The organism is Enterococcus rivorum (genome assembly GCF_001742285.1).
Classification (GTDB): domain Bacteria; phylum Bacillota; class Bacilli; order Lactobacillales; family Enterococcaceae; genus Enterococcus_L; species Enterococcus_L rivorum.
On the sequence record NZ_MIEK01000024.1, the window covers coordinates 1 to 45,661 of the forward strand.

General features: G+C 36.4%; 41 protein-coding genes, 1 pseudogene and 1 other annotated feature. Of the genes and pseudogenes, 22 read left to right on the plus strand and 20 right to left on the minus strand.

Going from position 1 to position 45,661, the window contains the following annotated elements:
• Both BCR26_RS18015 and BCR26_RS09415 read right to left on the minus strand, forming a co-directional pair.
• Positions 1-304, minus strand: a pseudogene (locus tag BCR26_RS18015) (FtsK/SpoIIIE domain-containing protein); the annotation flags it as partial.
• A gap of 183 nt (positions 305-487) precedes the next feature.
• Positions 488-757 (minus strand): hypothetical protein, encoded by a 270-nt coding sequence (locus BCR26_RS09415; protein WP_069698737.1) that lies wholly within the window; start codon positions 755-757, stop codon positions 488-490.
• Positions 758-865: 108 nt separating this feature from the next.
• Here BCR26_RS09415 and BCR26_RS09420 point away from each other — a divergent pair, with 108 nt between their 5' ends.
• Entirely contained in the window at positions 866-1,078 is a 213-nt protein-coding gene (locus tag BCR26_RS09420; protein WP_069698738.1) for a helix-turn-helix domain-containing protein, read from the plus strand.
• 68 nt (positions 1,079-1,146) lie between these two features.
• Here the strand turns inward: BCR26_RS09420 and BCR26_RS09425 are convergent, their stop codons facing one another.
• The 15 genes from BCR26_RS09425 to BCR26_RS09495 form a co-directional block, all read right to left on the minus strand.
• Positions 1,147-1,551 carry a hypothetical protein gene (locus BCR26_RS09425; RefSeq protein ID WP_069698739.1) on the minus strand — a complete coding sequence of 135 codons (405 nt, stop codon included), beginning with the start codon at positions 1,549-1,551 and terminating at the stop codon, positions 1,147-1,149.
• Complete coding sequence (locus BCR26_RS09430; protein WP_069698740.1) at positions 1,548-2,006, minus strand: hypothetical protein; 459 nt, start codon at positions 2,004-2,006, stop codon at positions 1,548-1,550. The genes BCR26_RS09425 and BCR26_RS09430 overlap by 4 nt, the downstream gene beginning before the upstream one ends.
• Entirely contained in the window at positions 1,996-2,643 is a 648-nt protein-coding gene (locus tag BCR26_RS09435; protein ID WP_069698741.1) for a hypothetical protein, read from the minus strand. The genes BCR26_RS09430 and BCR26_RS09435 overlap by 11 nt, the downstream gene beginning before the upstream one ends.
• 47 nt (positions 2,644-2,690) lie before the next feature.
• Positions 2,691-3,830 carry a hypothetical protein gene (locus tag BCR26_RS09440; RefSeq protein WP_069698742.1) on the minus strand — a complete coding sequence of 380 codons (1,140 nt, stop codon included), beginning with the start codon at positions 3,828-3,830 and terminating at the stop codon, positions 2,691-2,693.
• 3 nt (positions 3,831-3,833) lie between these two features.
• Entirely contained in the window at positions 3,834-4,283 is a 450-nt protein-coding gene (locus BCR26_RS09445) for a hypothetical protein (protein WP_069698743.1), read from the minus strand.
• A gap of 15 nt (positions 4,284-4,298) precedes the next feature.
• Positions 4,299-4,568 carry a hypothetical protein gene (locus BCR26_RS09450; protein ID WP_069698744.1) on the minus strand — a complete coding sequence of 90 codons (270 nt, stop codon included), beginning with the start codon at positions 4,566-4,568 and terminating at the stop codon, positions 4,299-4,301.
• Positions 4,569-4,582: 14 nt separating this feature from the next.
• A complete protein-coding gene (locus BCR26_RS09455; protein WP_069698745.1) occupies positions 4,583-5,041 on the minus strand; it encodes a hypothetical protein in 459 nt (152 codons plus the stop codon).
• A gap of 12 nt (positions 5,042-5,053) precedes the next feature.
• The gene (essC, locus tag BCR26_RS09460) at positions 5,054-9,529 is read right to left on the minus strand and encodes a type VII secretion protein EssC (RefSeq protein ID WP_069698746.1); all 4,476 of its coding nucleotides are present in this window, start codon (positions 9,527-9,529) and stop codon (positions 5,054-5,056) included.
• Entirely contained in the window at positions 9,530-10,807 is a 1,278-nt protein-coding gene (gene essB, locus BCR26_RS09465) for a type VII secretion protein EssB (protein WP_084387098.1), read from the minus strand.
• The gene (locus BCR26_RS09470) at positions 10,807-11,070 is read right to left on the minus strand and encodes an EsaB/YukD family protein (RefSeq protein ID WP_069698747.1); all 264 of its coding nucleotides are present in this window, start codon (positions 11,068-11,070) and stop codon (positions 10,807-10,809) included. The genes essB and BCR26_RS09470 overlap by 1 nt, the downstream gene beginning before the upstream one ends.
• A complete protein-coding gene (gene essA / locus BCR26_RS09475) occupies positions 11,057-11,542 on the minus strand; it encodes a type VII secretion protein EssA (RefSeq protein WP_069698748.1) in 486 nt (161 codons plus the stop codon). Before essA ends, BCR26_RS09470 begins: the two co-directional genes overlap by 14 nt.
• A complete protein-coding gene (gene esaA / locus BCR26_RS09480) occupies positions 11,539-14,961 on the minus strand; it encodes a type VII secretion protein EsaA (protein ID WP_069698749.1) in 3,423 nt (1,140 codons plus the stop codon). Before esaA ends, essA begins: the two co-directional genes overlap by 4 nt.
• 82 nt (positions 14,962-15,043) lie before the next feature.
• On the minus strand, positions 15,044-15,337 hold the full coding sequence (locus tag BCR26_RS09485; RefSeq protein WP_069697204.1) for a WXG100 family type VII secretion target: 294 nt from the start codon (positions 15,335-15,337) through the stop codon (positions 15,044-15,046).
• Positions 15,338-15,943: 606 nt separating this feature from the next.
• Positions 15,944-16,900, minus strand: a complete 957-nt coding sequence (locus BCR26_RS09490; protein ID WP_069698750.1) for a 1-phosphofructokinase family hexose kinase — start codon at positions 16,898-16,900, stop codon at positions 15,944-15,946.
• Positions 16,901-17,228: 328 nt separating this feature from the next.
• Positions 17,229-17,987 carry a DeoR/GlpR family DNA-binding transcription regulator gene (locus tag BCR26_RS09495; RefSeq protein WP_069698751.1) on the minus strand — a complete coding sequence of 253 codons (759 nt, stop codon included), beginning with the start codon at positions 17,985-17,987 and terminating at the stop codon, positions 17,229-17,231.
• A gap of 200 nt (positions 17,988-18,187) precedes the next feature.
• Here BCR26_RS09495 and BCR26_RS09500 point away from each other — a divergent pair, with 200 nt between their 5' ends.
• From BCR26_RS09500 to guaB, 21 genes are all read left to right on the plus strand, one after another.
• Positions 18,188-18,649, plus strand: a complete 462-nt coding sequence (locus BCR26_RS09500) for a PTS sugar transporter subunit IIA (RefSeq protein WP_069698752.1) — start codon at positions 18,188-18,190, stop codon at positions 18,647-18,649.
• Between the two features lie 14 nt (positions 18,650-18,663).
• A complete protein-coding gene (locus BCR26_RS09505) occupies positions 18,664-18,966 on the plus strand; it encodes a PTS sugar transporter subunit IIB (RefSeq protein ID WP_069698753.1) in 303 nt (100 codons plus the stop codon).
• A 95-nt stretch (positions 18,967-19,061) separates the two neighbouring features.
• Positions 19,062-20,414, plus strand: coding sequence for a PTS galactitol transporter subunit IIC (locus BCR26_RS09510; protein ID WP_069698754.1), 1,353 nt, complete (start codon positions 19,062-19,064; stop codon positions 20,412-20,414).
• A gap of 14 nt (positions 20,415-20,428) precedes the next feature.
• Positions 20,429-20,662 carry a hypothetical protein gene (locus BCR26_RS09515; RefSeq protein WP_084387099.1) on the plus strand — a complete coding sequence of 78 codons (234 nt, stop codon included), beginning with the start codon at positions 20,429-20,431 and terminating at the stop codon, positions 20,660-20,662.
• Between the two features lie 235 nt (positions 20,663-20,897).
• Positions 20,898-21,653: a class II aldolase/adducin family protein gene (locus BCR26_RS09520; protein WP_069698756.1), complete on the plus strand. Its 756-nt coding sequence runs from the start codon at positions 20,898-20,900 to the stop codon at positions 21,651-21,653.
• Positions 21,654-22,402: 749 nt separating this feature from the next.
• Positions 22,403-27,280: a beta strand repeat-containing protein gene (locus BCR26_RS09525; RefSeq protein ID WP_420842043.1), complete on the plus strand. Its 4,878-nt coding sequence runs from the start codon at positions 22,403-22,405 to the stop codon at positions 27,278-27,280.
• Positions 27,281-27,304: 24 nt separating this feature from the next.
• Complete coding sequence (locus tag BCR26_RS09530; RefSeq protein ID WP_069698757.1) at positions 27,305-27,694, plus strand: LPXTG cell wall anchor domain-containing protein; 390 nt, start codon at positions 27,305-27,307, stop codon at positions 27,692-27,694.
• 13 nt (positions 27,695-27,707) lie between these two features.
• Entirely contained in the window at positions 27,708-28,442 is a 735-nt protein-coding gene (locus BCR26_RS09535) for a WxL domain-containing protein (RefSeq protein ID WP_069698758.1), read from the plus strand.
• A gap of 31 nt (positions 28,443-28,473) precedes the next feature.
• Entirely contained in the window at positions 28,474-29,256 is a 783-nt protein-coding gene (locus BCR26_RS09540; RefSeq protein WP_069698759.1) for a WxL domain-containing protein, read from the plus strand.
• 21 nt (positions 29,257-29,277) lie between these two features.
• Positions 29,278-30,015: a WxL domain-containing protein gene (locus BCR26_RS09545; RefSeq protein ID WP_069698760.1), complete on the plus strand. Its 738-nt coding sequence runs from the start codon at positions 29,278-29,280 to the stop codon at positions 30,013-30,015.
• 69 nt (positions 30,016-30,084) lie between these two features.
• Complete coding sequence (locus tag BCR26_RS09550) at positions 30,085-31,245, plus strand: WxLIP family cell surface protein (RefSeq protein WP_069698761.1); 1,161 nt, start codon at positions 30,085-30,087, stop codon at positions 31,243-31,245.
• 2 nt (positions 31,246-31,247) lie between these two features.
• A complete protein-coding gene (locus BCR26_RS09555; RefSeq protein WP_069698762.1) occupies positions 31,248-32,024 on the plus strand; it encodes a class A sortase in 777 nt (258 codons plus the stop codon).
• 319 nt (positions 32,025-32,343) lie between these two features.
• Entirely contained in the window at positions 32,344-32,796 is a 453-nt protein-coding gene (locus BCR26_RS09560) for a hypothetical protein (protein WP_069698763.1), read from the plus strand.
• Positions 32,797-32,811: 15 nt separating this feature from the next.
• Positions 32,812-34,275 carry a helix-turn-helix domain-containing protein gene (locus BCR26_RS09565; protein WP_069698764.1) on the plus strand — a complete coding sequence of 488 codons (1,464 nt, stop codon included), beginning with the start codon at positions 32,812-32,814 and terminating at the stop codon, positions 34,273-34,275.
• A gap of 963 nt (positions 34,276-35,238) precedes the next feature.
• On the plus strand, positions 35,239-35,955 hold the full coding sequence (rsmG, locus tag BCR26_RS09570; RefSeq protein WP_069698765.1) for a 16S rRNA (guanine(527)-N(7))-methyltransferase RsmG: 717 nt from the start codon (positions 35,239-35,241) through the stop codon (positions 35,953-35,955).
• A 15-nt stretch (positions 35,956-35,970) separates the two neighbouring features.
• Complete coding sequence (locus BCR26_RS09575) at positions 35,971-36,732, plus strand: ParA family protein (RefSeq protein ID WP_069698766.1); 762 nt, start codon at positions 35,971-35,973, stop codon at positions 36,730-36,732.
• Complete coding sequence (locus BCR26_RS09580) at positions 36,725-37,615, plus strand: ParB/RepB/Spo0J family partition protein (RefSeq protein WP_069698767.1); 891 nt, start codon at positions 36,725-36,727, stop codon at positions 37,613-37,615. Before BCR26_RS09575 ends, BCR26_RS09580 begins: the two co-directional genes overlap by 8 nt.
• A gap of 16 nt (positions 37,616-37,631) precedes the next feature.
• Complete coding sequence (locus BCR26_RS09585) at positions 37,632-37,817, plus strand: DUF951 domain-containing protein (protein ID WP_069698768.1); 186 nt, start codon at positions 37,632-37,634, stop codon at positions 37,815-37,817.
• A gap of 90 nt (positions 37,818-37,907) precedes the next feature.
• On the plus strand, positions 37,908-39,008 hold the full coding sequence (gene ychF / locus BCR26_RS09590; RefSeq protein ID WP_069698776.1) for a redox-regulated ATPase YchF: 1,101 nt from the start codon (positions 37,908-37,910) through the stop codon (positions 39,006-39,008).
• A gap of 148 nt (positions 39,009-39,156) precedes the next feature.
• The gene (locus BCR26_RS09595; protein WP_069698769.1) at positions 39,157-39,843 is read left to right on the plus strand and encodes a DUF1129 domain-containing protein; all 687 of its coding nucleotides are present in this window, start codon (positions 39,157-39,159) and stop codon (positions 39,841-39,843) included.
• Positions 39,844-40,135: 292 nt separating this feature from the next.
• Positions 40,136-41,620 (plus strand): IMP dehydrogenase, encoded by a 1,485-nt coding sequence (gene guaB, locus BCR26_RS09600; RefSeq protein WP_069698770.1) that lies wholly within the window; start codon positions 40,136-40,138, stop codon positions 41,618-41,620.
• Between the two features lie 297 nt (positions 41,621-41,917).
• On the opposite strand, the gene serS is transcribed toward guaB, so the two are convergent.
• The 3 genes from serS to croR form a co-directional block, all read right to left on the minus strand.
• On the minus strand, positions 41,918-43,189 hold the full coding sequence (serS, locus tag BCR26_RS09605; protein WP_069698771.1) for a serine--tRNA ligase: 1,272 nt from the start codon (positions 43,187-43,189) through the stop codon (positions 41,918-41,920).
• A 58-nt stretch (positions 43,190-43,247) separates the two neighbouring features.
• Positions 43,248-43,454 (minus strand) — a binding site (T-box leader).
• A gap of 69 nt (positions 43,455-43,523) precedes the next feature.
• On the minus strand, positions 43,524-44,717 hold the full coding sequence (locus tag BCR26_RS09610) for a sensor histidine kinase (protein WP_069698772.1): 1,194 nt from the start codon (positions 44,715-44,717) through the stop codon (positions 43,524-43,526).
• Positions 44,707-45,396 carry a response regulator transcription factor CroR gene (gene croR / locus BCR26_RS09615; protein WP_069698773.1) on the minus strand — a complete coding sequence of 230 codons (690 nt, stop codon included), beginning with the start codon at positions 45,394-45,396 and terminating at the stop codon, positions 44,707-44,709. The genes BCR26_RS09610 and croR overlap by 11 nt, the downstream gene beginning before the upstream one ends.
• Positions 45,397-45,661: the final 265 nt, after the last annotated feature.

The following is a 45,661-nucleotide window of genomic DNA, read 5'->3' on the forward strand; positions in this document are numbered from 1 at the left end:
CGCCAGATGGTTTTTGGGTAGCCAAGATTAAATGAATCCCTAGGGAACGTCCGATACGAGCCGTTGAAACCAACTCTTTCATGAATTCCGGTTGTTCGGCTTTCAATTCCGCAAACTCATCACTGATTAAGAAGAGGTGAGGCATCGGTTCTTTGACATCGCCGCTTTTGTATAATTTCTGGTATTGATTAATGTGGTTCACGTTATTCTCCGAGAAGAGGCGCTGACGGCGTTTTAACTCGGCATTGATGGAAATCAGTGCACGCATACTTTGGGCACCGTCTAAGTTGGTAATCGTCCCTAAATAGGTGAGGATAACAGGCAAAACTATGTATTAATTGGATGAAAAATAAATTGAATAGTTATAGTTCCATCAAAATTGTATTATTTAATTTTAACATAACGTACGATATTTTTTTATTTCAGTAGTAAAAAAACTAGCAGAATCTACTACTTTTTTAAGTAGATTCTGCTAGTTTATTGAAAATTATATCTTCTCTCTCTTCCGAAGTACCTCAATTTGACTATTCATTTTTTCTAGTGTCAGGGTGAAATCTTTTTGGAATGCTGAAAAAATTTTAGAACAAGAATGATAGTCTTTAATAATTTTTTTCTTATTGACGGGGCGATGGTTGTCGCTAAAAAATTGAGTGAGTAAGTGTAAAGGCTCGTTCCAAGAATTTAGTTGTTCTAAAAGGTCATGTAAAGTGTAGATATCTTGGTAGGTAATCTTTTTCGTGGGTTGAATTTTGTTCATAAATAATTCTCCTTTTTTGTTAGTGGTGCTCTTAAGAACACCTCTTTTGGATTGATTATACTATATGATGTTTATAAGAGCAACATAAAGGATGGAGATGAAGCGCGGATGAAGGAAAGAAAAGTAGAGGTTTGTTTGAAAGAACTTGTGAAGGAAAGAGGGATTTCTCTAAGAGAATTGGCGAGATTGTCAGATATTGAACCGTCAATTATTAATAAATTAGCTAATAACAAGCGAGAAAAGATTTATTTGCCTCACATTGAAAGAATTGCGGAAGCATTGGATATTGATGACATATCTAAAATTATTCGTTTGAAATAGATAAAAAGTAAAAACAGTTTAACTATAGCGCTTTTGAGCAAAATAGTTAAACTGTTTTTTTAACCTACCTATGTTGTTTCTCTAGAAACAGCACTTTTGTAGTTATAGTATCGAACCATAAACAGCATGCTAGAAAGTACTAGCGCTATTTCAAAAATCCCAAAGTTAAAATATAGTATACTTGGACTGACAACAGAACCAAGACTAGCAAAGCCAACGAGTAAACAACTTATAAAAATTGCCCAAGCTTTAGCAGTCGAAAAGCTAACTTTCATTTTATTAATGAAATAGATTGTTAAGAATCCTTGAAGTAGAGATCGAAAGATAATTCCCCCAAAATAGGTTCCACTAGAACCTGAAGTAGTAGCAATAAAAATTGACCAACCCGTGTTTTTTAACATAGTTACTATTTGTACTATAAATAAAACATTCAACATGTTATCAAGTTTTTCTATTGCGATACCCAGCCTCATTTTGTTGTCTCCATTTTTTCTTTGTGATTGTATTCAATTTCTCTACAGAAGTGAATAATCAATTCGTAGTCTTTAGGGGCCAGTTCTTGATCTTCATAACGATCATTGCCAAAATCAATTAAATCAAGTCTAGCATTCTCAGGTGCCAATTCTTGATAACAATTTTGAGAGGTTCTAAGCACCCCTCTGAAATAAGGTTTTCCTAGAATAGATAAGGTAACGCCTATTTCTACTTCTTTGACAGGATTACGCGTTTTATTCACTAATAAATATTCTAAGACCATATTTCTTTTTTTGACAGTCATGTTTCCAGCAACAACTATTAATTCATTTGAGGGTAGGTTTGTTTCCTGTTGGTCTAAAAAAGATTCCCAAGCGTCTATATATTCTTGATTATTAATCATAGTTTTGTATTCAGGTATTTCTTGTAAATATTTTGCCCACTCAATGTTCATTATTATTATCCACCTTTTCTCCATTGATTTCTAAATCGGTGATGTCAAAACTGAGATCAGCAACTTTATTTTCTTTTAGTTTTGCTTGATATGATTTTGGAGCAGACATTGTTATTGAAAAAGCAACAAAACTTTTTTCAGGTAAATATCCAAGTTCTTTTTTTGTTAACTTAGCATCTGTTTTTTCTTCAACCTCGGTGTTCTTAAAACGAGGAAAACCTTTAAAAGAAATATCGTTTACTACACGATTACTATTATTAACGATAAAGTAATTAGTAGTGACAGTTTCTTGATTAACGTTTATTCTGAAACGAAAAGGGATAAGATTAATTTTTTTATTTTCATCTATCTTATATCTATAAGTTTCAAAGTTTTGTTTTATTGTTTCATCAAAATCTGTTGATAATGTCTCTAGGAATTCATCATGTTCTTTTTGTCCATCCATTATATAGAATTTATAACCATTTAAGTCGTAGCCGTCATATTTATTAATAGTCTTAGTGTAATTTTTTGTAGATTTTTGAATAACAGAATCTGACGTGTTTTGTGTATCATTTGAACTCTTTAGAGTACATCCACTTACCATGAATAAAAGTGAAAGACTTATTATGACAGTTTTAATTTTTTTTAAAATCATATACCCCTCCAAAAATAAATTTCATAACTCTTAATAAACTACAATTTTTAAAAGTCTAAATTGATATCTATCAATTCCACTCTACCACCAGACACACTAATACCAACCAAGCCAGGAGTTCCCATCTCAATTCCATCGGCGGCTAATTTAGCTTTTATTTCTGCTGATAAAAGAGAGATATCAATTTCTGATTTATATTGATATAGATCATTTTCTGCAAAAACATGTTCGAAATTGAATTCTATTAAATTAGCACCTAAACTTGCTCCAACGCCATCAGCATTTAATGAAGCAGATGCTGAAACATTTCCTACAGACCACTCAGCATCACCATACTTACCTTTCATAGTATTTAAATCAACAGAAGTTGTTGCACCAAAGCCGGATCCAAGAGAACCTTCTGTTTTACCTAAAATATCAGTATCTATTGAGCCAGATGGGTTAAGTAGATCGGCATTAGCAGAAGTCTCTAAATTGAAGAAGGTAACATTATTTTCTAAATCGACATACCTTATTTCATATTGTCCATTTTTGATAACTAGTAGAGCTTGTTTTTTGTCTGAATTTTTTCCGGAAATTTCTTTTGCTTTAAATAGATAGTATTCTAGAAGGACAGCAATCTCTTTTTCACTTAAGTTGCGATAGTGACTATTGATTTCTTTTAACATTTGTTCTTTAGTCATTACTCTAGTCTCGTTCTTAAATTTTTTGAGTTTTTGTTCTAATCGTTTTCCTCTACCTTCGAAAACGCCAGGGATTTTATCAATATTATTTCTAGTGCCAATCGCTTTTAAACCAGAAGCAAGGCCAGGGGCGTTTAGAGAGGTTGCCCCTGCAATATTTCCTTTATATTGACTGATAATGGATTTAAGTTGTTTGACTTCATTAGAACGAGCTTCCATTTTTTGTTTTATAGTTGTGTCATTATTTTTTGCCGTAGTTTTAGCTTTTTCAAGTTTTGTTTTAATAGTTGTAGCGCGACTTTCTAGATCTGATTCTATTGTATTTAAAGTGAATCCTTCAGTTATCTGATTTCTCAATGATAAGGAACAATCGGCAAATAGTGATTCTACTTTCTTCGCAATTTTTTTAGCAGAAGAATAACCAGTGGTTATTTCAGTTACAGCATCAGTAGTGTCTTTATTGTATTTATCAATTACTGCACTAGATAATTTTTTTTCAGCCATTTTTTACCTCCAACTTGATATATCAGACCCAGAGTTAACAATGTTACTAATATATTTATCTAATTGTGAAAAAGTGTCTGCATCATTCATTATTTTTTTAGATAAGGTTTCAAAGAAGCTTTGTACTTCATTCATGTAAGATAGAAAACTATTGACATACTCTCTGTAACTCTCATCTGAATCGGATTTCCAGTCATCCTTGCTTAAAGAGCTTTTTTGTTGTTCAATTGCTTTTATTCCTTCTCTTACCTGTGTTAATCCTAACATAATATTAACACAGATTTCACTTTCAATTTTATTTTTATCTACAAGTATTCTAGCACCAGTAGCATAGGATTCCCTGGTTTCAGTTACTTTAGGACTATACCCACCTGCATAGGAAGGGGTTGGTTGAGTGATTGAATAAGTTGGAGTATAGGCTTTACTAATAACGTCTCCTTTTTTTGCTGACATAGTTCTCCTCCATTCTTACAATTGATTAAATGTTTCAAAAGTTGCATTTAGGCTACTGAGCACTAAGTCATTATATCGATCCGTTGGAGCAATGACATCGGATTTAATTACTTCCATTAGTTCCGTTAAACTATCAGCAGCCATCCCTTGGTACCCTTTACTTTCTATATCTGTTAGTGCTTTTTCAATATTGACTAGACCATTATGGATACTTAAAAATCCGTTTTTAAGTCCATCTTTTTGCTCCATCAATGCTTCTGTTTTTACTTTTAATTCATACCCCATTACTTTTCATCTCCTTATCCCCAGTCAACCAAATTTAGTTCAAAGTTCATTAGATTTATTTCATCTTCTATTCTAATCATAGTAGAATTTAATTCAGATTGGAGTTCTTCTATTTTTTCTTCTAATTTTTTTTGTCCATCCTTCATTCTCCCTTGACAGTCTTCCATTATTTTTTTTACTCTAAAACCTTTATCCAGGATGTGTAGATGCATATTTTCATTTACATTTAACATAAAGTTTCCTTTTAAAGATTTAGGGTCTTTTAAATTTTTATCTGCTGTGTCCATCATTGTGCCGTATTCTTCATATTGGCTGTTAAACGATACAATATTGTGTTCGACAGATATTTGTTTCAATTTCAAGCGCTCAATTTCTTCAACCAAACGATCTCTTTTACTTCTTAAACTAGTGATGCTTGGGTTATAACGGTTTCTGATTTTTTGTTTTTCAAGTGCTTTATCTTTTTTTGCCATTTGTTCTCCTTTCTAAACCAGTGGTATTTTCACTTGATAAGCTAAGTCATTGATTACGTAGTAGGCTTCTTGGTTCATTAATTTAGGTGATTTGAAGTTTAAGTTTGAAGCAGTCAAGATACTTTGGTCAGAATACTTCATGAACAACAAGCCGTGTTTATTTTGTTTTACTAATTTAGAGAATTCATCATATTTTGAGCCATACTCTGTAGGGGAACCGAATGTAATGAATTTAATCATTGGGAAATCTTCATAGAGTTCTTTACAGACAGGAATCAGATCTTTTGCAATTTTTTCGCCAAAGTCTGCGATATTCACAATCATAAAGTAATGATTCATGGAGACATCAATGTTTTGTTCCTGAATAGCTCTTTGTTCGTTTAGCACACCTTCTAAAACATTTTTCATTGATTCTTCATCTGAAAGGTAGCTAACAACTACGTCTTCATTTCCTAGGTAGTCATAGTTATTTTTATTGGTATCGACAATATGCACGAAGTGACGAATATTTTCATTATCAGTTTCTGCAATTTTTTGAATAAATAGTTTTAATGTGTTTTCAACTTCGTTTTGAGAAGCACCGATAACAGATAGATGTTTTTCAAAATTACTATCCCAAGGAATCACAGAGACAGTTTCTAAGTCTAAACCTATTGGTACAAAACCATTTGTTTTTTCATATTTTTTCTTAGAGATTTCGTTAAATTGAATAATATTTAAATCTTCCGGTACCATCGGAATTTCTTCTGGTCGTCCGCCTGTCCAGTATTCGTCCATTTCTTTGACTTCGGCTTGGATGGCTTCAATGATTTGGAGTGTGTCTTCCCCTTCAGCCGGTAGGGCAGTTTGGAAGCTTTCCGGTTCGTCTAGCTTGATTAAGCCACGTCCTGGTAAGTCTTCAATGGTTAAGTTGGTACGTCCGACAATCGCGCGTGGTTCCGAATCGTCAATCAGCTTCAAGGCGATTTGGGTTTTGATGTTGCTGTAAAGGTTCATACGTAATGAGTTTTGACGTCCAGCCGAGATCAGTAGATGAACCCCGATTCCTGCCCCTTCACGAGCCACTTGCATGATGACTTTTTCTAACGGTTCTTCAAATTTTGAGCCTTTGAAGCCTTCGTAGCCATCGACTAAAATCATGATAATTGGTTCTTCATTGCCACTGGCACGTTCATACATATCTAAACTAGCTACGGCATATTCACTAAGTAGCTTTTTACGACGTTTTAGTTCATCGGTAATTCTTCTGGTAAATTTCACAATCTTCTCTTCTTCGTCAATACTCATGGTGTCTGCCACATGAGGCAAACGTTTCAGCGGTAAAAGTCCATTGGTTCCGAAGTCTAGTAGATACAGGTTCAAGCGTTCTGGATTATGCACTCTGGCTAAGTCCATTGCCACCGTCTGCATAAACATACTTTTTCCATACCCTGGACTAGAGAAGACTGCCACGTGTCCTTCTTGGGTTAAGTTCAATTCAAGGGTTTCTTGGGCCTGCATACTTGGGATATCCACTAAACCAATCACAGGTTTCAAGGCTTGTTTTTCCGTTGCCCAAGCTTCTTTGAAGTCCACATCATGAAGCTCACTTAAGGCGATTCGTTCTGCGAGTGGTGGTAACCACGGTCTTGGTAGTGGTTCGATATTTTCTTGTTCCGCTACGTCATGAATGCCATCAATAATGGCATCTAATTCAGTCGGAATCTGTTTGACTTCCTCCGCATTTTCCAAGCCACTTAAATCTTCGGTTAAGAGTTCATATTGTCCTAATTCATTTACGAGGTAAATCGTATGGTCTTCAATTTGTTGGTCTTCCTTGTCAGGGGCGTAATCGGCACCACTCCAGGCACTTTGGAAGAGTTCGTAGATTTCATTGTTTCCGACTTGGAGATACGCACGTCCAGCTTGAGTAATTTCAGCCGCGTCAGGTGTTTTTAACATTTCCATGGAGTCGGCTTTATCCGCTACTTTTAGTGCCAGTTTAAACTTGGAGTTACTCCAGATTTGGTCATTGACCACGCCAGATGGTTTTTGGGTAGCCAAGATTAAATGAATCCCTAGAGAACGTCCGATACGAGCCGTTGAAACCAGCTCTTTCATGAATTCTGGTTGTTCAGCTTTCAATTCCGCAAACTCATCACTGATTAAGAAGAGGTGAGGCATTGGTTCTTTGACATCGCCGCTTTTGTATAATTTCTGGTATTGATTAATGTGGTTGACGTTATTCTCCGAGAAGAGGCGCTGACGGCGTTTCAACTCGGCATTGATGGAAATCAGTGCACGCATACTTTGGGCACCGTCTAAGTTGGTAATCGTCCCTAATAGGTGAGGGAGATTACGGAACAGGTTGGCCATTCCTCCGCCTTTGTAGTCAATCAGTAAGAACGCGACATCGTACGGGTGGAAGTTCACGGCTAAGCTTAAAATATAACTTTGAATGATTTCTGATTTCCCTGAACCTGTTGTTCCAGCCACTAAGCCGTGAGGGCCATGGGCTTTTTCATGAAGATTCAAATAGACAATATCGTCTTTGCCACGTAAGCCTAAAGGCACCGCTAACGTCTTGTGGGGCGAATGTTCGGCCCAACGTTGGGTCACATTGAATTCATCAAAGGTTTCCAAGCCGTACATTTCTAAGAACGTGACTGCTTCTGGAATACTGGATTTTAAGTTTTGTAAGTGATTCAAAGGCGCTAACAGACGAGGCAATTCCTCTTTGTCGAAGCCTTCTGGGAAGTGATCCAGTTGGAAGGTAGTATTTTTTAAATTGCCTTCTTCCAGTAAAAGTACACCTGTGTTGCGGTCGCGAATATCGATAACGGTTTTGATATTATCGGATAAGCTACTCATGACATCTTCCACAAAAATCACACTACAGCCTAAATGGCTCGGGTCTTCATTGAAGAACTCCATCACCACATGGTCTAAAATTAATTTCTCATCGGTAATCATCACCACATAATGGGGAGAGAAGAGGGTACTTTCCCGACTGTTGCGATTTTCTTCTAAGGCATTTTTCCGATTCTTCAAAATCTGATTCAAACTATTTAAGACTTGGTCACGGCTCCGTTGGTTGTAGACAAAGCATCGAACGTTGACATCTTGTAAGGTAGCATGAGGCAACCAGCGCATCCAGTTCCATTGTTCCTTTTCTGTTTCAGGGAAAATGGAGATGAATTGGACATCATGGTAGCTATGAAAAACAGCCAGTTGGTTGACTAATAAATGTAATTGTTCCAAAACCAAGTTTCTCGGACCGATATACCCAACTGGACCATGCATTAAGTTGGCTTGGATGGGCATGTTTTGTAAGTTTAAGCTTTGTTCATACAGCTCATAGCCAGCTTCTTCTAGCTCGTCCGTTTGTTTGCCTCGTTCTTTGTTGGCATAGTTAATGTCAAAGGAAGCCGGATGTTGTCCTAAGCCTAAACGGTAATACAAGAAATCAAAATGTAGCGCTGTTTTCTCGTAAATCCGTGGGCTATAGCTTTTAGTCATGGTTAATAATTCCATGACATTAGGGTAATGGTAGTGTTGTCCTTGTTTTTGTTCTTGGATTAATTGGTGCAGTTCGACTGCTTTGGTATTTAAATAGTCTCGGTAGTTGACTTCCCGATCTACTAAGCTTTGGGCATGTTCTTTTTTCGTTTTAAAATAATTTTGAATCGAGAAGCCTAGCGTTACTAAAGTTGTCGCACCACTGGCTAAGACAAACATTAAGTTGGAGCGTAGGAAAGCCATCCCAATGGTCACCGCTAACATCATCAATGGCGGTAAAATGATTTTGACTAAGCCTTCGGTCGACGGTTTACTTTTTTCACTAGGTGCGTTTAAGGTTACTTTTTCTTCTGGTTCACGGTAAATAATCCGTGGTGAGCGGTGGAAATCTGGGTAATCCTCATAGACACTATAGCGAGAAGTGAAGATTTCACACAGGTCACTTTTGACCCCGCAGCCTTGGGTTAAATACAGCTCGTGGGGGAAGACTGTGATTGTATGTTGGGCAAAGGAAAGTTCATCGCCTTTTTCTAGAAGATAGCTTCCTTCCGTTGCTTGTTGGTTATTCACATAGACGTCTCCTGAAAGCAGGGCAAAGTGCCAGTGAGAGTCTTCTTTGGTTAAAATGCCTGAAAAGAAATCGTTGGCTAGTTCGACTGTGGCCCCTTTGACAGAGCTGATAATCATTTCTTTCTTATCTAGCGTATCTAAGATGATCGGTTTTGAAGCAGGGCTTAGAAAAATAGTGACTTCTCTACTATCAGGCAAAGAAAGGGAAGTGCCTGTGGTTTCACTTAGTGGGACTTCCGTTCCAGCTAAGGTAGCGACCCAGCTTTCTTTCTTTTCAATCAGGATTTCATGCGCTTTTTCAATCGTTGCAATGTGTAAAGCGGCATGGGCTTCTTGAGAAATCCGTTGTTCTTTGCCTTCTTCTAATGTTAATTGGTAGCGAAAGCCTTGGAAATACAGGATTGCATTCATTTTGGTCATTTATTTTGCCTCCTCTTGAGAAGCAGGTGTGGTATCAGCTGTTCCGTTCTCTTTCACTGTTTCCTTTTTGTTAGCCTCGGCACTATCCGCAGTACCTAAACTTTCTTTTCGTTTCTCGTCATATTTTTGATAGTCTTTTTCTAAGGCATCGATTTGTTCTTCTCGTTTTGTTCCGCTTAATTTAGTATCATTACGAACTTGTTCGATTTTTTCTGTAATCCCGTAAATGATTAAATCAGATTCTTCTAGTTTTTTGGCAATATCTAACGCTTCGTCTAGATTTCCACGACCATTTTCAATCCAATAATCTAAGTAAGCTTCGTTAGAACGTAAGGTAATATTGTTTAAAATGACTTTTTTCTGCTGGTCGTTTAATTGTTTCCCTTGAACAAAACTATAAGCTAAAGAATATTTTTGCGTGAAAGGAAGACTGCCTGTTTTCACAGGTTCTAACTTAGTAATTACCGCTTCATAGTCATTTTTCAAAAAGGCTGTATCCGCTTCTTGCATCCGATCTTTAAATGGCATTTGGAAGAAGAGCAAGTAAACCAAAGGCACAATAAGAATCGCTACGACAATCGGCATCCAAATAGACAGTTGTTTCATTAAAAGAAATTTTGATTTTGCTACTTGGCGTGTGGTTTCTTTTGTTGTTTCGACGGTTTGATTATAGTTTTCTAACAAGTAAGCTTGGATTTCCGTAAAGCTTTCGGCTTTTAAAATAGTTTGAATAAACGTAGAGCCTTTTTTGATTTCTAATTGTCCTTCGTACAAGGTCGTGAAATCTGCTTTTTCTTCAAACAAGCTAATAATCAAACATTTATATTGACGTAATAAAACCGCTGCATTGGTTTCTTTTGGCGGCATTTTTCCTTCTAAGCCACGGTAGGCAATCTTTGGTAATAAGTTGTAGTCAAACAGAATATTTTCTGGGTGAATAAAGAAGGTAAAAGGCAGCTCTAATAAGTCCGCAATCTGGCCCATATTTGCCATCGCTCGTAGTTTATCCGCTTTAGATTGTTCTTTTAACGTGCTAAAAGAAATCGTTTCTGCCGGAATGTCGTAAGCAAAAGTGACGGCATCTTCCTCCCAATGAATGGTCATTGCCAAAAGCAGTGGGTTTGAAATTTTTAGTAGTGCTAAATCTTTTTCTTCAGGGACTTGTACTTCTGATTTTCTAAGAGCTAAGACCCATTCTTGCGGTGTTTTTTTATAATTGTATGTTTGCTTTTCTAAAACAATTGCTGTTTCCATCACTTTTTCATTTACTGTCTCCATTAAATTTGCGCCTCCAAAACCTCTATTATGTCACCGTCTGTAATCGGGTACTGTTTTAATTTTTTTTCTTCGTCTAACAAAATCCCTTTGTTAATAATTTTCAGTTGATATTTTTTCAGGTCTTTAGGCCGCCCAAAAATCTGATTGATTTCTCGGACAAAGCGATAGACACTAATGTTTCTAGGAATTCTTAAATCTGCTGACTTGTCTTTGTTCCCTTGGTAAAGCAAGGTAATGTTGATATGTTCTTTATTTTCCGCCATGTTGTTGACCTCGTTTTCTGCTGTTATACGTATAGAGAACCAGCGTGACACCTGTCACAAAAAGTGCACCTAGTATCAGAGGGAGAAACGACGGAGGAGAAGAGACCGCTTCGGCAGTTTCTTCTCGCTGTGTCGCTAACTCGTTATTATTTCCTTGAGCTGTAAATAATTGTTTCGTCTCTAACTCATTTTTTAATAAAGGCACCTTCTTGGTAAACAATTCTTGTTGCTGCTGTTCTTGTTGCTGGGCTTTTATTTCTTCTGCTTTTGCTAATTTTTCCTGTTGCTCTGTGTTAAACAATCGATCATCGACAGTGAAATTTTTAGATTTTCCGTCATCGGACTGGGTTTTATTTAGTCGTTCTGTTTTTAATTCTAAATTGTTATCCAACAATGTCTCGTTCCCATAGGCGAGTGAAGAAAAACCTGTTAAAGCGATCGCAACTAAAAAAGTAATGAGTCCTTTTTTCATTTTGCTGTCACGCCTTTCCCTTTTCTTTTTCGAGGGTTCCAAATAAATAGGTTGAATAAAAATAGTCCAACTAACAGGAGCAAGTAAAGAATAATATTAGTAACATTCAGTGCTTGGCTGGCTAAGATGTCAGAAAGGTTGTTTTCTCCAACCGATAGCGGGTTGATGAAACTGATTAGCTGAACCATTGGATTGTTTCCTTTGGTTACTCCGATGGCGTTCGTTACGAAGATATAACTAATAAATAGGAATAAGCTAATGGCAAAACCGGAAACTTTGAATTGTTTTAATAGATAATGATTTAGTAAGGTAAAGATGAGCATGAACAGGACGATCATCATGAGCCAAACAATTTGTGCCTCTTTGATAATCCCTAGCTCTCCAATACTTAACAAGCCTAGAATCAAGCCTAAAACGAAACCTACAACGGTTAAGAAGATGGTCTCCATAATATTATCTTTAAACCATAGCTCTTCTCGTTTGAAACGGTCTTTGACTTTTCGAACAATCGGCTGTGTGGCAAAAAGATACGCTGTAAATAAGCTCATCGTATACATAATTAAAATCCAAGTGAACGGTTCATTGATTTCAGTTGTTTTAATAGTTGCTTCTGATTTTCCGTTGACCGGATTGGCAATAAACTGCAGCAAGGTATTGTTTGGGACACCATCTTTGTGGGCATTATCCAAAACTTTAATAAAGGACGAAACAAAGTCATTGTTGTTGGCTAATTCTTTGTTTAGTTGTTCCATAATCACGTCTGCATTGGAGGAAAGATCTTCCCCATTTTTTTGTGCGCGAGCCACTTCTTGGTCAAAGGAAGTGAAGACGGATTTTACGCTTTCGGCTTCTTTAACGTTCATATCAGAAGTATCTTTCAGTAGCTCGGTTTGTTTTTTCAAGGCATCCAACATCGTATCAATCGCTGAAATTTCAGTATCGGTACTGGTATTGTCAGCAGCAATTTTTGTTTCAGCAGTCGTCATCTCTTTCGATGTTTTCTGCCACTCGTCTAGTTTGACTAATTGTTCTTGAACGGTTTCATTTAAACTAGCGGTGTTGGCCTGGATGTCGCTAAGTTTTTCTTTAATCGTATCGGATTGTCTTTGGATATCCGTTGCTGATTTTTGTAAGTCTGTTAATTGTTGTTTTTGCTTCAAATAGTCGCCGCTGTTAAAGGTTTCATTTAAGACGGCTTTAAACATTGTCGTCAAGTCCATTCCCAGTAAGTTATTAAAAATCTCGAATGGGTACTTTTCATAATCCTTTAGCTCGTCGTTGACTGTTTTGTATAGTTCTCTGATTTTACCCACTTCTTCAGCGTAATCCTTTTTCGCTGTCTGATATCTTTCTGATAAGAAGGCAGAGGTATCGATTGTTTGTTGCCACGCAATTGTGTAATTTTTCTCTACAATCTCTGCTGGATCTACTGGATCTGTTGGTTCCGCTGGGTCCTGGCCCCTCGGAGTAGGAGTAATCGTTTGTGTTACAGGAATAATCGTTTCTTGAGTAGGAGCTGCTTCCTGTGTAGCTTCCCCTTGTGTTGGTTCAGCAGTTGCTTCTCCCTCTCCAGCTGGTTCTGTTGGAGTGGCGTTTTCTTCTCCAGTGGTGTTGCTACTCTCTGCAGGTGCAATAACTTTTACATTCGGTGTTGCAGCTCTGCCTAATGTTTTAACACTTCGTGCAGACAAGGAAATAGTGATAGGAACAATCGGCACATCTGAAGATTGCTCGTTATAGGTATCAGAAAATTGATAATAAATATACTTTCTATTTGTGTAGTTCCCACTGATAGTAAAAGAAACGCCTGGATAAATTTCTTCATCATTGCCATAAAACAGCTTAATTCCTTCAGGGATTTCGCCAAATGTAATCGTTCCACCACTTAAATCGGTTGTTTCAATCGTAAAGTATTTTCTTTGCTTAAAAATATTATTTCGCTGATCCGTTAGTCTTGTATACGCCCGTTCCAAATCTCGATAATAATAACTTTCAGCGACTACAGCTGGGTCTGTTTCCCAAATTAAAGGGTTTAGCTGAGGGATATCTGGATCTTCTTGATTTTTTTCGTTTACTAGATTAATGGTTTCATTGATTGTGCTAATTCTTTCAAGGGCTTTATCCGTTAGCTTTTTAATATCAGTTAGAGGCTGACCATCTCCATAAGGAGGGTGGGCATAATCAAATAATGGGTTTCCATCACCATCAGCTTTGTAGGGCAGGCTATTTAAACGTTCTTGCATTTTTTCTAAATAGTGTTGATTGAATTTCGATATTGCATTTAAGTCAGGGGTCTTGTAGCCCATTTTTTTCAGAACATCTGCAAAGGTTGCTTTTGGTTGCTCCACCGATGTAGAGACTCTTAAAGACTTAAAAAATTGTTCTTTGTACGTATCAAAATATTTGTCTTCGATGTTTGTTAAAGCGGTTGTTTGTTCTTCAACTTTCTTTTGCGATTCTACCAATTGTTCATTTAATGTATCCATTTGTTTAATATATTGGCCACTGCCATCTTGAGAGGCGATGAAATCCTGTTGTAATCCTTGGTTTAAACTGTCCAAGTTTGAGTACAACTTGTTTGTTTCAGAACTTAAGACACTTTGGTCCATCGACATTAAAATCGCAGCGAATTCTTCATAGCTTACTTTACCTTCTGCACGTTGTTTGATTAAGCCATCTAATAAGCCGGAGAAATCTTGCTGACTACTAATTAACGCATCTGGGTTTTTCAAAAACTCTGTCAACGTGGTCGTTAATAAATCATTCGCTTGTAACGCGCTGTGAGATTGAGAGGTAATGCTTGGTAAGTATTCTTTAAAGTTGATGGTTGGCTGATACAGAACACTTTGGAAATTGTTCACAGAATTTGTTTGATTGTTGTATACTTTTTCAATATTTTTTTGGGCAGTAAACAAGTTACTTAAAATACTGACAACATACATATCTACTAATTGCTGATTGAGTCCGTTAACAATTTTGTTTCCTGCGCTTTTAGATTCGTTCTCTAGGGTAGCATTGCCATTAGCATTGATTTTGTAATTAACCTGTATTTTTTCTGGAGCAACACTGTCTACATCTAATAGCTTGCTGGAGAAATTACTAGGAATCGTAACTAATAAATTATAAGTGCCGTTTTTTAAACCGTTTTCTCCGATACCTCGGCTAACGGTAAACCAATTGTAGGTAGTATCTTTTTCGATTTTTTTGACATAGTCAGCTCCTAGATTATAATCTGCACCTTCTTTATGTATGCCAATATCTTCGTTGACTAACGCGATATTTAAACGAACATCTTTTTCTTCCTGTTCTTTTTTTGCAGAAATATCTGTAAAATCACGATTCATGAAGATAAGTGCAATGAGTAATATAATGACCATCCAAACGGATTTAAGTATATAGTATAGTTTTTTGCTATTCATTCTTCATTCTCCTAATAGAAATAGGGGCAAGAAAGGAACCATTATTCCTTCCTTACCCCTTGATAAATCTTAATGTAATCGATTAACGATTATTGATTGCTTGAGAAATATCGTTATCTGTATCTCTCATAATTTGAGCAACTGAACGTAATTGTTGGTTAATTTGCTCTAGTAATTCACCAAATTCACGAATTTTTGGTTGTAGCTCAACAAATTGGTTATCAAAACTTTCAAAACCACTACCTTCCCAGTTTGAACGAATTGCCTCTTGTTCTCTTTCTAGGTTAGATAATACCGTTAAGATTTCTTCTGAACCTTGTGTGTATTTTGTTGCTGATGTTTCTAATTCTTCTGGTGATAATTTAATTTGTGCCATCTTTTTCATCCTCCAATTAAAATTGTTTCATATCTGATCTTTAAGTGATATGTTCTCAAAAAATGAACCAAGCAAGTAAATAGACGCGCTGATTCGCCTTAAATCATCTCGGTTATACTAACTATCATAAAATTTTTATCTTATAATTGCAACCCTTTTTTTAAATTATTTATGTGCTTGTTTCCTTTACTACGTATATATCTGTTTGAATTAGAGTGTTGGCGTGCGAATGTTGTGATTGGTGGCTTTTTATCAACTTTTTCCTTATTTTATAAAAAAAATGAGAATACTAAAATTGTCGAAAAGAATAAAAGTTTCTATATTTTATTATTGAAATATTAAAAAGAAGTAATTTTTAATGAATAACATATAATGGATATTTATTTAATTTATTTTATTGAATAGTAATTGTTTTTGTTTTGTATATTAGTACGGGGTGTTTTCTTATGTTTTGATAAGGAAGAAGAGCGAGCAGTAACGTAGGTTGCTTCCAAGAGGATAATAAAGAGACTGTAGGAAAGATAGAAGGTAGGTTATTTTTACTCACTAAAAATAAAAAAATGAAGCACGTCAAAAAATTTTTTTTGGCGTGCTCACTGTAACTAGTTAGATATTTTTTATTTTCACTATATTTATTTGATTTTTTAAAGCTAGCACATTGGTCATTGTTACAAAACCCACTTTTTTTTCTAAGGCATTGCTCATACCACAAGCCATGGCATAACGTAAGGTTTCTTCAATCGAAAAATGTTGATCTAAACCATAAGCAATACCACCAACCGTCGCATCACCAGAGCCAGTGGGGTTCACTACCTCTATTTGTGGGATGGTGATATCGAATAGTTGGTTATTTACTCTAGCGAGGGCTCCAAGGCTTCCGCAAGAAATTAGTACAAAAGGAACATTATCCAATAGTTCATGAGATAAGTAAGGAATGACGTCTTTTTTTTGTTTAAGGGGTTGACCAATTAACTCTGAGAACTCTTGGATATTTGGTTTGATAAAATATGGTTTAACTGGTCCTGTCAAAACATTTTTTAGCTGAATGCCAGATAGATCTGTCAATACTTTGATAGAGTTTCCTAAAGACGCCTGTATTTCTTCTAAATAGTTTTTGTAAAGCTGTTCATTTTTTGTGTTTGCAGAACCACAGACTGCAATCGTTGTTACTTCTTTTTCAGAAGTTGTCAATGTGATGATTTTTTGAAGTATTTCTTTTGCTGTAGTGTCTGTTATCTCAGGACCAAGTTCAACAATTTCAGTCTGATTTTTAGCTTGATCCATAATAGTGACCGCATTTCTTGATTCTCCTGGGATCGTAAGGAAAAACGAATCGAAATGCTCTGTTTCAAGATGTGTTTGAATGAGCTTGCCATTCTCTCCAGCTAAGACACCAATGGCTTGTACTCGACTTCCTAAAATTGCCGCAGTCCGACTGGCATTAATGCCCTTTCCTCCAACTGCTTTCACGGGATTGTTGCATCGGTTCATCGCTCCGATTGAAAACGTGTCAGTAAAATAAATTGAGTCCATCGATGGATTTAAAGTAACAGTTAAAATCATTGGTTAAAAAGCCTCCTTGATGATTCGAATCTACCGATAATGGTACAGCTATTCAATAAGCAAGGAAGATCAAATAATTAACCAATTGAGACAGGCGTTTCCGGGCGATGACAAAAGTCAACATTTTGTCTAGTCCTCTATTAAAGATCCGAATAAACAGTATTCCAGAAGTAGCCTCTCAGAATTAAGCCAAACTAGACTAAAGCTATCAGAAGCTATTTTCGTCTATTCCTTCTTAATTCTCAAGGTAAAGCCCTTCTTTCACAACCTCAAACACGTATCTCATCTAAGGAACGTTCAGGCAGGAAAATGTAATTAGTTACTTGATCTAATTGATCTTATTCAGCAATGGACCAAAAGACTGGTAGAATTTGAATGTTTGTTCGTCTATTTTGTTGTCTGTAATAATGCAATCTAAATCTGAGAGTTTATAAAAGGTGTAAACATCACTCACGTTAAATTTCGTACTGTCAGCAACCACGACTTTCTTCTTGGCGCTTTTAAATGCGGCTCTTTGAACGCCTCCTTCCAAATAATTAGAGGTAGTGACATTATTATTGTAAATCCCGTTGGTTGCGGCAAAAGCAATATCGATATTAATAGATTCAAAGGTTTGTTCAGCATGTTCGCCAATAAATTCTTCAGTAATTGGGGTGAAGTCTCCACCCGTTAGCAACACACGGTAGTCTGTGTGTTTAATGATGTAGTTAAAGGCAATTAGACTATTGGTGACAATCATTAAGCCTTTTTTCTGAATGAAGGGTAAGGCGTATAAGATTGTTGTCCCGGCTCCGACAAATACCACTTGGTTTTCTTGAATTAGAGAATTCATGATTTTTCCAATATACTCTTTTTGTTCAATATGTAAATTGATTTTTTCATGGGTTGCTAATTCTTTGTCTTTTCGACCAAGCTTTTGGGCACCACCATATAGACGAACAAGTTTATTTGAATCACTTAATTCATTAATGTCTCTACGAATCGTCATTTCTGATACGTTGAGTTCTGTTGCAATATCAGAAACGGTCATAAACGTCTTTTTCTCTAATAATTCTAAAATGTGTGTATGTCGCTCTCTTTTTAACATAGAATACTCCTTATTTTTGTTCGATTTTGTTTACATTGTCTATATTATACATGAATCGAACAAAAAACAATAAAAAGAAAGCGTTGACAAAAGAAAAGATTCGTTGTATCCTTCATTTGTAAACAAAGTTTAACATATTTTTACAAAGTTGAACATAAAGAAAGTGAAAATGTGTTAAAAAAGATGAAGGAGGTGGATAAATGGGCACAAAAGAAATGTTTCAACCGCATTTAGTAGATTTGCAGATGAGTGTTGAAACAGAGGAAGAATTATTTGAACAAATTGCCGATCGATTGAAACGACAAGGTTACGTAAACGAAGGATATCTCGAGGGGATTAAAAATCGAGAAAAGCGATTTCCAACAGGATTGATGACAGAGTACTTGAATATTGCTTTGCCACATTCTGATACGGAATATATTGAGAAACCGTTCATCTATGTTGCTAGGATTGAAAAACCAGTAATGGTTAGACAAATGGGTGATAATCAAGAAATGGCTGTGAAAGACTTTTTCTTTTTAGGGATTAAGGAGCCAGCGAAACAAGTTGGGTTATTACAAGAATTAATGACGATGTTCCAAAAGGATGAATTTGTAGCGCGGTTAAAGCAAGCAAAGCAGAATCAAGAAATGTTTGATTTATTTATGGAGCAGTTAACTTAAGGGAGGAAAAGAATATGGCTAGAAAATTAATCGTCGCGTGTGGTAGTGGGGTTGCAACAAGCACAACAGTAGCGGAAAAAATAAAAAGTAAGTTTGAAGCAGACAACATTGATTATCCAGTAGAAGCGGTGGATTATAAGTCGATTATGCAAGAATTACCAAGTGCGGCTATTTATGTTTACATTGCGAAACCAGATGCAGAAGTATTGGAAGAAGCTGACCGATTGGGTGTTTCTGTGTATGCTGGGGTTCCTTTTTTAACAGGCATGGGCGTAGATGAGATTTATGAAAATATTATAAATGAGACGAAAAAATAAAAAAGAGACCCAGATAGTGGTGTATCTGAATCTCAATATAAAAGTGTAACAACTTAATCATACCAAATTCTATAAAAGATAGGTAGGTAAAAGAGATGGAAATTTTTCAGTCAATGATTGACTATATATTAAATTTAGGTTCAGCAATTTTTGTTCCTCTTATTATTTTAATCATTGGATTAGTTGCGCGAATGCCTTTGAAAAAAGCCTTTTTATCAGCAATTACGCTAGGGGTAGCCTTTACGGGAATGAGCATGGTCATTGGTTTTATGTCAAATGCAGTTAGCCCAGCTTCTGAGGCAATGGCAAAAAACACCGGGATTCATTTACCCGCATTGGATTTAGGCTGGACGGGAGCAGCCAGTATTACGTGGTCTTGGTCTTATGCTTTTGTTTTCTTTGCGGTTGTATTAGGGGTGAACTTTGTGATGCTGCTGTTGAACTGGACGAAAACCTTAAATGTGGATATGTGGAATGTTTGGGGGAAAGCTTTAACAGCGTATCTTGTTTATTTTATTAGTGGCTCTTTAGTGGCGGGATTTGTTACGGCGATTGTTCAAGTGATTTTGGAGTTGAAAATGGGGGATATGTTTCAGCGACATATTCAAGATTTAACGGGGATTCCTCTAGTAACCGTGACCCATCTCATGAATATTTCAGCCGTGTTGATGTTACCAGTAAATATTGTGATGGATAAGATTCCATTTTTTAATAAAAAAGCGGATACAACGGCTTTAAAAGCTAAAATCGGAATTTTTTCTGAGAACAGTGTGATGGGTTTCATTATCGGTGTCTTGCTTGGTTTTGGAGCGGCTTATGGTCTTTCAGGTTCGCTTAATTTAGGGATTCAAGTAGCAACTGCGATGGCTTTATTTCCGATGATTAGTAAGATGTTTATGCAGTCGTTGTCTCCGTTGGCAGATGCGATGTCTGAAATGATGAAAAAACGATTCAAGGATCGTGAAGTATTTATTGGATTAGATTGGCCTGTTTTAGCGGGACGATCTGAAATATGGGTCACTGCGATTATTTTAGTTCCTGTTTTTATTGGCTACGCAATGATTTTACCTGGAAACCAAGTGTTGCCTTTAGCTGGGATTATTAACTATTCGATTGCAGTTGGGGGTCTTCTACTAACAGGAGGAAACCTGTATCGCATGATAACTTTAGGTGTTATCTATACTCCGTTGTATTTATATGGTGCGACGTATCTTGCCCCCATATTGACAGGTCTAGCTAAAAAAACAGGAGCAGTAGATTTAAAGGGTGGTAGCATTACTTGGGCTTCTATTGAAGGGCCAGAGTTTCGAATTCTGTTTGCAGAAGCGGCGAATCTAAATATTTTTGCCATTGTTGGATGTGTTCTGTTTATTGGAATGTTTGTATGGCTGTATAAATATATGATGAAAGAGCCAATACCAAGTGAGCGGTACAAAGATTTGACATAGAAAGGTTGATTAGAATGACTGAAAAAGCAAAATGGACGGCTTTATTATTTTGTGATTTGTTACTATTTCTTTTGGCTTTAAACATAAATAATTATTTCCTCTATTTTATCGTCATTCTGTTATCTCTTTGGATATACAAAGAGGGAAATCCGATTATTTTTAAAGAGTATGAAGAAAGAAAAAAGCAGAAATTGGTAGAATATCAGAAAATAAAGGATTCTGCGAGTTCAACTGTAAAATCAAAATAAAAAAGATTTAGTAGTTAGACAACGAGGTTGAGACAAAAGTCGTTTTGGGACGAGAAATTAGATCGAAAAGCACACAATACGCTTTATGCATTGAGTGACTTTTGTGAAATTTCCGAAGAACCAGACTTTTGACCACCGTTTATTCGGAGTTAGAGGATGAAACAAAACTGATTTTTAGTTTTTTCCTTCATATTATATAGAAAGAAAAATTGAAAAAGAAAAGGAGCTAGTTTGAATGGCTGATGGAAGAATTTTATTTGAAAGAGAACGTCAAGATATGGCAAAAATTGTGCAACTTATTTTTGAACGCAAAAACACAAACGTAGCAGGTGGAAATTTTTCTTTTAAAACAATCGATGAAAATGGGAAAGAATATATTATCATGACACCGACGATGATGTCGCAAGCATATCTGGGACAGATTTCGCCTTCCCAAGTATTAGTTGTTGAACCACATACCAGAAAGGTGATTGCTGGAGAAGGTGGCTTAACTAGAGAAATTAATATGCATGAAGCTGTTTATGATGCAAATCCAGAAATCAGAGCAGTCCTTCATGCGCACGCGCCCAACAGTATGTTTTGGGCAACCAGCGGATTGGATATGCCCAATTTGACGGAAGCAACCCAAAAAGTAGAGTATATTGAAGTGCTAGAATTTGAACCGAATTGTTCAGAGGAATTAGCGGCAATTGTTAGCAACCACATTAAAACAATGGAACGAAAAGAATTACCTCATGAGTTTTTACTAGACAGTCACGGTGTACTAATCACTACTGGAGGGGCAACTGGACTTGAAGCAATTCATAGCGCCTTGGCTATTCTAGATACTGTGGAGTGGAACGCAGACATTGCTTATAAACAAACGGTTTTTCAAAAACTAGGAATTCTAGATGGGTACTATTCTAAAGGAGTCAAAGTCGGCACAGTCGAGGATTTAATGAATCATGTCCCTATTTATAATCAGTTAGTAGAAACGACACCAGGGGACTAATAAAAATGAAGTTTTGATAATGGAATGAACTTCAATGAGAGTTGTCCCGTACTGTCTGTATCAAAGTATTACTAATTTAACTTTTTCATGTTTTTAAATAATTGTATCCATGCTTTAGATACGAGTGATTCAATTCCTAGTTTTTCTAACAGTTAGTTTTCTTTCATCAAGATCACAAATCAGTAATTAAGCGTTATTTATTTTTAGCGAATGAAGGATATTGAAATTACTTAGATATTGCGTATCTAAGTAAAAAAAATGAAATAAATATAGAAAAATATCTTTTTAGAGAGCGATGACTGATGAGTAATAATCAGCAATCGCTCTTTTTTATTGCGGAAAGACTCGATTCCAAGATTCTTACTAGTAATAAATGTTTTAGTTATCAAGAAAAATATTATAAACCACTAAGAAATTCTAGCCTTAATTTCAGGATTAGTGAGTGTTGAATTAGTATATTTCTTTTTAATTGTCTGAAATAGTAGGTTATTAACTAGAAATTGGTTTTAAAACCACAACTTTTCTCTTTTTTTAATTAGAAAATCCACATATGAAAAATGAAAATCATAATTTAAATGCTTTATACAGAGCCTTTTTGCTTTTTTGTCTGGTTTTTTAATGATAATATCTCTCGTTATTAACGATGAATGTTAATTTTTTCGTTTTTTTATTATAAAAAAGAAAAAATTAGAAAAAAATAGAGATTGCAAAATGTATAATGGTATATATAGAAAGAATATCCTTATATTATATGTTTTTTATTTAAAAAGAAAGGTGGAGAAAAATTGAAAACAAAAAAATTGAGTCTGGTACTATTACCTATATTCTTAGTAGGGATTGGCTATTTTGTTTTTTCTAATAAACCTATACAGGCATCAGAAGATCAAGACACATCCACTTTTTCTTCTGTAGACATTCAGAATAAAGAAAACTTGGAAGAATCAAAAGTTCAAAATATACAATTACCTTTAAATAGTGAACCTATAAGTAATAGCAATGATGAGATAACGTCAGAAGAGAAAGAAAAAAATGACGTTACCTTTGTTTTACCGGAAGGGTATCAATTTGCTGACGGATCAAATTCAACAACGGTTTCTGTAGAAAGTGGACAGAAACTTACAGATGAAATGCTTCCTGTTGTTGAAATAGATGCACAAACACAGCGTTTTGAAGGCTGGTCACTAAATGGAGAAATTTTAACAAAAGAACAATTGTTAAAAATGAATGTATCAGAAGGAATACTACTGACGGCAGTAGTTAAAACAAAAGTTTCTGGAAGAGCAGCTAAAAGCTTGAACACTTCTATCCAACCCATTATTGCTGGGGCAGATCAATCAAAGTTGATTGTGATACCTGATCCTTCTGGTGGAGGGGCAAATTACAAAGAGTATGCGTCAACTGATGCAGGCATGAAAACAGCTTTAGCAGATCTCTATGCAAATGGTAACGGCGGAGAATTTGTCATGTATATAGGAACCAATTTTACAGCAGCGACAGCAACAACAGCAAAAGTAATCCCTGCAAGTGTTACGGCTGCCAACGCGACATTCTATGCACTACAAGGAAAAGTTTCTTCATTAGTATTAACAGGGCATGCGACAGACCCAATCAATAATAATACTACAGCTGTTTCTGGACAAAAAACATTAACCCTACAGGGAGCTTTCCACTTAGGAACAAATTTGGCAATTAGAAATTTAAATTACAATGGGTCAAATTTATTTATGAATGGGAATTCTTTAGATTTAAATGGTGGATCATATGGAAATGGTTGGAATGTCTACGGTGGAAGTGATACAACAGATGTCACAGGTTCGCCAACAATCACCATTAATTCAACAGGTTCTGGGACATGGACATTTTATGGAGGGAGCTCTAACGGCGGAACTTTAACAGGTAACGCTAGTGTTATCATGAACAACACTTCTGGAAATATCAATACAGTCAGTGGTGGGGCATATTTAGGGACAATTAATGGAAATGCATCTCTGACTATTAATAATACCTCTGGAACAGTTTCCAACATCTATGCCGCAGGACAAGGAACAGGAACAAGTGCAACAGCAAATGTTACTGGAAATGTTAATACTGTTGTAAATGCGCCTAGTGGAACAGGATTGCAACTTGATACAGTACGTGGCGGTGTTCGCTACGGAAAAATTAGTGGGACGATTACAACAACCTTATCTGGATATGGTCGCTGGACAGGTTTAAGTGGCCAGTTTACTGGTGGCTCTGAATATGGAGATATTGGTTCTGATAAATCAAAAACAGCAATCACAACAAATTTCGATACAAGTAACTTCACTTCAGGAAGAACATTATTTGAAGGTGGCAATAGATACCGAGGAATTATTACTGGAAGCATAGATAGTCAAGTGAAAGCGGGAGCGTATAATAAAGGGTCTGTTCAAAGTGTAAGTGGTGCTGGTGGGTATAATATCGATACTTTGAGCCAAGCATCTATAGGCGCTGGAAATACAACGACGTATGATGCTTACAGTCCAGAACAAAGAGCAAATATCGCAGAGAATGCGGCAACTTTCAGAGTCTATGGAGATGTTTCTACCAAAATTATTAGTGGTGTAGTAAGTGATGATACCGATTTTGGGTATACAAGAGCGGCTGGTTTTGGTGGTTATATTGCGGGGAATACAACTGTAACAGTTGGTACCTTGAACACAGATGGAACAACAGGTGGAGCTGGACTAGCTTACTCTCAAGCGACTAGCCCTACAAATGATTTCTCTTATTCAACGACAGCAAAAAGTAGAGGATATGTGACTGGCTGGGATATTGTTGGAGGTGGAGGAACTCCAGGTGGCTTGTGGCGGATCTACATTAAAGGTGATACCAAAACAGTTGTAAATAATGCGGTAGCTAGATGGACTTATGGTGGTAGTTTCTCAGGAGTTACTGAAGGAAACACAAGCCACACTTTAAATGCCGGTATTTTGGATACTTTAGAAGGTGCTGGATACGATGGACAACGGGTATTCGGAAATTCTCAAGCAACAGTAAACAACGGTCAAGTTGACTGGTTCTTATCTGGTGGTGGTTGGGATGACGATAAAATTGTCGGAAATGTCGGTGTATCAGTTTATGAGGGATTCATTAATGCTTCTATGGGTGCTTCATATGGCGCTAGTGGAGGTCATGTGATCACTGGTAATTCAAATAATATAATTTATGGTGGAAATTTCTCTGGAACACCAAGAGCTGGAAATAATGCTTTTTCAGGTGGGATTACTAACAATGGAACACTACAAGGGAACGCCAATTTAACAATCGATTTAAGAAACTATAATGGTGAATTTAAATTACCGACAGGAACCTCTATATCAGGTGGTGTTCCTTATAATGTTGGAACGAACTTAGGAACGGATACGAATAATACAATTACTCTAAATATTTATACTAAACCAGGCACTGATGCGCTAAATGGAGCCAATATCTATGGTGATGGTGGATCAACTGCTGGGAACACTAAATCAGGAAAAATCATTATGAATATTGATGCTCCTGGATCTAGTATTGGCAATCTGTATGCAACGAACTACTCTAATATAAGTAGTGGCAAGTTGCTAAGAGATGTATCCGCAAATGTACAAAGAGCGGCATCCATCAATGGGATTAGTGGTGGTAGCTCAGGAGATAACTTCACGACAGCGATTGCGACCGCTAGTACGAATAACGCCAAGTTTACGTTTGGTGCATCGGTTAGATCCAATGAAAACCAAACAGCTCCGATTGATGTGACAGGAACAGGTGTTGTGAACTTTACAAACTTGATAGTTAAAAATCAGACCGTTGTTACGGCTAGTGGTGGAAACATCTTAAACGGCAGAAGTGCGACAGCTGCTAATCACGGAGCAACTTACAGTGGGTTTGGAGATATCTTACTAACTGAAGGTAGTGGCATAGGCGTTTCAACTGCTACAAACTATATTTCAGGTGGTGCGTTAACCATTCAAGGAGAGTCTAAGATTATTTCTGCTCCTGGAACAGGGAAAATTAATATTAGTGATTTTATTATCCCTGACAAGGAAGTAGATCGACTAACTTGGATTAAAACAACTTCAAATGATAGTGCGGCAATGGTTGCTAGTACGGGAACATGGTTTGGTTCAAACTCAGCTTACCAAGTGTTAACAATCAATCCTACAGCAGCGAATGCTGCTAAGGTTACACCAATCGTTTTTAAAGGAATTGAGCAATCGACAGGAAAAACTTTTATTGGCGATAGTGATACAACGAAAGGCGCAAATGGATATGGGATTGCGATTCCAGGTTCTACAATCGATTACGAAGTAACCAACCCTGTAAAAGATGGAACAGGAGATATTAAGCATAATGTTTCGCAAGTAAAAGTGAACAATACGCCATTAACTCTTGCAGTTTGGGGAAGTGAAGTGGCAGGAACACCAGTACAGAAAGGTCGTTTAGTTATTCCAACAAGCTCAGGAGTTTTACCAACGCTGACTTTTACACCAGAAACAGCAACAACTGGTTCGTGGCTCTATAATGCGACGATAGCAACGACGAAAGTTGGAACTACAGACAATGTTATTCCACAGCAAACCAACTCAAATCCTGTAAATTGGAAATCTCCAAGTGGGGACTACAGCTATACAGTCAAAGTTCGATATAGCAATCAAGTGGAGTTAAGTGTTAGAAACGTCATTTTGAAAGAATCTGAAGCAGCTTTAGTAGCTAATAAGACAGATGTTAACCACTACACTGAAGTAAAAGGAAGACCTTTCTTAACAGATGATATTGATGAGAATAAAATTACAGATATTAAAAAACCGATAAGTGCTGGTCAAGTGAGCCGGATGGTTCAAGTTAATTATACAGCTGGAACAACAGCTGCAAACAAGTTGAGCAAAACTGCAAACATAATCATTGTAAAAGATACTGCATCGGTTTCAACGAATCGTTATGTTGCTGTCTATGCAGAGGATGCAGAATTAAAGTTAGAGCAAGCAAATGGATTAACGAATCAACAAGCATTGGAGTCACAATATACAAAGGCGGTTGCTATTTTAGCAGAAGGAATCCAAAGATCACCAGATTCTGATGTAGCAACATTTACAGAAATTAAAAATACAACTTCTGACCAATTACCGAAGTCAGTCGGAATAGATTATTCGTACAGTAGCAATGGTGATACTGCATCGAAAAAAATAACTGTCCAAGTTGTGGGTATTTTAGAAATCTTAGAAGTACCAACTAGTATGGAGTTTGGTGAACAAGTGATTTCTAATAAAGAGCAAACGGTTTGGCCTACAATTAATGGGAATTTAACCGTTTCTGATACAAGAGGTTCTGGGAGACAGCCATGGTCTATGAGAGTGAAAGAACTTACGCCATTAACAAATGGCACTTATACATTAGCAAGTGCTTTGAAGTATCTAGACGGTGGAGTAGAGCAAACGATAAGTAGCTCTGATATTGTGATTGAAACCTATTCTCCAACGGCCGATGGCACCCGGGTGTTGACTGATAGTTGGGGAGAAACAAAAAATAAAGGAATTAAACTAGTTGTTCCTGTTAAAAATCAACGTATCGGAAGTTATTCAGGCACTTTAAGCTGGTCTCTTGTAGATGCACCAGGCAATGACTAGAAAATCAAGATAGGAGAATAAAAGATGAAAAGATTTTTATTGATCCCTCTGTTGTTGATTTTCTTTATTGCAGGAGGATCAACACAAACAAGCGCTACAGAAGAAAAAGCATACAAAGACAATGCAGTAACAGGCTTTTATGGGTCGTATGAATCGTCTAGTTCAGATTCATCAGACTCATCTAGTTCATCACAAGAATCAACAAGTTCTGAAACATCAGAGACTAGTGCTAGTAAGCAAGAATCTTTCCCAGAAAATAAAATATATCCAGGCACTAAAACGATTAGTGCGGCGTATCAAGAAAAACTTCCAGTAACTGGAGATACAACCTACCATCTACAGATGATGCTAGGTGTGATTATTATAGGATTGGCAATGTATCTTATGATCAAAAAACAAAAACACATACAATGAAAGAAGGATTAATATGAAAAAAACAGTAATTTTATACGTATCGTTGCTTTCTTTAGCAACAGTAGCATTTGGAGCAATAGCCTCTGCAGCAGAGTATGATACAAATGGTGTCGTTAAATTTAAAGCAGATACAAGTGTGACACCACCAGTCGATCCAACGAATCCAGATCCAGAAAACCCTGTTACACCAGTTGATCCGACAAATCCATCTGGACCTAATCCGGGAACTGCTGGACCATTAAGTATCGACTATGCTTCTAGCTTCCAGTTTGGCGAACAAACAATTTCAACCGTTGACAAGGTTTATTATGCAGCAATTCAAAAATTTGCAGATGATACGACGGGTCCTAACTATGTTCAGATTACAGATAAAAGAGGAACATTAGAAGGTTGGTCACTCAGCGTCAAACAAAATAGTCAATTTAAGACAGCGGCATCCAATGAATTAACAGGTGCAAAAATAACATTGAAAAATGCTGGTGTTGCTTCAGATTTAGATAGTGATACAACATTGGTTCCTTCAACAGTAAAATCAGAAGTAGTGTTAAATCCTGATGGTTCTGAACAGACCGTTGTAACAGCGGCTGAAAATCAAGGGGTTGGGACTTGGGTTTACCGTTTTGGTAATGATGCTACACAAGGAGCTACCTCTGTAGAACTAGAAGTACCAGGTAAAACAGTAAAACGTGCAGAACAATATTCAACTACGATGACTTGGGTATTACAAACAATTCCAGGTAATCCATAAAAATTACAAGAAGAAAGAGAGAGTAAAATAGATGAAACTTACAAAAATTATTACATTGTCTTCATTAGTAGCTTTGTCACTAACAACAGGAACATCATTAGCTTCTGCAGTCGATGGCGCAGAGTATAAATCAAATGGGGCGGTTCAATTTGTTCCCAATACAGACCCTACAAACCCAGTTGATCCAACTGATCCAGACCCAGAAAAGCCAGTTGATCCAATTGATCCAACTGATCCAGATGGACCTGAACCAGGAACCAACGGCCCGTTGAGTATTGACTATGCTTCAAGTTTAGATTTTGGACTGAATAAAATTTCAAACAAAGATCAAACATATTATGCTCGTGCACAAAAATTTACGAATCTTGATGATCGTCCCAATTATGTTCAAGTAAGTGATAATCGCGGGACAAATGCTGGTTGGACATTGAAAGTAAAGCAAGATGGCCAGTTTACAGCAACAACAGCAACACTAAATAATATTTTGACTGGTGCGAAAGTTACATTAAAGAATCCTTCAATCACAAGCAATTCTACAGCAACTGCACCCGTTTCAAATGGTACGCTAGTATTGAATCCAGATGGCTCAGAAGTAGTTGTGATGGCTGCAGCAGATAAAACTGGTGCCGGAACATGGAGTAATTCTTGGGGGACCGTTGAAGAAGTAACAGAGAAAAATGAAACAGGTGGAGATGTGAAAGTGAATGTCACGAAAGACATTACGCTTGAAGTACCAGGGTCTACACCAAAAGATGCAGTAAAATATCAAACAAAATTAGTCTGGACATTAACAGATGTTCCAGGAAATCTATAGGAAATCAAAGGAGAATACAAAATGAAAACAACTCAAATTTTTGCATTATCAGCAGTAACACTGCTATCATTAGGCGTAGGGACTTCCACTGCATTTGCAGTCGATGGTGGGGTTTATGATTCAAATGGTCAAATTAAATTTACACCTAACACAGATCCGACGAAGCCGGTAGATCCAACAGATCCAACAGACCCAATTACACCAGTTGATCCAACCGATCCTTCTGGTCCTAATCCGGGAACAAATGGTCCTTTAAGTATCGATTATGCCTCAAGTTTTGATTTTGGTGAGCAACAAATCACTTCAGTAACCAAAACATATCAAGCTGCGGCGCAAAAATATACCAATAAAGATGGTGAGGAACAAGAGGGTCCTAATTTTGTTCAAGTAACAGACAACCGTGGACTTGAATCTGGTTGGACGTTAACAGTTAAGCAAGACGCACAATTTAAATCAACCTCAGGCAAAGTCTTAACCGGCGCTAAAATCACATTGAAAAACGGAACCGTAGTTACAGCTTCTGACTCAGCGAAACCAACAGGTTATACACCGATTGCATTAACTGCAGATGGTTCTGAAGCGAAAGTGATGACAGCAGCAGATAAACAAGGTGCGGGAACTTATCTGTTATCTTGGGGAACGGATGCTGCAACTGGTGCAACAAGTGTTGACTTAGAAGTGCCAGGAGCAACGACGAAATATGCAGAGGTTTACAAAACGACCTTAACTTGGTCATTAACAGATGTACCAGGTAACTAAAAATAAGTGTTTGGGGAATGCTGTTTTATCAGTGTTCCTCCGATGCGTTTACAAGGAAAGGGATAATACATGAGAAAAAAACTATTTGTATGGACAACTGCTGTGATCTGTTTACTTGGATTTCTTCCGATAAATGCTGCAGCTTCAGAATTTAAGTTTGCTGTAATACCAGTTATTCCAGAAAATCAAATCGACGAAACAAAAACATATTTTGACCTAAAAATGAATCCAGGAGCAGAGCAAGATTTAGAAGTGCAACTGCGTAATGACACAGAAAAAGAAGTCATTGTAGAAACTGGAATTAGTAGCGCAACAACCAATCTAAACGGAGTGGTTGAATACAGCCCCAATGGGAAAAAACCGGATTCTTCATTGAAATATAATATGGCAGATTTAGTAGCAGCACCAGCAGAAACTAAATTACCTGCTAAAGGAGAAGCAACGGTTAAAATACATATAACCATGCCTAAGGAAAAATTTGACGGTGTTCTAGCTGGCGGAATTACTTTTACAGAAAAACAAAATGATGAAAAAGCAGCAAAAGATTCTTCAGGGTCTGGTATGGCAATCAACAATAAATACTCGTATGTAGTAGCTCTACTGGCGAGACAAAATGAAAATGACGTTACGCCAGAATTACTTTTAAATAATGTGGCAGCAGCACAAGTGAATGCACGAAATGTCATCAATGCAAACTTACAAAACCCTAAAGCAACCTATATTAATCAACTGAAATTAAACGCTGAGATCACAAAAAAAGGTGATTCAAAAGTATTATATACTGCTGAAGGGGAAGGGATGCAAATGGCTCCCAACTCTAACTTTGATTACCCAGTGCCATTAAATGGAAAACCATTAGAAGCTGGCGACTATCATCTGAAAATTGTTGCGTATGGTGGTAAAAGCGAAGATGGAACCTACAAAGTAAAAAATGCCGAAGGAAAAGAAGTAGCTTTTAAATATAAATGGGAACTTGGAAAAGACTTTACGATATCTGGTGCTGAAGCAAAAAAATATAACGAACAAGATGTGACAATCAAAAAAGATAATACGTGGATCTATATCTTAATCGGTGTATTACTACTATTATTGGCGTTATTGTTAATATTCTTCTTTATTCGTAGAAAGAAAAAGAAAGAAGAAGAGGAAGAGGAAGAATTGCGTAGGAAACAAGCGCAAGCAGCTAAACGCCGCAAAAAAAAGAAACTAGCTGACAAAAAAGAAGACTAGAGATGAAAAAAAAGATTGCTTTTCAGTTCATCGTTGTTTTGCTATTTTTCCTAGGAACTCTTCTAGTGCTCTTACCATTCTTAAAGACAGCATTGATTTCCTATCAAATTGAAACAACAGTTATCCATCAAACAAATAGCATACCTAATAATATAGAAGAGAAAAGAGAATGGATTCAACCTCCAACACTTGGAGATGTTTTAAAATCTTTTACAGTAGATTCTAATTTTTCAAGTGTTGGTAGAGTGGTTGTTCCTGAAGTTGAGATTAACACGCCCGTTTTCAATGAACTGACCAATGAAAATTTATTGGTAGGTAGTGGTGTGATGTTTCCTGATAGAGATCCAGAAAAAGAAAATATGGTCTTGGTTGGTCACCATCTGTCAGACAAAGGCTTACTTTTCGGTTCATTATCAACTGTAAAAATTGGCTCTCCTATTTATTTGGAGTATTTGAATAATTACTATTATTACGTAATTGACGAGGTAATAAACGTGAAAGATACTGCTGTAGAGGTTATGGATAATCGAGGGAAGGCTGAAATTACCTTGATTACCTGTGATAAACCATCTTACACAGACCGACGCGTGGTTGTCAAAGGACATCTAATGGATAATAAAACTGACATGCAGATTCATAAACAAATAGAGACAGCTCAAACAAAACGCATCGGTTATCAAAAGAAATCATTGGTTTTTTTCAATGAGTTTAAATTGATTATATTGATCACTGTCTTCGTTCTCTTTTTAAGTACGTATATGGTTAGAAAATTCATCTGATTATTTTATAAATGAAGAAAAAAATTACTATGTAGTGTCTTCATCAAATAAAACGTAAAAAAAATGCACTTTCTCTTTTATTGAAGAGATTGAGTGCTTTTTTTTCAAAGTATTAACATATATGTTAAGTATAAAATATAAATATTTCATTGAATCTTGATAGGAAAGATGACATAATAAAATAAACAAAACTATTGGAAAGTGGAGCAAATACTCGCTGATAAAAAGTATAATAGGTGTTAATTTCTTTAAAGTTAGTTACTATAGCTATAGAAATCTCTATTATACTCGATCATCCAAATAGGGTAAGGAGAAGACCGTGAAATATAATAACCTAATTTTGTTTGGTTCGGCTGTGCTACTATCGGCTGCCGTTGCCGTAAGTGGACCAGTAGACGTCTCCGCTGATCCGATTATTTATAATCCAGAAAACCCGACCGAACCAATTACCCCTAAAGAACCAGAACCTGCAACGGCTGATAGCAGTGAATCATCAGATGAAGTGCAGAGTAGTTCTACACAAGAAACCAAAACAAGTACTTCAGAAAAAGCCGTACAAGAAAGTACCGAAAAAAAAGTAGACGTTTCGCCTGTTCAAAAGCCAAGAAAACGATATATTAAATCTGATTTTTTTGCTAATCCGATTGTTACGACAACTACCTCGTCACAAAACGGCTCAGGATCAGGTAACGATTCTTTTGCGGGTTCTCAAGCAGCACAGACAGCGTATTTATTGTCAGGTATTATCCTGTTAGGGAGAAAAGCAATGTAAAGTGAGGTAAAAATAGTGTTAGAAAACTTATTAGATAAAGAAGACAGAAGAAAACTTCTATTTTTCCAGCTTTTGGAAGAATCTCCTCAATTTGCAGTGAGACAAACTGTGATTCAGGATACCTTAGAGCTCTCTGATTTTTTATTTGAAAAAACCTATGAATTACTTAAAGAGGACTTAGTAGAATATTCTTTGGAAGAATATTTTCAACTGGATAAAGATAATATAACGGTAAGTCTGGCTGAATCAGGACAAGCGAGTTCAGATATTCTTTTAGAAATTTATTTGAGAAAATCGTTGGACTTGGACATTATAAAAAGTATTTTTTTAAATCAATTCCGATCAGTGAATGACTTTGCTATTGATCGATATGTTGCTTATACACGGGTTTACCGACATTTAAAATTAATCAAAGATTTTTTTAGAGAATTCGATATAAAAGTTAGTAAGAAATTTGTTTTAGATGGTAAAGAAGAAGATATTCGCTTTTTTTACTTATCTTTATTTGTGATGCTTTATAAAGGGGATTACAGTTTATATAAAAATAATAATGTTGAAAAAGTTCAAGTTTTTATTGATCGTTTAAATAAACATTCAGCCAAAAAACTATCTGAGTTTACTAAAATGCGGTTAACCCACTATTTGAATATTATTCTTGTTAGAAGTAGGCAAGATGGGGAGCTAAAAGAGGAGCCAAAATACGAAACACTAGACATTTTCTCCCACGAAACAGAAGTTTGGTATTTATGTAGTGACTTTTTCTCGAAGTACATAAAAGTGTCACCTGAAGCGATGAATCAAGAAATCCTTATGTTGTATTCTATATTACTAACGGAAGGTTTTTTTAAAGCTGGTGTTGCTAAAAGAATAGCTAAAATTGATGAAGTAAGGGAATTGAACCACTTTTTTGTTGAGAAATTCGGTCAAGTATTTTCTGTCGATGTCAGAGATACGAATCATTTAACTATCCTTTCAGAACTATCACTTTTGCATTATGAACTTAGTTTTTTTCCAAAAAAACAGGCCTATTTTTCTGGAAAACGAGATATGCTTTACTTTGAAGAAAGCTATCCGGAATATTTTGAATTTTGTAGAGACCTAGTGCGTTTTTCTAAAGAAACTGGGAAACTGGCTATTTGGGAAAATAATGTTTATGCCTTCTATCAGTATCTCTTTCTATTGGCAAATTCAGTACCGTTAGATTTTATTTTAGAACCGATTAATATTTGTGTGGATTTTTCATTTGGAAAAGTATACAACGAATTTATACTAAAAAAAATCCCGTTTTTCTCAGAATTGGCATTTACAATTAATGATGAAATTTCAGATGCTACAGATTTAGTGCTAACAGATTCCACGTCATTGTATGATGACAAAGATGTAGAACGCATTATTTGGTTGTCACCGCCTCGACCAGTAGATTGGTCGAATTTTGCTGCAAAGGTATTAGAGATTCGATTACATAAACATAGAGAGTAAAAATAGAAGCAACCAATAAAAATAGTTGAAACAATACTTAGCCCTCTGATTTATTGTTGTTTATTTGAAAACTAGAGCTTAGGACAATCGGTAAACGAATTGATTTCCTAAGCTTTATTTTTTTGTTGGTAGAGAAAATTGATTCCATCAAATCAGTAACTCAAGTTTCGTACATGAATAATGGACGTCCTTTATGAGTAAATAGGTTCAGGCGTGAGTTAAAAAAAGCGAGACTTGCTCCACTACAAGCAGCTGGTGCCAGTGGAAAACAGAGGAACCGCTCTGAGCCCAAAGGTCAGGTCTCAGAGCTTCCAAGCTTCAAACTTGGGCTAATTAATTTGGTAGAAAGCCCAAGTAATTCACATTGACTTCTAGACACGGTTACTGCCACCAACTGCTTGATAAATTAGAAGCAAAGTGTCTTTCAGCCACTTTATAATGTGCATCATCAAATCACTGAGTTCTTTGTGATTTACAACAATGAGATCGGAGCGATACCCAGGTATCCTACAGCGTAGTCGCTTGCGGGCTGGCTTCCTGCTCTTTGATTTTGAACCTTTACTGAATTATAACTTTGTCAGGATACTAGTGCTTTGACAATCTTATAAATCGCTTTTGATGTAGTTCATATTTATATTAAACCTTTTGTAAATGTGAGATGTTTCAGACTCAAGAACAACTAGCTTTAAAATCAACCGGGGAATTGTCTCCTCTAAAAGTTCGTTATAGAATTACTAGATACGTCCTTTACCAATTTTTTAGAGCAAGTGTTGGATGGGTTCAACGCTTTTCCTTGTTAGATAAAGGTTTCCTTATTACTATATTGTGTTGTGAATAGTAGCCTTTTTTATTAAAACTGAAGAAAAAATCTTACTAAAAGCATTGCAAGAAAGGGACATTTGCGTTAAAGTAGGGGAAGACAATTGTGAAACATTTTTCTGTTTCACGACAGAAAGGGATCTTATGACACCAGAAGAATTTAAACAATTACTAGGCGAAAAAAATATCCAATTATCTGAACACCAGATGGAACAATTCGACCGTTATTACCACTTGCTAGTAGAGTGGAATGAGAAGATGAATTTAACCGCAATTACAGCAAAGAAAGAAGTGTACTTAAAGCACTTTTACGATTCTATTTCATTGGCATTTTTTGAAGATTTTTCAACTAATAAAACTATTTGTGATGTGGGAGCAGGCGCGGGATTTCCAAGTATTCCTTTAAAAATTGTGTTCCCATCTTTACAGGTAACAATTGTTGACTCTTTAAACAAACGCATTACATTTTTAACAACTTTGGTAAATGAACTAGGGTTAGAAGATATCTCTTTATATCATGATCGGGCAGAAACTTTCGGACAACGGAAAGAATTTAGAGGTGTGTTTGATTATGTCACCGCTCGTGCTGTTGCTCGTTTAAACGTGTTAGCAGAATTATGTCTGCCACTAGTGAAAAAAGAAGGTTATTTCTTAGCGTTAAAAGCTTCAAAAAGTGAAGAAGAGATTACTGAAGCAAAACCTGCAATTGCCATTTTAGGTGGAAAGTTTCAAGAAGAGCTCTCATTTGAACTACCAGTGACACTAGATGAACGTCATATCGTAGTCATTCAAAAGAAAAAAGAAACACCCAAAAAATATCCGAGAAAACCCGGTTTACCCAATAAGCAACCAATCAAATAAGGTGGAGGGACACACATGGCACGAATAATTTCTGTAGCAAATCAAAAAGGTGGCGTAGGAAAAACAACGACCACAGTGAATTTAGGTGCTTGTCTTGCCTATTGTGGCAAAAGAGTACTGTTGGTTGACATTGATGCCCAAGGAAATGCGACAAGTGGTATTGGTGTACGTAAGCCAGATGTCGCACATGACGTTTATGATGTATTAGTAAATGAAGAGCCTATTAAAGGCGTGATTCAACAAACAACTAGAGAAAATTTGGATATTGTTCCAGCGACGATTCAGTTAGCTGGTGCTGAAATTGAATTAACCTCCATGATGGCAAGAGAATCGCGTTTAAAATCAGCATTGGCAGAAATTAATGATGATTATGATTTCATTTTAATTGATTGCCCACCGTCTTTAGGGCATTTAACAATCAATGCATTTACGGCTAGTGATTCTATCTTAATTCCTGTTCAGTGTGAATATTATGCGCTAGAAGGATTAAGCCAACTATTAAATACGATTCGTTTAGTTCAAAAACATTTCAACCCTGAATTGCGGATTGAAGGAGTTCTACTAACAATGTATGATGCGCGGACGAACTTAGGAGCTGAAGTAGTGGAAGAGGTTCGTAAATATTTCCGTGAAAAAGTCTATGATACTATTATTCCTAGAAATGTTCGCTTGTCAGAAGCACCAAGCCATGGTTTATCGATTATTGATTATGATCCTCGTTCACGTGGCGCAGAAGTTTATCAAGCACTAGCAAAGGAAGTGTTGGAAAATGAGTAAAGGAAAAGGTTTAGGCCGAGGAATTGATGCATTGTTTCAAGATTTTGCAAGTTTAGAAGACGTGGATGTTCAAAAAGAAGAAGTCCTTGAGATTCCCTTAAATGAACTCCGTCCCAATCCCTATCAACCAAGAAAAACGTTTGATGAAGCTTCGTTACAAGAATTGGCAAACTCAATTCAACAGTCTGGTGTATTCCAACCGATTATTGTTCGGAAATCAGCAGTCAAAGGGTATGAAATTATTGCAGGTGAACGTCGTTTCAGAGCCTCTAAATTAGCAGATAAAGAAACGATTCCTGCAATTGTCAGAGAATTTGACGAAGAATCAATGATGCAAATTGCCGTTTTGGAAAATTTACAACGGGAAGATTTGAACCCGCTTGAAGAAGCAGAAGCTTACGATATGCTAATGAAAAATTTGAAATTGACACAAGTAGAAGTAGCGGAAAGACTAGGCAAAAGCCGTCCTTACATCGCAAACTATTTACGTCTGTTAACCTTACCGAGTTTAGTAAAAGAAATGGTTCAAAAAGAAACACTTTCTATGGGGCAAGCGAGAACTTTACTGGGCTTAAAAGATAAAGCGATGATTTTGAAATTGGCAAATCAAGCAGTAAAAGAAAATTTGACTGTTCGTCAGCTTGAACAAATGGTCACCGAATTAAACGAAAATCAAGGGAAAAAGGCAGCCAAGAAAGAAAAGAAAGCTCTTGAAAAACCTTATTATATCCGCGAAAGTGAAGATCGTTTGATGGACAAATTTGGAACGACTGTTTTGATTCAAGAAAAAGAAGGTAAAGGAAAAATTGAAATCGAATACCTTTCACAATCAGATTTAACGCGAATCTTAGATATTTTAGAAATTCGTTTTGATGAAGACTAGTTTAGGAGGATCGGTTATGTATGATTTAGGCGATATTGTAGAAATGAAGAAACCTCACGCTTGCCAGGTAAATCGTTGGGAAATTATCCGGATGGGTGCAGATATTAAAATAAAATGCACGAATTGTGGACATATTGTGATGATGACACGTCGAGATTTTGAGAAAAAAATGAAGAAAATACTAGAGAAAAAAGCAGACTAATCTGTTTTTTCATGAAACCCCTCATTTATCAAGCGTTTAATCGGTAAATGGATATACAGACTTTGAAAAAAGAAAGAGTGAATGAAGAAAATGGCATTAACAGCTGGAATCGTAGGGTTACCTAACGTAGGAAAATCGACCCTTTTTAACGCAATAACTAAAGCAGGAGCGGAAGCAGCAAATTATCCGTTTGCTACAATTGATCCTAACGTTGGCATGGTGGAAGTACCAGATGATCGTTTACAACGTTTGACAGAATTAGTAAAACCTAAAAAGACTGTTCCAACAACTTTTGAATTTACAGATATTGCTGGAATCGTAAAAGGAGCAAGCAAAGGAGAAGGACTAGGCAATCAATTCCTAAGTCACATTCGCCAAGTAGATGCGATTTGTCATGTGGTAAGATGTTTTGATGATGATAATATCACTCACGTTGAAGGACGTGTTGACCCATTAGCAGATATCGACACAATTAATTTAGAATTAGTTTTAGCAGACTTAGATTCTATAACGAAACGTTACACACGTGTAGCCAAAGTAGCAAAAACGAAAGATAAAGATGCGGTTGCAGAATTAGCCGTTTTAGATAAGATTAAACCCGCTTTAGAAGAAGGGTTATCTGCTCGAACTATCGAATTTACAGAAGAAGAACAAAAAATTGTTCGTAGCTTGTTTTTATTAACTGCCAAACCAATTCTTTATGTAGCCAATGTTTCAGAAGATGAAGTTTCTGACTCAGATAACAACCCGTATGTCCAAAAAGTTCGGGCATTTGCTGCAAATGAAAATGCTGAGGTGATTGTTGTCTGTGCTCGTGCAGAAGAAGAAATAGCTGAATTAGATGAAGAAGATAAGGCTGATTTTTTAGAAGCTCTTGGCATTGAAGAATCTGGATTAGATCAATTAATCCGTGCAGCTTACGATTTATTAGGCTTGGCGACCTATTTTACAGCTGGAGAGCAAGAAGTTCGTGCATGGACTTTCCGTAAAGGCATCAAAGCTCCTCAAGCTGCTGGAATTATCCATACAGATTTTGAACGTGGCTTTATTCGAGCAGAAACAGTCTCTTTTGATGATTTAAACACATATGGTAATATGCAAGCGGCTAAAGAAGCTGGAAAAGTTCGCTTAGAAGGAAAAGAGTATATCGTTCAAGACGGAGATGTGATGCTTTTCCGTTTCAATGTTTAAAAAATCGCTAAAAACTATTTTTGAACCTAAAAAATATGATAGAATACCTTTTAGGTGAAGACTGAGAAGTGAAACAAAAATCAGTTTTGTTTCAGTCTCTAATTCCGAATAAACGGCGAGAAAAACCAACCTCAAGGAGAGCGTAGAAATGGAAGCAGAAATACTACGAGAAATTGTTGCGGATAACCGTGAACTAGAGCAAAAGCTAACAAAGAAAAATGAACAATATATATTTGATTTAAAAAAATCATTGCGGGCAGCGAATCTATCAGAAGAAGCACAAGCATTAGCATTACAAGAAATTCTGCCTGAACTAGTGGCAGGACAAAAGAGTGGTCGAACCGCTCGCCAACTTTTTGGTACAGTTTCAGAAAGAACGCAAGCGATTTTAGAAAAACCAGAAGAAAAACCAGAATCAACACCATTTTGGATGTGGTTAGATAACACATTATTGTTGTTTGGTGTTCTGACTATTATGACAGCGGTAATGATGATGCTTTCTAAAGGGAAAAATCAACCAATGGGCTTATTAACGTGTGTCTTTGGTGCAATGGTAGGAGGGTATTCTTTCTATCTACTTTACAAATATATCTATCAATATGACCGTCCAGGTGTGAATAAAGCCAATCGTCCAGGCTGGCTAAAAACAGGGGCAATATTAATTGGTTCTATGTTGCTACTATTGATGGCATTTACTGCTACTATGGCGTTGCCTCCTGCAATTAATCCAGTGTTAGATCCAGTTGTTTCCATCATACTTGGAGGAATAACCTTTGGTGCTCGCTATTTATTGAAGAAAAAGTATAATATGCACGGAAGTTTTACAGGACGTTAATCTTAATAGATACAAAAATAAAATGTGTTTTCCACAAAAAAGGAAAGCACATTTTTTATTCGATGGCTAACATTTGAAAGAAAATATCTCAATGGTTATCATAATTAAGAAGAGCGTTAAAATAGCTAGAGAAGAGAACTTATTCTTTCATTTTAGTAACAGAATAATAAGAATATCCTCATGTGTTGGGAATTGTCACGGATTTTCCTGTAATGGGCGAAATCGGGTTGACTTATTTTTTAGAATCTGTTATTTTTTTATATAAAATTAAAATAGAGGAGTGGTCAGAGAAATGTCTAACTGGGAAACGAAATTTGTAAAAAAAGGTCTTACATTTGATGATGTTTTATTAATTCCCGCAGAAAGTCACGTATTGCCCAATGAGGTAGATATGAGTGTGCAATTGGCAAAAAATATTAAGCTAAATATTCCTCTTATCAGTGCAAGTATGGATACAGTTACCGATAGTAAGATGGCCATCTCAATGGCACGACAAGGTGGTCTAGGTGTTGTTCATAAAAACATGAGCATTTCTCAACAAGCAGATGAAGTTCGCAAAGTGAAGCGGTCGGAAAGTGGTGTTATCATTGATCCGTTTTTCTTAACGCCAACGCATTTAGTGGCAGATGCAGAAAACTTAATGAGCAAATACCGTATTAGTGGTGTACCGATTGTTGAAACGATGGATAATCGTACTTTAGTAGGAATCATTACGAACCGTGATATGCGCTTTGTGACAGACTATCAAATGAAGATTGAAGAAGTTATGACCAAAGATAACTTAGTTACGGCTCCCATTGGTACCTCTCTGAAAGATGCAGAAAAAATTCTACAAAAACATAAAATTGAAAAATTACCAATTGTTGATGAAGACAATCGCTTAAGCGGTCTGATCACAATTAAAGACATTGAGAAAGTAATTGAATTTCCAAATGCTGCGAAAGATGAACATGGTCGTCTGCTTGTAGCTGCAGCTGTTGGGGTTACTAGTGATACTTTTGAGCGTGCAGAAGCATTACTTGAGGCTGGTGTAGATGCAATTGTAATCGATACAGCTCATGGACATAGTGCGGGTGTTATTCGTAAAATAAAAGAAATTAGAGAGACATTCCCAGAAGCGACATTGATTGCTGGAAATATTGCCACTGCTGAAGGGGCAAAAGCACTTTATGATGTTGGCGTAGATGTTGTTAAAGTAGGAATCGGACCGGGATCTATCTGTACGACTCGAGTAGTTGCTGGGGTTGGTGTACCACAATTAACGGCGATTTATGATGCGGCATCCATTGCTCGCGAATATGGAAAAGCGATTATTGCTGACGGGGGAATAAAGTATTCAGGAGATATCGTGAAAGCTTTGGCTGCCGGTGGGCATGCGGTAATGCTGGGAAGTATGCTGGCTGGAACAGATGAGTCTCCAGGTGAATTCGAAATCTATCAAGGCCGTCGCTTTAAAACATACCGTGGTATGGGTTCTTTAGGTGCAATGGAAAAAGGATCTAGTGATCGTTACTTCCAAGGTGGCGTAAATGAAGCGAATAAACTAGTTCCAGAAGGCATCGAAGGCCGTGTGGCATACAAAGGGAGTGTGTCAGACATTGTATTCCAAATGATTGGTGGGTTAAAATCTGGAATGGGCTACGTAGGTGCTGGAAATTTAAAACAACTTCGTGATGAAGCGCAGTTTGTCCAAATGAGCGGGAACGGATTAAAAGAATCTCATCCTCATGATGTTCAAATAACGAAAGAAGCGCCGAACTACTCTGTGGAACAGTAGTAGCTTATTAAAAAATAGATAACGAGGTTGAGACAGAAGTCGTTTTGGGGTGAGAAATTGGAGCGAAAAGTGCACCATACGCTTTATGTATCGAGTGATTTTCGGGAAATTTCCGAAGCTCCAGACTTTTGACCACCATTTATTCCGATTTAGAGGATGAAACAAAACTGATTTTTAGTTTTGTCTCATCCTCGTTTTTTGCCTATTTAGTGTCATTAATAATGTAAAAAAGCAAGGTTCACTGTCAGCAACAGTTGCTCCTTGCCTTTTTAATCTTACTGAATATTAAGTGAATACCTATTTAATCAATGTTTCGTTGCCCATATATGGGACTAAAACTTCTGGGATTGTCACAGAACCATCTTCATTTTGATAATTTTCTAAAATGGCTGCAACGGTTCTACCGACTGCTAAACCAGAACCGTTCAAAGTATGAGCATACTGTACTTTATCGTTTTCATCACGATAGCGAATCATGGCACGGCGAGCTTGGAAATCTTCACAGTTTGAACAAGAGCTGATTTCACGATAGGCATTTTGAGCGGGTATCCAGACCTCTAAATCGTAAGTTTTAGCAGCTGAGAAGCCCATGTCTCCAGTTGAAAGTGCTAGAACACGATAAGGTAAGTTTAATTTTTGTAAAATCTCTTCAGCATTGGCTGTCATTTTCTCTAATTCTTCATAAGAGTTTTCAGCGTCACTAAACTTCACCATTTCTACTTTATTAAACTGATGCAGACGAATCAGTCCTCTAGTATCACGTCCAGCACTTCCAGCTTCAGAACGGAATGAAGGACTTAGTGCAGTAAAGTAGATAGGTAACTCTTGACCATCTAAAATTTCATTATTGTAGTAGTTGGTTAAAGGGACTTCGGCTGTTGGTATCAAAGTCAAATCTGTATCAGCTAATTGAAACACATCCTCTTTAAACTTAGGAAACTGCCCTGTTCCAAACATAGAATTGCTGTTAACAATGTAAGGAGTCATCATTTCTGTATAGCCGTGTTCATAGACATGTAGATCCAACATGAAATTATATAAGGCTCTTTCTAAGCGAGCACCTAATCCTTTATAGTATACAAAACGACTACCTGAAACTTTTGAACCTCGTTCGAAATCAAGAATATCTAAGTTTTCAGCAACATCCCAATGGGCTTGCGGCTCAAAAGAAAAATCACGAGGGTCGCCCCAACGACGAATTTCAACGTTCTCTTCTTCACCAGCACCGACAGGAACAGATGGGTGAGGTAAATTAGGCAAAGTAGTTGCAATTGTTTTTAATTGCTCATCGATAGCATCAATCTCTGTATCAAGAGCCTTTATTTTTCCGCCAACTTCTTTCATGTCATTAATTTTAGTTGAAGCATCTTCTTTTTGACGTTTTAACTGTGCGATTTCATTGGAAACATCATTTCGATATTTCTTTAGCTCTTCAACTTTTACTAAAAGGTTCCGCCGATTTTCATCTAACGTCATAAATTCTACAAGTATCTCTTCTTTTACACCACGTGTCTGTAATCTTTCTTTCACATCATCGAAATTTTGTCGCATCATTTTTACATCTAACATTTTTCATTCCTCCTAAAGTTGTCTAAATAAAATAAAAAGCCACTCCATCCCATAAAAATCTTGGGACGAAATGACTTTGATTTCGCGGTACCACCCGAGTTCAGCATAAAGCTGCTCTTGTTTAAAGCAAATAACGGTTGCTTCCGTCCTAGCTTCATTCGCTAGGCGCACAATGAGAGACGGACTTCTTTAAAGTAGACTATTTGCTCCCACCAACGCAAACTCTCTGAAAATCTAAACAATAAATACTTTTTCTCTCTGCTTTTCAATTAGAATACAAAATTTTTCAGTGAATGTCAACCAGACACTAGATTAATCTGAGGAAATTCACGTTTTAGCTATTTTCATTCTCAGCTAAAGTTTGATTTCTTTGTATTGGCAAATGGATGATAAAAGAAGTCCATTCACGATCTGATTTTGCATAAATATAGCCACCATGTAATGCAACGATACTTTGGGCAATAGCAAGACCAAGTCCTGTACCACCTGTTTCTTGGGATCTAGATTCTTCCACCCTGTAAAAACGATCAAACAACTGATCTATAGATTTTTGTGGAATTTGCGGGCCGTCATTGCGAACAACTATGACAGCTTCGGTCCCAACCTTTTGCACTTCGATAATAATATTTTTCCCGCCTTTTCCATATTTTAAGGCATTAGAAAGTAAATTATTGAATACTCGAACCAGTTTTTCTGTATCTCCTTCCATTATTAAAGAAGGAGAAGACGTTTCAACGTGAATGACCATTCCCTTTTTTGAAGCTTCAAGTTCAAAATCAGCAGCTAGTTGCTCTACTAATTGTGTCATATCAAAACTAGTAGCATTAACAGGAACGGAAGGCTGCCTAACTTTTGTATATTCAAATAAATCATCGACAAGCAGTTTCATTTGTTTTGCTTTTACATAGGCAGTATGAGTATATTTCAATAAATCTTCTTGGCTGTTAAATTGTCTGTCTTCAATTAGGCCCAAATAGCCGATAATTGATGTTAAAGGTGTTCGGATGTCATGACTGACGTTGGTAATTAATTCGTCCTTAGATTTTTCTATTCTTCGCTCATCCTCGATGGCTGCGACAGTGCTGTCGACTAGTCCATTAATACTTGTTACGACCCGTGCTAAATCACCACTAAGTTCAAAAGGAATCCGATGATCATAATTACCATCAGCGATAAAATGTAATTCGCCAATAATATGTCTTAATTGCATTTGATGATATCGACGAATAAGGCGCCAATATAAAACAGCCATATCAATAATCAAAAATAAAGGAACAATGAATTTACTCCAACTCCAAAATAAATCAGAATTCAATTCTGTTGCGACAGTTTTCTTTGTTTCAAAAATAATCCCTTTAAGGAGAGTATTATATTCAATTATTTGACTAAGAAGAACCATAATCGAGACATTTAATAGTAGTAATAAAATGACTGTGACAATTCCTTCAGCTAATAGTTCACTAATTTCCTTAGAAGTTAGGGTAATTCGCTTTTGTTTTTCTACTTTTTTCTTTTGTCTAACGAGCATCTATTTTATATCCAACTCCCCAAACTGTTTGAATGACTTTTTCTCCATCAGTCGCTTCTTCAATCTTGTCTCGCAAATGACTCACATGAACCATAACGGTTTTGGCTGAAACAATGCTTTCTTGTTGCCAAACGCGTTCAAATATTTCATCAGCACTAAATACCCTGTTGGGATGACTTGCAAGCAAATACAAAATACCAAATTCTAAAGCAGTTAATTGAATCTCTTGACCAGTGATTGTTTTGACCTCGTGAGAATCTTTGTTAATAATTAATGAACCAACTTCCAAAATATCTGGTTCTTCAATAGTAGGATTCATTTTACTTCTACGCAAAATAGATTTTACACGAGCCATGACTTCCAATGGATTAAAAGGTTTTGTAACATAATCGTCTGCTCCGGCAACTAACCCTTTAATTTTATCCATATCTGTTGTTTTGGCAGTCAACATAATAATAGGGATTTGTGATTCTTTGCGAAGTTCTTTGACTACTTGCATCCCATCCATGATAGGCATCATAATATCTAAGATAAGTAAATCAATATCTGAAGTTGTTCGAATCTTAGACAAAGCATCTTTTCCATCATAAGCTTTTACAACTTCGTACCCTTCATTATGGATATAAATACTTAGTAGCTCAACAATTTCCTTATCATCATCCGCAACTAAAATTTTCATACAATACATTCCTCCAATACTATAGTAGAATCTTTCACTTCATATTCTAACAAAAAACAATCGAAAAAGACAAAATCAGCAATAAGTTATGATAAATTTAGAAAAAAATGTTAAAAGTTAATAAATCAGCCCGAAAATCAACAAAATACGTTTTAAACCGAACGAAAATACGTCAGAATAAAAAAACAATCGGTAACGAAAAAAAGTTTCAAAAAATGCAAACTTTTAGTTGACCTAAGCGCAGAAACTTGGTATATTATTACTT

Bases quoted from the DNA above. Each gene is read 5' to 3' on its own strand.
- BCR26_RS09415 (WP_069698737.1), bottom strand. From the start codon at position 757: ATGAACAAAATTCAACCCACGAAAAAGATTACCTACCAAGATATCTAC.
- BCR26_RS09420 (WP_069698738.1), top strand. From the start codon at position 866: ATGAAGGAAAGAAAAGTAGAGGTTTGTTTGAAAGAACTTGTGAAGGAA.
- BCR26_RS09425 (WP_069698739.1), bottom strand. From the start codon at position 1,551: ATGAGGCTGGGTATCGCAATAGAAAAACTTGATAACATGTTGAATGTT.
- BCR26_RS09430 (WP_069698740.1), bottom strand. From the start codon at position 2,006: ATGAACATTGAGTGGGCAAAATATTTACAAGAAATACCTGAATACAAA.
- BCR26_RS09435 (WP_069698741.1), bottom strand. From the start codon at position 2,643: ATGATTTTAAAAAAAATTAAAACTGTCATAATAAGTCTTTCACTTTTA.
- BCR26_RS09440 (WP_069698742.1), bottom strand. From the start codon at position 3,830: ATGGCTGAAAAAAAATTATCTAGTGCAGTAATTGATAAATACAATAAA.
- BCR26_RS09445 (WP_069698743.1), bottom strand. From the start codon at position 4,283: ATGTCAGCAAAAAAAGGAGACGTTATTAGTAAAGCCTATACTCCAACT.
- BCR26_RS09450 (WP_069698744.1), bottom strand. From the start codon at position 4,568: ATGGGGTATGAATTAAAAGTAAAAACAGAAGCATTGATGGAGCAAAAA.
- BCR26_RS09455 (WP_069698745.1), bottom strand. From the start codon at position 5,041: ATGGCAAAAAAAGATAAAGCACTTGAAAAACAAAAAATCAGAAACCGT.
- essC (WP_069698746.1), bottom strand. From the start codon at position 9,529: ATGACCAAAATGAATGCAATCCTGTATTTCCAAGGCTTTCGCTACCAA.
- essB (WP_084387098.1), bottom strand. From the start codon at position 10,807: ATGGAGACAGTAAATGAAAAAGTGATGGAAACAGCAATTGTTTTAGAA.
- BCR26_RS09470 (WP_069698747.1), bottom strand. From the start codon at position 11,070: ATGGCGGAAAATAAAGAACATATCAACATTACCTTGCTTTACCAAGGG.
- essA (WP_069698748.1), bottom strand. From the start codon at position 11,542: ATGAAAAAAGGACTCATTACTTTTTTAGTTGCGATCGCTTTAACAGGT.
- esaA (WP_069698749.1), bottom strand. From the start codon at position 14,961: ATGAATAGCAAAAAACTATACTATATACTTAAATCCGTTTGGATGGTC.
- BCR26_RS09485 (WP_069697204.1), bottom strand. From the start codon at position 15,337: ATGGCACAAATTAAATTATCACCAGAAGAATTAGAAACATCAGCAACA.
- BCR26_RS09490 (WP_069698750.1), bottom strand. From the start codon at position 16,900: ATGATTTTAACTGTTACTTTAAATCCATCGATGGACTCAATTTATTTT.
- BCR26_RS09495 (WP_069698751.1), bottom strand. From the start codon at position 17,987: ATGTTAAAAAGAGAGCGACATACACACATTTTAGAATTATTAGAGAAA.
- BCR26_RS09500 (WP_069698752.1), top strand. From the start codon at position 18,188: ATGGGCACAAAAGAAATGTTTCAACCGCATTTAGTAGATTTGCAGATG.
- BCR26_RS09505 (WP_069698753.1), top strand. From the start codon at position 18,664: ATGGCTAGAAAATTAATCGTCGCGTGTGGTAGTGGGGTTGCAACAAGC.
- BCR26_RS09510 (WP_069698754.1), top strand. From the start codon at position 19,062: ATGGAAATTTTTCAGTCAATGATTGACTATATATTAAATTTAGGTTCA.
- BCR26_RS09515 (WP_084387099.1), top strand. From the start codon at position 20,429: ATGACTGAAAAAGCAAAATGGACGGCTTTATTATTTTGTGATTTGTTA.
- BCR26_RS09520 (WP_069698756.1), top strand. From the start codon at position 20,898: ATGGCTGATGGAAGAATTTTATTTGAAAGAGAACGTCAAGATATGGCA.
- BCR26_RS09530 (WP_069698757.1), top strand. From the start codon at position 27,305: ATGAAAAGATTTTTATTGATCCCTCTGTTGTTGATTTTCTTTATTGCA.
- BCR26_RS09535 (WP_069698758.1), top strand. From the start codon at position 27,708: ATGAAAAAAACAGTAATTTTATACGTATCGTTGCTTTCTTTAGCAACA.
- BCR26_RS09540 (WP_069698759.1), top strand. From the start codon at position 28,474: ATGAAACTTACAAAAATTATTACATTGTCTTCATTAGTAGCTTTGTCA.
- BCR26_RS09545 (WP_069698760.1), top strand. From the start codon at position 29,278: ATGAAAACAACTCAAATTTTTGCATTATCAGCAGTAACACTGCTATCA.
- BCR26_RS09550 (WP_069698761.1), top strand. From the start codon at position 30,085: ATGAGAAAAAAACTATTTGTATGGACAACTGCTGTGATCTGTTTACTT.
- BCR26_RS09555 (WP_069698762.1), top strand. From the start codon at position 31,248: ATGAAAAAAAAGATTGCTTTTCAGTTCATCGTTGTTTTGCTATTTTTC.
- rsmG (WP_069698765.1), top strand. From the start codon at position 35,239: ATGACACCAGAAGAATTTAAACAATTACTAGGCGAAAAAAATATCCAA.
- BCR26_RS09575 (WP_069698766.1), top strand. From the start codon at position 35,971: ATGGCACGAATAATTTCTGTAGCAAATCAAAAAGGTGGCGTAGGAAAA.
- BCR26_RS09580 (WP_069698767.1), top strand. From the start codon at position 36,725: ATGAGTAAAGGAAAAGGTTTAGGCCGAGGAATTGATGCATTGTTTCAA.
- BCR26_RS09585 (WP_069698768.1), top strand. From the start codon at position 37,632: ATGTATGATTTAGGCGATATTGTAGAAATGAAGAAACCTCACGCTTGC.
- ychF (WP_069698776.1), top strand. From the start codon at position 37,908: ATGGCATTAACAGCTGGAATCGTAGGGTTACCTAACGTAGGAAAATCG.
- BCR26_RS09595 (WP_069698769.1), top strand. From the start codon at position 39,157: ATGGAAGCAGAAATACTACGAGAAATTGTTGCGGATAACCGTGAACTA.
- guaB (WP_069698770.1), top strand. From the start codon at position 40,136: ATGTCTAACTGGGAAACGAAATTTGTAAAAAAAGGTCTTACATTTGAT.
- serS (WP_069698771.1), bottom strand. From the start codon at position 43,189: ATGTTAGATGTAAAAATGATGCGACAAAATTTCGATGATGTGAAAGAA.
- BCR26_RS09610 (WP_069698772.1), bottom strand. From the start codon at position 44,717: ATGCTCGTTAGACAAAAGAAAAAAGTAGAAAAACAAAAGCGAATTACC.
- croR (WP_069698773.1), bottom strand. From the start codon at position 45,396: ATGAAAATTTTAGTTGCGGATGATGATAAGGAAATTGTTGAGCTACTA.